The 56,952-nt window shown below is 58.2% G+C and carries 56 protein-coding genes (2 of these 56 only partly in view); 30 read left to right on the plus strand and 26 right to left on the minus strand.

Features of this window, described 5'->3' with window-relative positions; all coding sequences use genetic code 11:
* The 3 genes from ileS to ACR0D6_RS12590 form a co-directional block, all read left to right on the plus strand.
* Positions 1-2,906 carry the 3' portion of an isoleucine--tRNA ligase gene (ileS, locus tag ACR0D6_RS12580; RefSeq protein ID WP_480765746.1) on the plus strand. 7 nt of this gene lie to the left of the window's left edge, so the window shows 2,906 of its 2,913 coding nt (coding positions 8-2,913); its start codon lies beyond the left edge, outside the window; the stop codon is at positions 2,904-2,906.
* Positions 2,907-3,006: 100 nt separating this feature from the next.
* Positions 3,007-3,462, plus strand: coding sequence for a methylated-DNA--[protein]-cysteine S-methyltransferase (locus ACR0D6_RS12585; RefSeq protein WP_480765747.1), 456 nt, complete (start codon positions 3,007-3,009; stop codon positions 3,460-3,462).
* A 76-nt stretch (positions 3,463-3,538) separates the two neighbouring features.
* A complete protein-coding gene (locus ACR0D6_RS12590) occupies positions 3,539-4,006 on the plus strand; it encodes an alanine--tRNA ligase (protein WP_170651376.1) in 468 nt (155 codons plus the stop codon).
* A gap of 29 nt (positions 4,007-4,035) precedes the next feature.
* Here ACR0D6_RS12590 and ACR0D6_RS12595 read toward each other — a convergent pair whose 3' ends face one another.
* The 4 genes from ACR0D6_RS12595 to fsa form a co-directional block, all read right to left on the minus strand.
* Positions 4,036-4,740, minus strand: a complete 705-nt coding sequence (locus tag ACR0D6_RS12595; RefSeq protein WP_170651377.1) for a CDP-alcohol phosphatidyltransferase family protein — start codon at positions 4,738-4,740, stop codon at positions 4,036-4,038.
* Positions 4,741-4,872: 132 nt separating this feature from the next.
* Positions 4,873-5,793 carry a tyrosine recombinase XerC gene (locus ACR0D6_RS12600; protein WP_480765748.1) on the minus strand — a complete coding sequence of 307 codons (921 nt, stop codon included), beginning with the start codon at positions 5,791-5,793 and terminating at the stop codon, positions 4,873-4,875.
* A complete protein-coding gene (locus tag ACR0D6_RS12605) occupies positions 5,790-6,497 on the minus strand; it encodes a DUF484 family protein (protein ID WP_170651379.1) in 708 nt (235 codons plus the stop codon). The genes ACR0D6_RS12600 and ACR0D6_RS12605 overlap by 4 nt, the downstream gene beginning before the upstream one ends.
* 201 nt (positions 6,498-6,698) lie before the next feature.
* Entirely contained in the window at positions 6,699-7,352 is a 654-nt protein-coding gene (gene fsa / locus ACR0D6_RS12610) for a fructose-6-phosphate aldolase (RefSeq protein ID WP_480765749.1), read from the minus strand.
* Between the two features lie 91 nt (positions 7,353-7,443).
* On the opposite strand from fsa, the gene ACR0D6_RS12615 reads away from it, so the two are divergent.
* The 4 genes from ACR0D6_RS12615 to ACR0D6_RS12630 all read left to right on the plus strand — a co-directional run bounded on the left by ACR0D6_RS12615 (position 7,444) and on the right by ACR0D6_RS12630 (position 12,338).
* The gene (locus ACR0D6_RS12615; protein WP_480765750.1) at positions 7,444-9,639 is read left to right on the plus strand and encodes a primosomal protein N'; all 2,196 of its coding nucleotides are present in this window, start codon (positions 7,444-7,446) and stop codon (positions 9,637-9,639) included.
* Positions 9,640-9,719: 80 nt separating this feature from the next.
* Positions 9,720-10,952, plus strand: coding sequence for an MFS transporter (locus ACR0D6_RS12620; RefSeq protein ID WP_170651382.1), 1,233 nt, complete (start codon positions 9,720-9,722; stop codon positions 10,950-10,952).
* A gap of 66 nt (positions 10,953-11,018) precedes the next feature.
* Positions 11,019-11,897, plus strand: a complete 879-nt coding sequence (locus ACR0D6_RS12625; protein ID WP_480765751.1) for a 50S ribosomal protein L11 methyltransferase — start codon at positions 11,019-11,021, stop codon at positions 11,895-11,897.
* Positions 11,898-11,993: 96 nt separating this feature from the next.
* The gene (locus ACR0D6_RS12630) at positions 11,994-12,338 is read left to right on the plus strand and encodes a hypothetical protein (protein WP_480765752.1); all 345 of its coding nucleotides are present in this window, start codon (positions 11,994-11,996) and stop codon (positions 12,336-12,338) included.
* Between the two features lie 98 nt (positions 12,339-12,436).
* On the opposite strand, the gene ACR0D6_RS12635 is transcribed toward ACR0D6_RS12630, so the two are convergent.
* Positions 12,437-12,649 carry a DUF1127 domain-containing protein gene (locus tag ACR0D6_RS12635; protein ID WP_170651385.1) on the minus strand — a complete coding sequence of 71 codons (213 nt, stop codon included), beginning with the start codon at positions 12,647-12,649 and terminating at the stop codon, positions 12,437-12,439.
* A 333-nt stretch (positions 12,650-12,982) separates the two neighbouring features.
* On the opposite strand from ACR0D6_RS12635, the gene ruvC reads away from it, so the two are divergent.
* The 18 genes from ruvC to ACR0D6_RS12725 all read left to right on the plus strand — a co-directional run bounded on the left by ruvC (position 12,983) and on the right by ACR0D6_RS12725 (position 29,404).
* Positions 12,983-13,480 carry a crossover junction endodeoxyribonuclease RuvC gene (ruvC, locus tag ACR0D6_RS12640; RefSeq protein ID WP_480765753.1) on the plus strand — a complete coding sequence of 166 codons (498 nt, stop codon included), beginning with the start codon at positions 12,983-12,985 and terminating at the stop codon, positions 13,478-13,480.
* Complete coding sequence (ruvA, locus tag ACR0D6_RS12645) at positions 13,477-14,154, plus strand: Holliday junction branch migration protein RuvA (RefSeq protein WP_480765754.1); 678 nt, start codon at positions 13,477-13,479, stop codon at positions 14,152-14,154. The genes ruvC and ruvA overlap by 4 nt, the downstream gene beginning before the upstream one ends.
* Positions 14,155-14,161: 7 nt before the next feature.
* A complete protein-coding gene (gene ruvB, locus ACR0D6_RS12650; RefSeq protein ID WP_170651388.1) occupies positions 14,162-15,181 on the plus strand; it encodes a Holliday junction branch migration DNA helicase RuvB in 1,020 nt (339 codons plus the stop codon).
* A gap of 59 nt (positions 15,182-15,240) precedes the next feature.
* Positions 15,241-15,861, plus strand: coding sequence for a hypothetical protein (locus ACR0D6_RS12655; protein WP_480765755.1), 621 nt, complete (start codon positions 15,241-15,243; stop codon positions 15,859-15,861).
* Positions 15,861-16,244 (plus strand): tol-pal system-associated acyl-CoA thioesterase, encoded by a 384-nt coding sequence (gene ybgC / locus ACR0D6_RS12660; protein ID WP_480765756.1) that lies wholly within the window; start codon positions 15,861-15,863, stop codon positions 16,242-16,244. Before ACR0D6_RS12655 ends, ybgC begins: the two co-directional genes overlap by 1 nt.
* Positions 16,245-16,351: 107 nt before the next feature.
* Entirely contained in the window at positions 16,352-17,047 is a 696-nt protein-coding gene (gene tolQ, locus ACR0D6_RS12665) for a protein TolQ (RefSeq protein WP_170651392.1), read from the plus strand.
* Position 17,048: 1 nt separating this feature from the next.
* Positions 17,049-17,522, plus strand: a complete 474-nt coding sequence (gene tolR / locus ACR0D6_RS12670) for a protein TolR (protein WP_480765757.1) — start codon at positions 17,049-17,051, stop codon at positions 17,520-17,522.
* A gap of 9 nt (positions 17,523-17,531) precedes the next feature.
* Positions 17,532-18,617, plus strand: coding sequence for an energy transducer TonB (locus ACR0D6_RS12675; RefSeq protein ID WP_480765758.1), 1,086 nt, complete (start codon positions 17,532-17,534; stop codon positions 18,615-18,617).
* Entirely contained in the window at positions 18,614-19,933 is a 1,320-nt protein-coding gene (tolB, locus tag ACR0D6_RS12680) for a Tol-Pal system beta propeller repeat protein TolB (protein WP_170651395.1), read from the plus strand. Before ACR0D6_RS12675 ends, tolB begins: the two co-directional genes overlap by 4 nt.
* A gap of 85 nt (positions 19,934-20,018) precedes the next feature.
* The gene (gene pal, locus ACR0D6_RS12685; protein ID WP_170651396.1) at positions 20,019-20,522 is read left to right on the plus strand and encodes a peptidoglycan-associated lipoprotein Pal; all 504 of its coding nucleotides are present in this window, start codon (positions 20,019-20,021) and stop codon (positions 20,520-20,522) included.
* Positions 20,523-20,526: 4 nt separating this feature from the next.
* Positions 20,527-21,354 (plus strand): tol-pal system protein YbgF, encoded by an 828-nt coding sequence (ybgF, locus tag ACR0D6_RS12690; RefSeq protein ID WP_480765759.1) that lies wholly within the window; start codon positions 20,527-20,529, stop codon positions 21,352-21,354.
* Positions 21,351-22,604, plus strand: a complete 1,254-nt coding sequence (gene tilS, locus ACR0D6_RS12695) for a tRNA lysidine(34) synthetase TilS (RefSeq protein WP_480765760.1) — start codon at positions 21,351-21,353, stop codon at positions 22,602-22,604. The genes ybgF and tilS overlap by 4 nt, the downstream gene beginning before the upstream one ends.
* Before the next feature lie 77 nt (positions 22,605-22,681).
* Positions 22,682-24,598: an ATP-dependent zinc metalloprotease FtsH gene (gene ftsH / locus ACR0D6_RS12700; protein ID WP_170651399.1), complete on the plus strand. Its 1,917-nt coding sequence runs from the start codon at positions 22,682-22,684 to the stop codon at positions 24,596-24,598.
* A 97-nt stretch (positions 24,599-24,695) separates the two neighbouring features.
* Complete coding sequence (locus ACR0D6_RS12705) at positions 24,696-25,271, plus strand: MOSC domain-containing protein (RefSeq protein WP_480765761.1); 576 nt, start codon at positions 24,696-24,698, stop codon at positions 25,269-25,271.
* Positions 25,272-25,436: 165 nt separating this feature from the next.
* Positions 25,437-27,113, plus strand: a complete 1,677-nt coding sequence (locus ACR0D6_RS12710) for a formate--tetrahydrofolate ligase (RefSeq protein ID WP_480765762.1) — start codon at positions 25,437-25,439, stop codon at positions 27,111-27,113.
* Between the two features lie 57 nt (positions 27,114-27,170).
* On the plus strand, positions 27,171-27,476 hold the full coding sequence (locus tag ACR0D6_RS12715) for a chorismate mutase (RefSeq protein ID WP_480451155.1): 306 nt from the start codon (positions 27,171-27,173) through the stop codon (positions 27,474-27,476).
* Positions 27,477-27,530: 54 nt separating this feature from the next.
* Complete coding sequence (gene folD, locus ACR0D6_RS12720) at positions 27,531-28,421, plus strand: bifunctional methylenetetrahydrofolate dehydrogenase/methenyltetrahydrofolate cyclohydrolase FolD (RefSeq protein WP_480451154.1); 891 nt, start codon at positions 27,531-27,533, stop codon at positions 28,419-28,421.
* A 395-nt stretch (positions 28,422-28,816) separates the two neighbouring features.
* Positions 28,817-29,404, plus strand: a complete 588-nt coding sequence (locus tag ACR0D6_RS12725) for a LytTR family DNA-binding domain-containing protein (protein ID WP_480765763.1) — start codon at positions 28,817-28,819, stop codon at positions 29,402-29,404.
* Between the two features lies 1 nt (position 29,405).
* Here ACR0D6_RS12725 and pdeM read toward each other — a convergent pair whose 3' ends face one another.
* The 16 genes from pdeM to ACR0D6_RS12805 all read right to left on the minus strand — a co-directional run bounded on the left by pdeM (position 29,406) and on the right by ACR0D6_RS12805 (position 45,850).
* Entirely contained in the window at positions 29,406-30,068 is a 663-nt protein-coding gene (gene pdeM / locus ACR0D6_RS12730) for a ligase-associated DNA damage response endonuclease PdeM (RefSeq protein ID WP_480765764.1), read from the minus strand.
* Positions 30,069-30,111: 43 nt separating this feature from the next.
* Complete coding sequence (locus tag ACR0D6_RS12735) at positions 30,112-32,523, minus strand: ligase-associated DNA damage response DEXH box helicase (protein WP_480765765.1); 2,412 nt, start codon at positions 32,521-32,523, stop codon at positions 30,112-30,114.
* Positions 32,524-32,565: 42 nt separating this feature from the next.
* Positions 32,566-33,366, minus strand: a complete 801-nt coding sequence (locus tag ACR0D6_RS12740; protein ID WP_480765766.1) for an NAD(P)-dependent oxidoreductase — start codon at positions 33,364-33,366, stop codon at positions 32,566-32,568.
* On the minus strand, positions 33,363-34,670 hold the full coding sequence (locus tag ACR0D6_RS12745; RefSeq protein WP_170651408.1) for an ATPase: 1,308 nt from the start codon (positions 34,668-34,670) through the stop codon (positions 33,363-33,365). Before ACR0D6_RS12745 ends, ACR0D6_RS12740 begins: the two co-directional genes overlap by 4 nt.
* Before the next feature lie 118 nt (positions 34,671-34,788).
* Complete coding sequence (locus ACR0D6_RS12750) at positions 34,789-35,334, minus strand: prepilin peptidase (protein WP_480765767.1); 546 nt, start codon at positions 35,332-35,334, stop codon at positions 34,789-34,791.
* Positions 35,335-35,338: 4 nt separating this feature from the next.
* Positions 35,339-36,187 carry a tetratricopeptide repeat protein gene (locus ACR0D6_RS12755; RefSeq protein ID WP_480451142.1) on the minus strand — a complete coding sequence of 283 codons (849 nt, stop codon included), beginning with the start codon at positions 36,185-36,187 and terminating at the stop codon, positions 35,339-35,341.
* A gap of 29 nt (positions 36,188-36,216) precedes the next feature.
* Complete coding sequence (locus ACR0D6_RS12760; protein WP_480451140.1) at positions 36,217-36,798, minus strand: tetratricopeptide repeat protein; 582 nt, start codon at positions 36,796-36,798, stop codon at positions 36,217-36,219.
* Positions 36,799-36,808: 10 nt separating this feature from the next.
* Positions 36,809-37,789, minus strand: coding sequence for a type II secretion system F family protein (locus tag ACR0D6_RS12765; protein WP_170651412.1), 981 nt, complete (start codon positions 37,787-37,789; stop codon positions 36,809-36,811).
* Between the two features lie 9 nt (positions 37,790-37,798).
* Entirely contained in the window at positions 37,799-38,767 is a 969-nt protein-coding gene (locus ACR0D6_RS12770; RefSeq protein ID WP_480451138.1) for a type II secretion system F family protein, read from the minus strand.
* Between the two features lie 11 nt (positions 38,768-38,778).
* Entirely contained in the window at positions 38,779-40,227 is a 1,449-nt protein-coding gene (locus ACR0D6_RS12775; protein WP_170651414.1) for an ATPase, T2SS/T4P/T4SS family, read from the minus strand.
* A 22-nt stretch (positions 40,228-40,249) separates the two neighbouring features.
* The gene (locus ACR0D6_RS12780; RefSeq protein ID WP_480765768.1) at positions 40,250-41,485 is read right to left on the minus strand and encodes a CpaE/TadZ family protein; all 1,236 of its coding nucleotides are present in this window, start codon (positions 41,483-41,485) and stop codon (positions 40,250-40,252) included.
* A 184-nt stretch (positions 41,486-41,669) separates the two neighbouring features.
* Entirely contained in the window at positions 41,670-42,299 is a 630-nt protein-coding gene (locus tag ACR0D6_RS12785) for an OmpA family protein (RefSeq protein WP_480451134.1), read from the minus strand.
* Between the two features lie 16 nt (positions 42,300-42,315).
* Positions 42,316-43,722, minus strand: a complete 1,407-nt coding sequence (locus ACR0D6_RS12790) for a type II and III secretion system protein family protein (protein ID WP_480765769.1) — start codon at positions 43,720-43,722, stop codon at positions 42,316-42,318.
* Positions 43,723-43,919: 197 nt separating this feature from the next.
* Positions 43,920-44,801 carry a Flp pilus assembly protein CpaB gene (gene cpaB, locus ACR0D6_RS12795; RefSeq protein ID WP_170651418.1) on the minus strand — a complete coding sequence of 294 codons (882 nt, stop codon included), beginning with the start codon at positions 44,799-44,801 and terminating at the stop codon, positions 43,920-43,922.
* 232 nt (positions 44,802-45,033) lie between these two features.
* Positions 45,034-45,285 carry a hypothetical protein gene (locus ACR0D6_RS12800; protein ID WP_480451128.1) on the minus strand — a complete coding sequence of 84 codons (252 nt, stop codon included), beginning with the start codon at positions 45,283-45,285 and terminating at the stop codon, positions 45,034-45,036.
* 307 nt (positions 45,286-45,592) lie between these two features.
* Positions 45,593-45,850, minus strand: coding sequence for a hypothetical protein (locus ACR0D6_RS12805; RefSeq protein ID WP_480451126.1), 258 nt, complete (start codon positions 45,848-45,850; stop codon positions 45,593-45,595).
* 354 nt (positions 45,851-46,204) lie between these two features.
* Between ACR0D6_RS12805 and ACR0D6_RS12810 the strand changes: the two genes are divergently transcribed.
* Positions 46,205-47,062: a lytic transglycosylase domain-containing protein gene (locus tag ACR0D6_RS12810; RefSeq protein WP_480765770.1), complete on the plus strand. Its 858-nt coding sequence runs from the start codon at positions 46,205-46,207 to the stop codon at positions 47,060-47,062.
* Between the two features lie 50 nt (positions 47,063-47,112).
* On the opposite strand, the gene ACR0D6_RS12815 is transcribed toward ACR0D6_RS12810, so the two are convergent.
* The 5 genes from ACR0D6_RS12815 to tldD all read right to left on the minus strand — a co-directional run bounded on the left by ACR0D6_RS12815 (position 47,113) and on the right by tldD (position 54,203).
* On the minus strand, positions 47,113-47,739 hold the full coding sequence (locus ACR0D6_RS12815) for a 3-oxoacid CoA-transferase subunit B (protein WP_170651421.1): 627 nt from the start codon (positions 47,737-47,739) through the stop codon (positions 47,113-47,115).
* Complete coding sequence (locus ACR0D6_RS12820; protein WP_170651422.1) at positions 47,739-48,443, minus strand: CoA transferase subunit A; 705 nt, start codon at positions 48,441-48,443, stop codon at positions 47,739-47,741. Before ACR0D6_RS12820 ends, ACR0D6_RS12815 begins: the two co-directional genes overlap by 1 nt.
* A 133-nt stretch (positions 48,444-48,576) precedes the next feature.
* Positions 48,577-51,213, minus strand: coding sequence for a type I DNA topoisomerase (topA, locus tag ACR0D6_RS12825; RefSeq protein ID WP_480765771.1), 2,637 nt, complete (start codon positions 51,211-51,213; stop codon positions 48,577-48,579).
* A 214-nt stretch (positions 51,214-51,427) separates the two neighbouring features.
* Positions 51,428-52,576 (minus strand): DNA-processing protein DprA, encoded by a 1,149-nt coding sequence (gene dprA, locus ACR0D6_RS12830; protein ID WP_480765772.1) that lies wholly within the window; start codon positions 52,574-52,576, stop codon positions 51,428-51,430.
* Positions 52,577-52,781: 205 nt separating this feature from the next.
* Entirely contained in the window at positions 52,782-54,203 is a 1,422-nt protein-coding gene (tldD, locus tag ACR0D6_RS12835; protein WP_480765773.1) for a metalloprotease TldD, read from the minus strand.
* Between the two features lie 176 nt (positions 54,204-54,379).
* Between tldD and coxB the strand changes: the two genes are divergently transcribed.
* The 4 genes from coxB to ACR0D6_RS12855 form a co-directional block, all read left to right on the plus strand.
* Positions 54,380-55,291 (plus strand): cytochrome c oxidase subunit II, encoded by a 912-nt coding sequence (coxB, locus tag ACR0D6_RS12840; protein ID WP_170651426.1) that lies wholly within the window; start codon positions 54,380-54,382, stop codon positions 55,289-55,291.
* Positions 55,292-55,381: 90 nt separating this feature from the next.
* Positions 55,382-56,338 (plus strand): heme o synthase, encoded by a 957-nt coding sequence (cyoE, locus tag ACR0D6_RS12845; RefSeq protein ID WP_480765774.1) that lies wholly within the window; start codon positions 55,382-55,384, stop codon positions 56,336-56,338.
* Complete coding sequence (locus ACR0D6_RS12850) at positions 56,335-56,496, plus strand: hypothetical protein (RefSeq protein ID WP_170651428.1); 162 nt, start codon at positions 56,335-56,337, stop codon at positions 56,494-56,496. The genes cyoE and ACR0D6_RS12850 overlap by 4 nt, the downstream gene beginning before the upstream one ends.
* Positions 56,496-56,952: the 5' portion of a cytochrome c oxidase assembly protein gene (locus ACR0D6_RS12855; protein WP_480765775.1), read on the plus strand. 119 nt of this gene lie beyond the right edge of the window; the window shows 457 of its 576 coding nt (coding positions 1-457); the start codon lies at positions 56,496-56,498; its stop codon lies off the right edge, out of view. The genes ACR0D6_RS12850 and ACR0D6_RS12855 overlap by 1 nt, the downstream gene beginning before the upstream one ends.

Consider the following 56,952-nt stretch of genomic DNA (forward strand, 5'->3'; position numbering starts at 1 on the left):
CCGACACACCCCAAACACCTGACTACAAAGACACTCTGAACCTGCCCAAAACCGAATTCCCGATGCGCGCTGGCCTGCCCAAGCGCGAACCCAACTGGCTGGAGCGGTGGGAGACCATCGGGGTCTATGACCGCCTGCGCGAGAAAGAGGGCCGCAAGCCCTTTACCCTGCATGACGGCCCTCCATACGCCAACGGTCACCTGCATATCGGCCACGCCCTGAACAAAACCATCAAGGACATGATCGTGCGGTCCCATCAGATGATGGGCTTTGACGCGCGCTATGTGCCCGGCTGGGACTGCCACGGCCTGCCGATCGAATGGAAGATCGAGGAACAGTACCGCAAGAAGGGCAAGAACAAGGACGAGGTGAACGTCGTCGATTTCCGTCAGGAATGCCGCAAGTTCGCCGAGGGTTGGATCGACATCCAGCGCGAAGAGTTCAAGCGTCTGGGCATCACCGGCAACTGGGCCGACCCCTACATCACCATGGACTATCACGCCGAGGCAGTGATCGCGGACGAGTTCATGAAGTTCCTGATGAACGGCACGCTTTATCAGGGGTCCAAACCTGTAATGTGGTCGCCCATCGAAAAGACCGCTCTGGCCGAGGCCGAGGTCGAGTACCACGACAAGGAAAGCTTCACCATCTGGGTGAAGTTCAAAGTCGTGAACGCTGGCGATCTGGATGATGCCTATGTGGTGATCTGGACGACGACCCCTTGGACCATGCCGTCGAACAAGGCGGTCGTTTATGGCACGGATATCTCCTACGGTCTGTACGAGGTCGTTGGTACGCCCGACGAATGCTGGGCCTCGGTAGGCGACAAATTTCTGTTGGCTGACAATCTGGCCGCCGACGTGCTGGGCCGCGCGCGCCTGAACGACGACCAGTGGACCCGCGTCCGCGATGTGACCACGGACGAGCTGGCAGGTGTTCAACTGACCCACCCGCTGGCCGGGGCCGAAGGCGGCAAAGGTGAGTGGGACGACATCCGCGATTTCCGCGCGGCTGAGTTCGTGACCGACACCGAAGGGACTGGATTTGTTCACTGTGCGCCTTCGCACGGTATGGAGGAATTCGAACTCTACCGCGATCTGGGCATGCTCGAGCAGGTCATCACCTACAACGTGATGGACGATGGCAGCTTCCGCGCCGATCTGCCGTTCTTTGGCGGTAAATACATCCTGTCCCGCAAGGGTGGCGAAGGTGACGCGAACAAAGCCGTCATCGACAAGCTGGTCGAAGTTGGCGGGCTGCTGGCGCGTGGCAAGATCAAGCACAGCTATCCGCATTCGTGGCGCTCAAAAGCGCCGATCATCTATCGCAACACGCCGCAGTGGTTCGCGTCCGTTGATCGCAAGCTGGACGATGGCATGGGTGAGATGGGCGATACCATCCGCGAACGTGCGCTTCGGTCTATCGACGAATTGGTAAAATGGACGCCGCAGACCGGTCGTAACCGTCTGTATTCCATGATCGAAGCGCGCCCGGACTGGGTTCTGTCGCGCCAGCGTGCGTGGGGCGTGCCGCTGACCTGCTTCACCAAAAAGGGTGCTCTGCCCACTGATGCGGATTATCTGCTGCGCAACGCAGACCTGAACGCCCGCATCAAGGCCGCGTTCGAAAAGGACGGTGCGGATATCTGGTACACCGATGGTTTCAAGGCTCAGGTGCTGGATGGCATCGCCAACCCCGACGACTACGATCAGGTGTTCGATGTGTTGGACGTATGGTTCGACTCGGGTTCGACCCACGCTTTCGTTCTGCGCGACCGCGAGGACGGCACCGAAGACGGTATCGCCGATGTCTACATGGAAGGCACCGACCAACACCGCGGGTGGTTCCATTCGTCGATGCTGCAGGCTTGCGGCACCAAGGGCCGTGCACCCTATCGCAATGTGGTGACCCACGGCTTTACGCTGGACGCGAAGGGCAACAAGATGTCCAAATCGCTGGGCAACACCATTGTGCCGGATGAGGTCGTGAAACAGTACGGCGCTGATATCCTGCGCCTGTGGGTGGCGCAGACTGACTATACCGCCGATCAGCGGATCGGACCGGAGATCCTGAAAGGTACCGCCGACAGCTATCGCCGCCTGCGCAACACAATGCGGTTCATGTTGGGCTCGCTGGCCGATTTCACTGAGGCTGACAGAATCGACCCGGCCGAAATGCCGCGTTTGGAACGTTGGGTGCTGAGCCGTCTGGCCGATCTGGATGAACAGGTGCGCAAAGGCTATGCCGAGTTCGACTTTCAGGGCGTGTTTAGTGCGGTGTTTACCTTTGCCACGGTCGATCTGTCGTCCTTCTACTTCGATATCCGCAAGGACGCTTTGTATTGCGACGGCGACAGCGTGCGACGCCGTGCGGCGCGCACTGTGCTGGATATCCTGTTCCATCGCCTGACCACATGGCTGGCCCCGGTGCTGGTCTTCACCATGGAAGAGGTCTGGCTGGAACGCTTCCCGGGTGATGACAGCTCGGTCCATCTGGTCGATTTCCCGGATACGCCCGCCGATTGGCGTCACACCGAACTTGAGGCCGGTATTGCCAAGGTGCGCCGTGTCCGCCGCGCCGTAACCGCCGCATTGGAGGTTCAGCGTCAGGACAAGGTGATCGGTTCCAGCCTTGAGGCGGCGCCGATTGTGTATGTCGAAGATGAGGAAACGCGCGATCTGCTGTCCACATTTGATGTGGACGACATGTGTATCACGTCGGGCCTGACGGTGACCGGCGATCCGGCCCCGGCCGAGGCCTTCCGTGTTCCCGAAATCGAAGGTGTGGGCGTTGTGTTTGAAAAAGCCGAAGGCGCGAAATGCCAGCGTTGCTGGAAAATCCTGCCGGATGTCGGCCGACACGCACACCCCGATGTTTGCGGTCGCTGCGACGAAGCATTGAGCTGATCGCAAATCGCATTGTGATTCAAACCCCCGTTGCCATGTCGCAGCGGGGGTTTTTCTTTGCCCGCTTGCACTGTTTCAGCTGATCTGCCAGCCTGCGTTCATGCCTATGATCGCCGTTGAAACTCAGTTTGGATGTCTTGGGGTCGAAGAGGCCGATGGCGCGATTGTCCGTTTGGTCTGGAACGGCGCGGACGATGAACCTGATACCCCTTTGCTGAAAGAAGCCGCAGGGCAACTGAAAGCGTATGATGAGGGGCGGCTGGAGCAGTTTGATCTGCCTTATCGGGTCGCTGGTTCGGATTTCCAGCGTCAGGTGTGCGACCTGATGTACGCAATCCCCTTTGGCCATACCCGAACCTACGGGGATATCGCGAAAGAGCTGGGGCAACCGGCACAACCGGTTGGTCAGGCCTGTGGCGCAAATCCAATTCCGGTCATTATTCCATGCCACCGCGTGCTGGCGGCAAACGGGCTTGGTGGGTTCTCGGGGCAGGGTGGGATCGAAACCAAAGTCGAGCTGCTAAAGCACGAGCGGGCTGCGGGCTTGCTGATCTGATAGACCGAAACATGTTGCATTCCCACCGTTTGCGACACAACCTGTTCAAAAGATCGAATATGAAGGACCGCATTTCATGACTGCCGAGCAAGATCGCGCTGGACAAAAGAAAGCTATCATTGATCGCCTGATGTCGCTTGAGGAGCAGGAATTGGCAACGGCTCAGGCACATTATGATGCGTTCATGAAGGAATCCCAACTGGACGACCGGGAAGGTCACGACAAGGATGATATCGCCGCATCTCGCGAGAATGCTGATTTGGCGGCGGCCTTTGACGCCCCGGTACAGGCGCATCACGCCAAAATAGATGTTATCGAAAACACTGATTTCGGACTAACCGACACAGTAAGTCCAGGCGCTGTCATCAAGTTCAATAATCGTCGATTTGTTGTTTGTGTCTCAACGACCAGATTCGAAGTGGACGGCAAGACCTATATGGGTATTTCAACCCAAAGCCCGATCTACCTGGTCATGGCCGGGCTGCAGAAGGGTGATGTATTCACCCACAACGGCACCGAGTTCGAGGTCGAAGACGTTCTTTAGCGGCTAGGCCTGCGTATCAACACGCTGAATTAGCGGGCCGGGACTGTGCGTTGCGGAATGACCTGTTGTGCGATGCCTGCGGAAACCAGATAGAGGCTGGTGATTACCAAACCCCAATGCGCCCAGCTTTGCGGATGGAAATCGACCCATGCCGCCCAGCCTGCGAAAAAGGTCCATGCAAAAGCCATCGGCAGCGACAGGGCGCGCCAGCGCTCCGTCCGCACCGGGTGAATGAACTTGAGCGGCAGGAACATTGCAACCGCCAGCAGTGTGACCAAAGCCAGAATGACCCAGAAATTCGGTTCCAGTGCAAAGATCACGATAACGAACATATTCCAGCACCCGGGGAACCCGGAGAAGGAATTGTCTTTTGTTTTCATGCGTGTATCTGCGAAATACATCGCGCTGGCGAAGGTGATCAAAATGATGGCGAACCACCCTGTCCAGCCGTCCATCAACCCTGACTTGAACAGGGCAAAGGCGGGGATGAACACATAGGTCAGGTAGTCGATGATCAGGTCCAGCAGCACGCCATCGAATTCCGGTGCGTTCTTTTTGACGTGATAGTGGCGGGCCAGTGGGCCGTCGATACCGTCCACAATGAAGGAAACGACAAGCCACAGATACATCAGGCTCCATTTCTCTTCGACAGCTGCCAGCATGGCCAACATGGCAAATACGGCACCGGTTGCAGTGAAAAGGTGAACAAAGAGAGCTTTAAATCTGGAGGTCATGGCCGTTTCATGAACCATGCTCAACCGAGATGCAAAGCAAAAAGCCCGGCTTTTGCGGCGGGGGCATCGAAATATCGGTTTTTGTAGGATTTTCAGACTGAAACATGACCCGACGGCGACAGGTCTGCCGATCTACGCCTTTGGATGCGCGCGGTTATACACTTCCATCAGACGCGCGGTATCGACTGCGGTATAGGCCTGAGTTGTCGACAGTGAGGCGTGTCCCAGCAACTCCTGTATCGCTCGCAAGTCACCACCTGCCGACAACAGGTGTGTCGCAAAGCTGTGCCGCATGGCATGGGGTGTCGCGGTCGCGGGCAACCCAAGCTGCATGCGGGCTTTGGCCATGACCGACTGGATCGCCTTTGGGTTCAGCGCACCGCCGCGTACGCCCCGGAAAAGCGGCAACTGCGGAGCCATGGGATGAGGGCAAAGCCGCAGGTAGGTATCCACTGCATCCCGCGCTGCCGGTAGCACCGGAACGACCCTTTCCTTACCGCCTTTGCCAACGATTCTGAGTGTGGCGGGCAGCGGCGCATCGCGTCCGGCCAGCGAAAGTGCTTCGGAAATGCGCAGCCCGCAACCATAGAGCAAGGTGACGACCGCGACGTCCCGCGCCGCCACCCAATCCGAAGCGGATTGCATTTCGATCGTTTCGATCATTGTCTGCGCCGCGTCCTCGGCCAGAGGGCGGGGGAGCTTCTTCGTGAATTTCGGGGATCGGGTGGACAGAACGGCGGTTGGTTCGAACCCTTCGCGTTCGGACAGCCACCTGTAGAAACTTTTGACGGCCGAAAGTTTGCGTGCAAGCGACCGGGCGCCGACCCCCGATCCGCGTTGCTGCGCCATCCAGGCGCGCATGTCGGATACGGTAACCGTTTCAAGCGCACCAAGACCTTCGCGCGCGCCTTTGTGCAGCGTCAGGAAAGACAGAAACTCAGCGACGTCGCCACGATATGCGCTTTGTGTATTCTCAGACCGGCCCGAAAGTGCCCCAAGGCCGTCCAGCCACCGTTCAAGTGCGTCACGGCAGGCTGGTGAGATCAGGCTCATGACAGCCAGTGGCGCATCGATCGTTCAAAGACACCTGCAAAAAATGACAGAAGGTCAGTTCCGAGTTGTGGTGTAAAGTGCCCCGGATCACGCGAGCCCATGGCGATCATGCCGGGCAGCCGACCCTTGCCGAGGTCAAGTTTGAGGCAAGCTTCGGAGCGCAGTTGCTGCGACAGGCCGCCATAGACTTTTTGTGTAGCCCGCTGGATTTCGCGCAACGTGACTTGCCGCGCCGGGCGACCGCGGTCGTAGGTCAGATAACTGTCGATAAAACCGGGTTCGGCCACCGTCAGCACACCGTCCAGCGTGTTGATGGAGGGATCTTCGTGTTCAAGCGTGGTTTCAAGAACCAGAGTGATCCGGTCCACGCGCAGGATTTCGGCCACATCGGTGCCAAGTGCGCGCAAAAAATCCTCGAACTGCATCGGTTCGAGCAGGCGGAGAATGGCCCGGTGAACCTGATTGGTTCCTGCCAGATTTTCGTAAGCCGCGGCGATCACTGAACGATGCGTGTCTTCAAGCCGGTCCAGCCGTGTTTCCAGCCTTTCCATGGCGATGCCGCGCAAATCGATGATGTTTTCGCCCATCGCCCGCTCATTGGCGGCGACAAGCGCCTGCATCAGATCCTTGTCGTCCAGAATCGCATCCGGCTTGGCCAGAATAGCGGCGCGCAGATCGTCTTTGAGTGTCGGGCTACTGCTCATGTTGTGTCCGATTTTGTTGTTGCGGCAACTTATAGCATGAGTTGGCCGCTTTGACTCGGTAAAATTTTCCGTACTTCGTGGTATTGGTTGGCCATTGCAATCAGAACACAAAAGCTCCCGCCTGCTTGGCCCGATCAGAGATCAGGCAAGGCAGTTGGGCCGGGCGCGGTACCTGACGGCACCGCGCGGTTGCTCTGAATATCAGAGGATTTTCTGACCTGTCTTGGCCCAGTCAGCCAGAAAAGTTTCCAGACCCTTGTCGGTCAGGGGATGATCAGCCAGCTTCTTGATTACGGCGGGCGGCGCCGTGATCACGTCGGCGCCGATGCGGGCACTGTCGGTTACGTGGTTCACCGTGCGGATCGAAGCAGCGAGGATTTCGGTTTCATACCCGTAATTGTCATAGACCTGACGGATATCGGCGATCAGGTCCATTCCATCGAGATTGATGTCGTCCAGACGACCAATGAAGGGCGAAATGAAGGTTGCGCCAGCCTTGGCCGCCAGAATCGCCTGATTGGTCGAGAAACACAGGGTCACGTTGACCATCTGACCTTCGTCGGTCAGCGTCTTGCACGCTTTCAGGCCGGCCCATGTCAGCGGCACCTTGACAGCGATATTGGGGGCGATCTTTGCCAGTTTACGGCCTTCGGCAATCATGTCCTCGGCTTCGATTGCGACCACTTCGGCCGAGACCGGCCCGTCGACCAGATCACAGATTTCCTTGGTCACTTCCAGAATGTCGCGACCCGATTTCAGGATTAGCGAAGGGTTGGTGGTAACACCGTCCACCATGCCCAGATCGTTGAGCTCGGCAATGGCGTCGATCTCGGCTGTGTCTACGAAGAATTTCATGAGGGCAGTCCTTTGATGGGTTGGCCTTGGTTGCGGATGCCTTTACCTCAAAGAAACACCTGCCGAAACCCCTGCCAAGGAAAGGCGCGCATTGAGCAGTCAGGAGTATTTCGACCAAGGCGAACTGGTGGCGGTCCTGACCACCCAGCCGCTGGACCGGACGCTGGACTACAAAGCGCCCGAGGGCGGGTGCTTTCTGGGTGCCTTTGTCGAGGTCCCCTTGGGGCCGCGAAAGGTGTTGGGCGTGGTCTGGGGGCCAGGGCAGGGGGGCTTTGACCTCAGCAAGGCCCGGTCGGTGATCCGGGTGCTTGTGGTTGCACCGATGCGCGAAGAGATGCGCGTGTTTCTGGGCAAGGTGGCCGACTACACGCTGACACCGATGCCCGCGATGCTGCGGCTGGCGACCCGCGCGCCGGGATTGGGCGACCCACCATCGATGCGCAAGATATATCGGTTGGGTAAGGGTGAACCTGACCGGATGACCGACGCACGGACCCGCGTGTTGGAGGTCTTGCGCGACTATGGCGGGCTTGCCTTTACGCTGAAGGAACTGGCCGAGCAGGCAGGGGTGACATCCTCGGTTGTCAAAGGGTTGGTGAAACAAGGCGCAGTAAGGGAAGAGGACAGTCCACGTGATCTGCCTTATCCGCATCTTGATCCGGATTTGCCGGGGAAGGATCTGACCGAGGATCAGGCAGAGGCGGTGGCGCGGCTGCAAGCCGGGCAGCGGACAGGCGATTATGGCACGACCCTGTTGAAAGGCGTCACCGGGTCCGGCAAGACCGAAGTGTATCTGGAAGCCGTGGCCGAGGCGCTGCGAATGGGGCGGCAGGCGCTGGTTCTGTTGCCCGAGATTGCCCTGACCGCCGAGTTCCTGACCCGGGTCGAGGCGCGGTTTGGCGCACGTCCGGCGGAATGGCATTCAGGCGCGACCATGACTGAACGCCGTCGGGTTTGGCGGATGGTCGGTCAGGGAGATGCGCAACTGGTTGTGGGCGCGCGGTCGGCCTTGTTTCTGCCGTTTCGCAATCTGGGTCTGGTCGTTGTCGATGAAGAACACGATACTTCGTACAAACAGGAAGATGGCGTGCATTACAGCGCACGCGATATGGCTGTTCTGCGGTCGGCCATCTGTGGCGCGCGCGTCATTCTGGCCAGCGCGACGCCGTCGCTGGAAAGCTGGGCAAATGCCGAGGCAGGCAAATATGAGCGGCTGGACCTGACCGCGCGCTTTGGAGAGGCAGTACTGCCTGAGATGAAGCCCATCGACATGCGGGCCGAACAGATGCAGCCGGGGACGTGGATTTCTCCGTCTTTGCGGCAGGCCGTGCGGCAACGCATCGAGCGGGGCGAGCAGTCGCTACTGTTCATCAATCGCCGTGGCTATGCGCCGGTGACCCTGTGCCGGGCCTGTGGAGAGCAGATCGCGTGCGATCATTGCGATGCGCGGATGGTCGAGCACCGGTTCCTGAAGCGCCTGATGTGCCACCAATGCGGCGAAACCAAACCGATGCCCGAAGAATGTCCGTCCTGCGGGGTCGAAGGCAAACTGGCACCAGTCGGGCCGGGGATCGAACGGCTGGCTGAAGAGGCTGAGGCGACATTTCCCGAGGCGAAGATCGCCATGCTCAGCTCTGATCTTTTCGGCTCGGCGCGGGCGCTGAAGGCAAAGATCGAAGAGATTGCTCAGGGTGATGCAGATATCGTCATCGGTACGCAGCTGGTGGCCAAAGGGCACAACTTTCCCAAACTGACGCTGGTGGGGGTCATCGACGCCGATCTCAGCCTGCACGGCGCGGACCTGCGCGCGGCCGAGCGGACATTCCAGTTGATGCGACAGGTGGCTGGCCGTGCCGGCCGCGCGGATAAACCGGGTCAGGCGTTGTTGCAGACCTTCCAGCCTGAGCACCCTGTGATCCGGGCGATCCTGTCGGGTGACGAAGAAGGATTCTGGAAGGCCGAAGCCGCTGGGCGTCAGGCGGCGGGTGTTCCTCCCTTTGGCCGTATGGCCGGGATCGTCCTGTCCGGCCCCGAGGTCGGCCCGGTTTTCGACATCGGCAACGCCATGGCGCGCAATGATGCGCCCTTGCGCCAAATCGGCGCGCAGGTTTTCGGCCCGGCCCCGGCGCCGATTGCACGCATCCGGGGGCGGCATAGGGTTCGCCTGCTGGTCAAGGCGCCCAAGGGCGCACCAATTCAGGACGCCATTGCACGCTGGATCGCACCGTTGCGTCTGAAAGGTGACATTCGCCTGACGGTGGATATCGATCCGCAGAGTTTCTACTGACGTCTGCATTCACGCAGGGTGGCTGTGCACGGTGTGCTTCCCCCTCGCCAAAGCCGGAAAATGGGCGTAGACGGAGTCCCATGCTGAAACCCATGCCGCTTTCCGAGGCGCAGAGCCTTCCGTTCTGGCGCCGACCTGTGACGCTCCTGTTCGTGATGGCGCTGACCATGCCCATCGCCTTCAACGCGTGGAGTGCGCTGTTGAACAACTTTGTCATCGAGGTGGCGAGTTTCGATGGCGCGGATATCGGCCTGCTTCACACGGTGCGGGAAATCCCCGGTTTTCTGGCCGTGGGTGTGATTGCGGTGATCATATTCATCCGCGAACAGGTGTTGGCGATGATCTCGCTGATGATGCTGGGGGTGGCCACCGCTGTGACCGCGTGGTTCCCCAGCCTTGGCGGGTTGCTGTTTGTCACGCTCTTCAGCTCAATCGGGTTTCACTATTACGAAACGGTAAACCAGTCTTTGCAGCTGCAATGGCTGCCCAAGGATCGGGCTCCGCAGGTATTGGGCTGGCTGGTGGCCATGGGTTCGGCAGCTACGGCGGTTGTGTATGGCCTGATTGTGCTAACCTGGGATCGTTTCGATCTGTCGTATAACTTCGTGTTCATGGCTGCAGGCGGGGTTACAGTGCTGTTGGCCCTGTTCTGCCTGATCGCCTATCCGCAATTTGATGCGCCCACGCCGCAGACAAAGAAAATCGTGCTGCGCCGCCGCTACTGGCTGTATTACGCACTGCAGTTCATGGCCGGGGCACGGCGGCAGATCTTTGTCGTGTTTGCGGGCTTCATGATGGTCGAGAAATTCGGGTTCGAAGTGCACGAGTTGACCGGCCTTTACCTGATCAACCTGATGATTAACATGATGGCCGCACCGCTGTTGGGCAAAGCGGTTTCGGTGTTCGGTGAACGCCGTACGCTGATCTTTGAATATGCCGGTTTGGCTATCGTCTTTGCAGCTTATGGCGGTATTTACTGGTTTGGCTGGGGCGTGGTTCTGGCGGCGACTTTGTATGTGATCGATCATGTGCTGTTCGCGCTGGCCTTGGCGTTGAAGACCTATTTTCAGAAGATCGCCGATCCGGCTGATATCGCGCCGACGGCTGCAGTCGCGTTCACGATCAACCACATCGCCGCCGTATTCCTGCCTGCCTTGCTGGGTTTGTTATGGGTGGTCTCACCCGGTGCGGTCTTTGCCTTGGCTGCCGCCATGGCGATGGTATCGCTGGCCCTGTCCCTGCTGATCCCGCGCCACCCGGAGCCGGGCAACGAGACCATCCTGTCGAAATACGCCCCGGCGCCTGCGGAATAGGCGGCACGGCTTGACCTCGGTTGCCCATGGCCCTAGGCGCTGTGGCAACTGAGACAGGAGGCCCCCATGCCCACATTCACCGCGCTTACCACTCTGACCGGCAAAAAGGCCGCCGAAGGTCTGGGCGAAGCGATGGAACGTCTGGACCCGGAACCCACCGGCGTTGGCGTGTTCGAGGTCGAAGACGGATCGGGCCTGTGGGAGGTCGGCGGCTATTTCACGGAAGAACCGGATCAAACCGCGCTGGCCGTACTGGCCGCCGCGTTCGAAGCCAAGCCGTTTGTGGTGTCCGAGCTGCCCGAAACGGACTGGGTCGCCCACGTACGCCGAGAGCTGGCCCCGGTCGAGGCCGGGCGGTTCTTTGTCTACGGCAGTCACGACGCCGACAAGCTGCCCGAGGGGCGCATCCCGTTGCTGATCGAGGCTGCGATGGCTTTTGGTACCGGCCACCATGGCACGACACTGGGCTGCCTCAAGGCATTGGACCACCTGCTGAGTGGCGGTTTCACGGCATCCAAAGTGGCCGATATCGGCTGCGGTACCGCCGTTTTGGCAATGGCTGCCGCGCGCGTCTGGGATGGAGATATCATCGCCAGTGACATCGATCAGGTGGCCGTAGACGTTGCCGAGGCAAATTTGCGCGCAAACGGGATGGAAGGGACCGTCCGGTGCATCGAAGCGGCCGGGTTCGATCACCCGGATTTGCAGTCCAATACCCCCTATGACCTGATTTTCGCCAACATTCTGAAAGGGCCTCTGATCGCGCTCGCCCCCGAAATTGCGCAGAACCTGCGCCCCGAAGGATACGCGATCCTTTCGGGAATCCTTAACGAACAGGCGGCTGAAGTCATTTCCGTTTATTCCGAAAATGGCGTCAATCTGGTCGATAAGGGTGAGATTGGTGAGTGGACAACGCTGGTTTTAAGGAAAGAAGGCTTAATTTAGGTCGTTTTGAGGAGCTTTGTGGTTTTTTGCCCCTCTTTTGACGCATTCTCTGTCTACCGTCCTAGATTCGTAGGGGGGCGGTTTTCGGAGGCTGCCATGACAGGGAAACAACTGGAATTCGACCAGCGCGTGAGTCGCCTGGCAAAGAAACATCAAAAGATGAGCCGGGGCTATCGCACCCAGATGCGCCCGGATGGTCTGGTGGTGATGAAACCGCAACGTGTGCGGTCGGCGATCCCGATGCGGTTTCTGGTCTTGTGTGTTTTATGCTTTTTTGCCTTCAAGGCATTTTTGATGGCCAGTCTGGGCACAACATCCTACGAGGCGCGGGTCTCGCGGCTGAATGATGGAACGTCAGTCGAAAAGGCAGGGGCATGGGTGATGCAGACCGAGCCGGTATCGGGCTTTTTGGCGGCCCAGTTGGGCAAAGTTCTGCCCTGAACCTAATAACTGTCCGGAGATAATAAAACACCGCGTGCCGAATAGCCCGCGGTGTTTCAGTAGCCCCTTGTTGCAGGGCAACTTTGTGAGTGGTGCGTTTAGTGGCGGCCTTCGGCCACGATATCAATATCGCCGCGGCACAGGCCGATATCATCCAGTTCGCGGTCAGTCAGACCGTTCAGCGCGTTGCGGGTTACGCGGGCATCGTTCCATTCAACAACGGTGTTTACGACCGATGCAAAAATTGCGCCGATACGGCCAACGAGGCCGAACGAGCCAGTGGTGGTGCGGGTGGTGTCCAGTGCAGCCATATCCTGTTTCCTTCTGGTTTGTGTCAACGTTTCGATCTTGCGATCTGACGGGCATCTAGTGATGTCATTTTTGTTTCACAAGAGATGAAAATGCATGTGTCCTATGCGATTTTTGCAAGGCTCGCCGAGGGTTAAGACCCCTTAATTTATTGGTAAATTGATCTTCATAAACTTGGTCGGATTCAGGATATTCCATGTCGGGAAGTGACCGGTTTTGTCGCGTTGGAACAACCCGTGTCGTTTTTGCCCTCGTGTCAAATTGCTTGGAAAATGTTCATGTTTCGTGCTAGTGCATGAAAAAAGTCACAAAACCCGAGCAGGCCGAGGCAAAAAATGCGGATTCTGGGCATTGATCCGGGGCTGAGAACCCTGGGATGGGGCGTCATCGAATCGCATGGCAGCCGATTGAGTCACGTTGCGAACGGGCTGTGCCACTCGGACGGGGACGATCTGGGCGAGAGGCTGCTGTCGCTGCACAATCAGATTGTCGAAGTGATTGCCGCGCATCAGCCCGATCAGGCCGCCATCGAACAGACCTTCGTGAACAAGGACGGGGCGGGGACGCTCAAGCTGGGTCAGGCCCGGGGTGTTGCTTTGCTGACACTGGCGAAAGCCGGCTTGCCGGTGGGCGAGTATGCTCCGAACCGGGTCAAGAAAACAGTTGTGGGTGTCGGTCACGCCGAAAAGGAACAAGTCCTGCATATGGTAAAGCTGCAATTGCCGGGATGTCAGCCCAAGGGGGCCGATGCTGCAGATGCGCTGGCGATTGCGATCTGTCACGCCTATTACGGCAAGGCACAACAAACGCGATTGAAAGAGGTGCGGGCATGATCGGAAAACTGACCGGCAGGCTGGATTATCGGGCGGCGGATCACATTCTGATCGATGTTCGTGGTGTCGGATATCTGGTCTACTGCTCGGATCGGACGATGGCCGCGCTTCCGGGGGTGGGCGAAACCGTCGCCCTATATACCGACATGGTCGTGCGCGAAGATCTGATGCAGCTATACGGATTTCTTTCGCTGGTCGAAAAGGAATGGCACCGGCTCTTGTGTTCCGTGCAGGGGGTGGGCGCCAAGGTTTCTCTGGCCATTCTGGGGGCGCTGGGGCCGGATGGTGTCAGCCGGGCCATAGCGCTGGGTGACTGGGGTGCGGTCAAGGCGGCCAAGGGTGTCGGGCCCAAGACGGCGCAGCGGATTGTGCTGGACCTCAAGGACAAGGCGCCGGGTGTCATGGCGATGGGTGGCACGGTTGCCGAGGCCATGGACGGACCCGCGCCGGAAGTTGTTGAGGTGGTGGATGCGGCCCCGGCCCCAAGGCGTGCGCCGCAACCGGCGTCTGGTAGCGCTGCGGCCTCGGCTGGCGCGCTTTCGGCCCTGTCTAATCTGGGATACGGTCCGTCCGATGCAGCCTCGGCGGTGGCCGAAGCTGCGGCCAATCTGCCGGATGCGGGCGAGGCGGACCTCATCCGCGCTGCGCTGAAACTTCTGGCTCCGAAAGGTTGAGTGATTGATGGTTGACGCGGACCCCGCCCTGAGACCCGAGCCGCTGCCTGAAGACAATGATCGCGCGTTGCGTCCGCAAGGGCTGGATGAATTCATCGGACAGGCCGAGGCGCGCGCTAATCTGCGGGTCTTTATTCAATCCGCTCGCAAGCGGGATGAAGCGATGGATCACACGTTGTTTCACGGCCCGCCGGGATTGGGCAAGACCACGCTGGCGCAAATCATTGCGCGCGAGCTGGGGGTGAATTTTCGCATGACGTCAGGGCCAGTTCTGGCCAAGGCGGGCGATCTGGCTGCGATCCTGACCAACCTCGAGGCGCGCGATGTTCTGTTTATCGACGAGATACACAGGCTGAATCCGGCAGTGGAAGAAGTCCTCTATCCCGCGATGGAAGATTTCGAACTGGATCTTGTAATTGGCGAGGGTCCGGCGGCCCGGACGGTAAGGATCGAATTGCAACCGTTTACCCTGGTTGGTGCCACCACGCGGATGGGTTTGCTGACCACTCCCCTTCGGGATCGGTTCGGCATACCGACACGGTTGCAGTTTTATACTGTCGACGAATTGCACGAGATCGTCACCCGAAACGCGCGCAAGCTGGGGGCGCCTGCCGACGATGAAGGTGCGCGTGAGATTGCACGCAGATCACGCGGAACACCCCGGATCGCTGGTCGTTTGCTGCGCCGGGTCGTGGACTTTGCCGTGGTCGAAGGCGATGGCCGGATAACGCGCGAGCTGGCGGATGGGGCACTGACGCGGCTTGGCGTTGACAATCTTGGTCTGGACGGAGCGGATCGGCGGTACTTGCGCCTGATCGCAGAAAACTACTCCGGCGGCCCGGTCGGTATTGAAACGCTGTCTGCTGCCCTGTCCGAAAGCCGGGACTCGCTGGAAGAAGTGATTGAGCCCTTTTTGCTTCAGCAAGGGCTGATCCAGCGAACGCCGCGCGGGCGCATGCTGGCGCAAAAGGCTTGGGCGCATCTGGGTATGGCAATGCCCAAGCGGCAAAGCGATCTCTTTGGTTGAAGCGGCGCGCCGAAGATTTTATGCCTCTGGCGGGAATATTTGAGGCAAGAGGAAGCAACGTGACACCGGAAGAGATTGAGGCGCTGTTCACGCGCGAAAGCGGTGAGTTTCTGTTTGCCCGCTGGGGGCGGCCAATCGTGCCGATCGTTTTTGGGGTCGAGGATCAGACGCTATCGGTCGTCAAAGGCGCCTTTGAGGCGGTGGTGGCGCTGGCCGGGCACAAAATGGCCGAAACTGATCCGGAACTGGGGGCCAACTGCATGGTCTTCTTTTTTCGTGAATGGCAGGAGCTTCTTGAGGTGCCCGATCTTGATCGCCTGATCGCGGATCTTGGGCCTTTGGTTGAACGTCTGATCGAGGCAAAGGCCAATCAGTATCGCGTGTTTCGGTTTGACGAAGTTGGCGCGATCAAAGCGGCCTTCGTATTCCTTAAGATGGATGAAGAGCTGTCGAAGATTCCGGCCGAGACGCTTGCTCTGAGTCAGGTTGTGCAGACCGTTCTGCTTTGGAGCGATAGCGCATTTCGTGAAAAGTCTCCTCTGGCGGTTGCGGCGGACACGACTGTTCTGCGCCCGGATATCGCAGCGTTAATTCGGTCCGCATACGATCCGGTCTTGCCAGCCGTGGCCCATGACGCTTCACATGCATTGCGTCTGTTTGCCCGTTTGGAGCGTCCATAGTGAAACACACCTTCCCGATCCGCGTGTATTACGAAGACACCGATATGGGCGGGGTCGTCTATCACGCGAATTACCTTCGGTTCATCGAACGCGCCCGGTCCGATTGGGTGCGCAATCTGGGTAATGACCAGAACGCCATGCGCGAGACGGGGATTGTCTGGGTCGTGCGTAAGGTCGAGGCCGAATATTTGGCCCCGGCAAAATTCGACGATGAGTTGATTGTCGAGACCGAGGTGGTGTCGATGTCCGGCGTTCGGCTGACGATGGCGCAACTGGTCCTGCGGGGTGAGACCGAGATTTTCCGAGCCACTGTGACGGCGGTTTGCATCAACAGCGAGGGCAAGCCGATCCGCCTTCCGGCAGAGATTCGCGCATTGAAGTAACAATTTGGCCCATGGGGGTGGTTCTGTTGGCTTTTCGGCCCAATCTGCGTTAGCGTTCGGCAAAACAAGGCTGAATGAACGGCCATCAGGCAAAAAAGAGCAGGTTTATGGAAGCTGAAACGCTGGCGCTGGCGCAGGAGATCGATTTCTCCATGTGGGGGCTGTTTGCCCGCGCAACCTTTATCGTGAAAGTGGTGATGCTGATCCTACTGATCGCATCCTTCTGGTCCTGGGCCATCATTGTCCAAAAACTGATCAACTACCGCGCCGCGCGGCGTGAGGCGCAGAACTTTGATGAGAGCTTCTGGTCCGGTAATCCGCTGGATGAGCTGTTTGAACAGATTGGCACTCAGCCCGATGGCAGTTCGGAAAAGATTTTTGCTTCTGGCATGATCGAATGGCGACGATCACATCGGAACGATGGCGGCATGATCGCCGGGGCGCAGGCGCGGATCGACAGGTCGATGGATGTTGCCATCGCAAAAGAGGCCGAGACTTTGCAAAAGGGTCTGCCAGTATTGGCGACAGTGGGCTCGACCGCGCCGTTTATCGGACTGTTCGGTACGGTCTGGGGCATCATGAACGCGTTTATCGAGATTGCCGAGCAGCAGAACACTAATCTGGCTGTCGTCGCACCGGGTATTGCCGAGGCTTTGCTGGCTACTGGTCTTGGTCTTTTGGCGGCCATTCCGGCGGTTATCTTTTACAACAAGCTGAGCGCGGACAGTGATCGCATCGTCGCGGGGTATGAAGCCTTTGCCGACGAATTTGCCACGATCCTGTCGCGTCAGTTGGACGGCTGACATGGGCGCGGCGGTACAGCAGAACGGGGGCAACGGACGCCGGCGTGGCAGGCGGCGGGGCCGGGCGCAGCCAATGGCCGAAATCAACGTGACGCCATTTGTGGACGTCATGCTGGTGCTGCTGATCATTTTCATGGTGGCTGCACCTCTGTTGACGGTCGGTGTTCCGGTCGAGTTGCCCAAGACGGCGGCAAATGCGCTGCCCGGTGATAACGAAGAGCCGCTGACCGTGACGCTGACCGCCGATGGCCGCGTGCAGATCCAGACAACGGATGTCGCGCGCGAAGATTTGATTGGCAAACTGCGCGCAATTGCGGCTGAACGAACAAGTGACAGGGTGTTTTTGCGCGCCGACGGCGCCATCCCTTATGCGCAGGTGATGCAGGTAATGGGGGCGCTCAATTCGGGCGGGTTTTCCAATGTGGGTCTGGTGACAGATACGGGCGGGCCGACGCTGGACGAAGGTGGAGAGTGAGGCCGCGATTTGCAGACCGGCACCAAGATCTCGGCGATTGCCCATGTGACACTGGTCGGATGGGCGCTGTTTGGCGGTACGTTCCGATCCGAACCGCTGCCGTTCGACACGCAGGATGTATCCGTGATTTCGGCTGAGGAATTTGCGGCGATGACTGCGGCCCAGCAGGTGCCGGATGTGACGAATGCGCTACCTGACCTGCAACAGCCCCCGGAACCTGCCGAGGACGTGAATGCGCCGCAACCGGTGGAGGACGAACAGTCCCGTCCCGATCCCGTGGTTCCCGCCGAACCTGAGCCGGAGGTCGAACCCGAGCCGGTTGTGGCACCCCCTGAACCGGAGGTGATTGACCAACCCCCGGCGTTGGATGAGCCCGACACTCAGGTGGCCGCCCTTCCGGTTCCGCCCGGTCCCGAGGCCAATCCTCGCCCAGCTGACAAAGTCGCACCGCAGCCGGTTGCCCCGCCACCGCCGGATGTGAAGCCGGATGATGTGGAAACCCCTCCGGTGTCACAGGACGAAGGGGCCGAGACGCAGCAGGATCAGCAGGAACAGACCGCGCCCGAGGAAGCAACGGATCAGATCGTGACCGAAGCCGAAGAAAGTGATGATCTGGCCCCTGAACGCTCGCCGCGCCCGCAGGTTCGTCGACCGCAACCTCCGGCACCTGCCGAAACCGAAGTGGCAGAGGTGCCGGTAATCGACACGAACGACGCGGTGAGAGCGGCTTTGGAGGGGGAAGCAACACAGCCCGAAGCCGAACCTTCAGGCCCGCCGCTGACTGGCGGCGAAAAAGACGCGCTGCGCGTCGCGGTTTCGAATTGTTGGAATGTTGGCTCTCTTTCGACGGACGCGTTGAAGACAACCGTGGTTGTCAGCGTTGCAATGAACCGTGACGGCACCCCGATCAATGAGAGTATTCGTCTGCTCAGCAGCTCCGGCGGATCATCCGGGGCCGCACAACAGGCGTTTGGGGCAGCGCGTCGCGCAATTATTCGGTGCGGTGCAAAAGGATATGACCTGCCTGCTGACAAATTTGCTCAGTGGCAGGATATTGAAATGACATTCAATCCCGAGAGGATGCGGATCAAATGATGAAATTTCTGACCAGCCTCTTTGTTGGCATGACGCTGTTGATGGCTCCGGCCTATGCACAAAACACGCCGCTTCGAATTGAGATAGACGAGGGCGTGATCGAGCCGCTGCCTTTCGCGGTGCCCAGTTTCGTCCCTGACGGCCCGGCGGCAACGCAATATGCCAACGATATTTCCCGGGTCATCGCAGCGGACCTGACCGGAACGGGACTGTTTCGCGAAATATCATCAGATGCATTCATCAGCCGTGTCAGCAGTTTCGACGCGCCGGTTCAGTTTGCAGACTGGAAGGCCATCAACGCGCAGGCTCTGGTCACTGGCGCCGTCAACGTCTCGGGCAAGCGCCTGACGGTTCGGTTCCGGGTATGGGATGTCTTTTCGGGTCAGGAGATGGGAGACGGGCTGCAATTTGCCGGAACCACTGATGGCTGGCGTCGGATGGCCCACAAGGTGGCCGATCAGGTCTATAGCCGGATCACCGGCGAAGGGGGCTATTTCGACAGCCGCGTGGCCTTTGTTTCGGAGAGCGGGCCGAAGGATCAGCGGCGCAAGCGGCTGGCGATCATGGACTATGACGGGGCAAACGTTCAGTACCTGACCGACAGCGCAGCAATCGTTCTGGCGCCCCGGTTCTCACCCTCTGGCGACCGGCTGCTGTACACCAGCTATGAAAGTGGCACGCCACGCATTTATGTTCTGGATGTCGGACGGGTGAAGCGGCAGGTTCTGAACACACAGGAAGGCACGATGAGCTTTTCGCCACGGTTCTCGCCGGACGGCCGCTCGATCGTTTATTCGCTGACGCAGGGCGGAAATACCGACCTGTGGAAAATGGATCTGGCATCCGGTCAGAGCACGCGCCTGACCAACACGCCGGCGATTGAAACCGCGCCAAGCTATTCGCCGGATGGAACGCAGATCGTGTTTGAAAGCGACCGTTCGGGAACGCCGCAGCTTTACATCATGTCCGCCAACGGAGGTGAGGCGACCCGCATCAGCTTTGGTCAGGGGCGCTATGGAACGCCGGTCTGGTCACCGCGTGGTGATCTGGTGGCCTTTACCAAGCAGAATCAGGGTCGGTTCCACATCGGCGTGATGCGCACGGATGGCAGCGAGGAACGCTTGTTGACGGCCTCGTTCCTTGACGAAGGGCCAACCTGGTCGCCCAACGGTCGGGTCATCATGTTCTCGCGGGAAACACAGGGGGCAAGCGGACGGTCCTCGCTGTATTCGGTGGACATCACCGGACGGAACTTGCGACCTGTACGAACGCCGGATGGGGCCAGCGACCCCTCGTGGTCGCCATTGCAGAATTGATCTGGCCCGGTGACCGGCAGCGTTCACAAGGTCCGGTCGCTGTGATAGAGAGAGGCCAATAACAAATCGAACACGAGGCATTGGAATGAACGTATTGGGCAAAATAGCTGCTCTGGGCGCGCTGACGCTGATCGCCGCCTGCAGCAACAACGATCCATCCGGACTTGGCGGAGGCGGAACCGGCAGTGGCTCGGTCGTGCCGGGCTCGCCCAGCGATCCGCGCTCACCCGCCTATTTCCAGCAGGCGGTCGGTGATCGGGTTCTGTTTCAGGTGGATCAGTCGACGCTGACGGCACAGGGGCAGACGACCCTTCAGGGGCAGGCCGAGTGGCTTATGGCGAATCCCGATTTCAACGCGACCATCGAAGGGCACGCGGATGAACAAGGCACGCGGGAATACAACCTTGCCCTTGGCGCTAGGCGTGCAAATGCGGCGCGTGAATACCTGATTTCGCGCGGTGTTGCTGGCAACCGCCTTCAGACCATCAGCTATGGCAAGGAACGCCCGATTGAGATTTGCAGCACCGAGGAGTGCTATTCCAAGAACCGTCGGGCCGTGACTGTGCTGACGGGTTCAACGACGGGGTAACAGAATGCGAATTGCAGGTTTGGTTCTGGCGGCGGTCATCGCGACCGCTGGCGTTGCGCAAGCGCAGGATCAGCAGACACTGGCGGATATCCGTCAGGAGCTGACAATTCTGCATGTCGAAATTCAGCGTCTGAAGCGCGAGTTTTCGACCACTGGTTCACCGGCGCCAAACCTGTCCGGCGATACCGTTCTGGAACGGGTGAACACCATCGAGGCCGAGTTGCAGCGCCTGACGCGCCAGACAGAGCAGATGAACCAGCGTATCGAGAACATCGTGGCCGATGGAACCAACCGGATTGGCGATCTTGAGTTCCGGCTGGTTGAACTTGAAGGCGGTGACCTGAGCACGCTTGGCGAAACCTCGACGCTGGGTGGCGGCGATGCGCCCGTAGTGGCGGCAAATCCCTCGAACCCCGCGCAACCCGCCAGCGATGAACAGGGTGAGCTGGCGATTGGCGAGCGGGCAGATTTTGATGCGGCTGCAAAGGCTTTGGCAGATGGAGATTTCCAGTCGGCGGCAAACATGTTCACGCAGTTTGACACCTCTTATCCCGGTAGCCCTCTGGCGCCCGAAGCCCACCTGAAACGGGGGCAGGCTTTGGAAGGTCTGGGTGACACGCGCGAAGCGGCGCGGGCGTTCCTTGCCAGTTTTACAGGCGCATCGGAAGGTCCGGTAGCGCCTGAGGCACTGTATGAACTTGGCGCGGCACTTGGGCGGTTGGGTCAAACCGATCAGGCCTGCATAACGTTGGGCGAGGTTGGGGTTCGCTTCCCGACGTCGACTTCGGTGGCGGATGCGACGCAAGAAATGGCATCCTTGGGCTGTTCTTGACCTTACAGGCAGAAACACTTCGGGCCGAAATTCGGGCGCGGCTTGCCTCGGTGTTACCAAAACGACTGGGTGTGGCCGTCTCTGGCGGCGGGGATTCCGTTGCCTTGCTGTGCCTGATCACAGGTATCGCGAATGAGGAAGGCACCGAGGTTCTGGCGGCGACCGTTGACCATGGGCTGCGGCCCGAATCCGCGACAGAAGCGGCATCGGTGGCTGAACTCGCCGCGCGGCTGAATGTTCCACACGAAATCCTGAATTGGGGCGGATGGGACGGATCGGGAAACTTGCAGGATCAGGCCAGACGCGCCCGGTATCGGTTGCTTGCTGACTGGGCAGATCGCAACAGAATCGATGCCATTGTGTTGGGACACACCGCCGATGATCAGGCCGAAACGGTGTTGATGCGGCTGGGGCGTTCGGCCGGTGTCACCGGTTTGGCGGCCATGCCTGTTACGCGTCTTCAGGACGGCGTGCAGTTGTTGCGTCCGATGCTTGGAATTACGCGCGCCCGTCTGCGCGCCTTTCTGAAGTCTGAGGGTATTGGATGGGTCGAGGATCCTTCGAATCAGGACACCAGATTTGACCGGATAAAGGCGCGCGAGGCGCTGGCCGGGCTCGCGCCGCTGGGAATTACCGCTGAAACACTTTCACGCGTCGCCGACAATCTGACACAAGCCCGTGAAGCTTTGGAGCAGTTTGCGCAGGAATCCGCACGCAAGGTAACGCAGGTGGATGCAGGCGATGTGTTGGTTGACGTCGATGGCCTTGCCGGGTTGCCGGACGAAATCGTTCGGAGGTTGATCGCTGGAATCGTTTCATGGATGGGCCGTAAGGAATATCCGCCACGCAAGGGCGCAGTCGAGCAGGCCATAGCGTCGGTGCGCAACGGAGAGTCAGGCGTATTCGGTGGCTGCGTGTATGTGCCTGCCAACGGTAAAGTGCGGTTTTGCAGGGAATTTAACGCGGTTCGCGATGAAATCTGTCGCTCCGGGCAATGCTGGGATGGCAGGTGGATTGTGACAGGTGCAGGACCTGACACCGCCCGGGTGAAAGCTTTGGGAGAAGACGGGTTGCGCCGCATTCCGGACTGGCGTGAAACCGGAAGGCCAAGGGCCGCGCTGATTTCCACTCCGGCTGTCTGGGACGGAGAGGAACTGCTGGCCGCACCGCTGGCCGGATTTCCCAACGGCTGGCGGGCCGAAACCCATGCCAAAGCCGAAGAGTTCTACGCATCGCTTTTATCGCATTGAACCTGCCTCAATCATCTCTATTTTAAGGGATAACCCGGCAGTCCCCTTAATTGCCGAAACGTTTTGGGAGAATTTCCTTGGGCAACGCTCGAAATATCGCCTTCTGGGTCGTCTTGTTCCTTTTGATCCTGGCACTGTTCAACCTGTTCAGTGGCACTGGTGGAACGCTCCAGAGCCATGAAAGAACCTATTCTGATTTTGTCAGCGCGGTGGATGCGGGCGAAGTCAAGAATGTGACGCTGGACGGCGAACAAATCCGGTATCGAACCAATGACGGCAAGGACTACGTGACCATCAAGCCGACCGATGCCGAGGTAACGAAACTGCTGATCGACAAGGACATCCCCGTTCGGGCCGAAAAGCAGCAGCAATCGGGGTTCCAGTCCTTCATCATCACTTTGCTGCCCTTCCTGCTGCTGATCGGCGTCTGGGTCTATTTCATGAACCGGATGCAGGGCGGCGGCAAAGGCGGCGCGATGGGCTTTGGCAAGTCCAAAGCGAAAATGCTGACCGAAAAGCATGGCCGCGTGACCTTTGATGACGTCGCTGGGATCGACGAAGCCAAGGAAGAGCTGGAAGAGATCGTCGAATTCCTGCGTAACCCGCAGAAATTCTCGCGTCTTGGCGGCAAGATTCCCAAAGGCGCACTGCTGGTTGGCCCTCCGGGTACTGGTAAGACGCTGCTGGCCCGCGCGATTGCGGGTGAGGCAGGTGTGCCGTTCTTTACCATTTCGGGCTCGGACTTTGTCGAAATGTTCGTCGGTGTCGGTGCGTCGCGTGTCCGCGATATGTTCGAGCAGGCGAAGAAGAACGCGCCCTGTATCGTGTTTATCGACGAAATCGACGCTGTGGGCCGCCATCGTGGCGCAGGCTATGGCGGTGGTAACGACGAACGTGAACAGACCCTCAACCAGTTGCTGGTCGAGATGGACGGGTTCGAGGCGAACGAAGGCGTGATCATTTTGGCGGCCACCAACCGCAAGGACGTTCTGGACCCCGCGCTTCTGCGTCCGGGCCGGTTCGATCGTCAGGTCACTGTCGGCAATCCCGACATCAAGGGCCGCGAGAAAATTCTGGGCGTCCACGCCCGCAAGACGCCCTTGGGCCCCGACGTCGATCTGCGCATCATCGCGCGCGGCACGCCGGGTTTCTCGGGTGCTGATCTGGCCAACCTCGTGAACGAGGCCGCGCTGATGGCTGCACGTGTTGGCCGTCGCTTTGTCACCATGGAAGATTTCGAGAACGCGAAAGACAAGGTGATGATGGGGGCCGAGCGCCGCTCAATGGTGCTGACACAGGACCAGAAAGAAAAGACCGCCTATCACGAAGCGGGCCACGCTGTTGTTGGTCTGGTTCTTCCCGAATGCGATCCGGTCTACAAGGCAACGATCATCCCGCGCGGTGGTGCGTTGGGTATGGTGGTTTCCCTGCCTGAAATCGACCGTCTGAACTGGCACAAGGACGAGTGCGAACAAAAACTCGCCATGACTATGGCAGGCAAGGCCGCCGAGATCATCAAATACGGTGAAGACCACGTCTCGAACGGCCCGGCGGGTGACATTCAGCAGGCAAGCCAGTTGGCGCGCGCTATGGTGATGCGTTGGGGTATGTCCGACAAGGTCGGCAATATCGACTATGCCGAAGCGCATGAAGGATATTCCGGCAACACGGCGGGCTTCTCGGTTTCAGCTCATACAAAAGAGCTGATCGAAGAAGAGGTCAAAAACCTGATTCAGCAAGGGTATGAACGCGCCCACAAGATTCTGACCGACCACAATGAAGAATGGGAGCGTCTTGCGCAGGGTCTGCTGGAATATGAAACCCTGACTGGCGATGAGATCAAACGCGTTATGAACGGCGAGTCGCCCGGCGATGGTGATGACGAAGGCGACAAGCCGGATGAAGGCAGCGCGCCAAGCGTAACCGCCATTCCCAAGACCAAGCCCAAGAAGGCACCGCCCGAAGGCGGGATGGAGCCTGAACCGACGGCCTGATCCAAAAGACCCGGGAATTCCCGGGTCTTTTTACTTTTCAATCCTTTGGTACCGACTATTAGTATCGCGGTGATCATCGAATGGAATGAGGGACCGCATGCCGGTGTTGCGTGAAACGGAATTCTCGGGCGAAGTTGTCTGGCTTGGACATGTCCCACATGGACAATCGTTGCGCGCGACACCTGTTGATACGCTGGAACTGGATTTCCCGGGCGATCGGGGCGCCCGGCACGAAGGCGTCAATCGCGCTTCCTGCGTGCGTGTGAAAAACCTTTACCCGGTGGGGACCGAAATCCGGAATGTCCGCCAGCTTACGGTGTTGTCGGCAGAAGAACTGGATGTAATCGCTGCCGAGATGGGGCTGGACCGGCTTGAACCGGCGCTGCTGGGGGCAAGCGTCGTCGTGCGGGGAATACCCGATTTCACCCATATCCCGCCATCGTCCAGGTTGCAGGCATCGGGCGGTCTGACTTTGACCGTGGATATGGAAAACCGCCCCTGCGTCATACCCGGCCGCGAGATCGAGTCGGTTTCACCGGGATACGGTGCAGCATTCAAACCGGCAGCCCAAAATCGTCGGGGCGTCACAGCCTGGGTTGAACGCCCGGGCGCGCTGGCACTTGGTGATGCATTGGCTTTGTATGTGCCGGATCAGCGAAACTGGGCGCCATAGTGCTTTAATCCGATGGATTAGAACACACCGAATCGAGGCGACGCCGCTTCACGGCATGATTATGTCGGAATCTATATCCATCTCAATTGTACACAACGGTATGGATTGCACAGCGCCGACGCTGCGCGTCGGTTTTGCACGGAATTCAACCAGGGACCCTGCCCAATGAGCTACAAATCCGACATCGAAATCGCCCGCGAGGCGAACAAGAAGCCGATTCAGGAAATCGGCGCAAGAATCGGCATCGAATCCGCGGATTTGCTGCCCTATGGCCATGACAAAGCAAAGGTCAGCCAGGACTTTATCAACTCGGTTCAGGACCGCAAAGATGGCAAGCTGATCCTTGTGACCGCGATCAACCCGACCCCGGCAGGTGAAGGTAAAACCACCACCACCGTTGGTCTGGGCGACGGCCTGAACCGCATCGGTAAAAACGCGATGATCTGTATCCGCGAAGCCTCGCTTGGCCCGAACTTCGGCATGAAGGGCGGCGCTGCAGGTGGCGGTTACGCGCAGGTTGTTCCGATGGAAGAGATGAACCTGCACTTCACAGGTGACTTTCACGCCATCACCTCGGCCCACTCGCTGCTGTCGGCAATGATCGACAACCACATCTACTGGGGTAACGAGCAGAAGATCGACATGCGCCGCGTCGCATGGCGCCGTGTGGTCGACATGAACGACCGCGCCCTGCGTCAGATCACTTGCTCGCTGGGCGGTGTATCGAACGGCTTCCCGCGTGAAGCAGGTTTTGACATCACCGTGGCGTCCGAAGTCATGGCGATCCTGTGCCTGGCAAACGACCTGAAAGATCTGGAAAAGCGCCTGGGTGACATCATCGTAGCCTACCGCCGCGACAAGACCCCGGTCTACTGCCGCGACATCAAGGCTGAAGGCGCTATGACCGTTCTGCTGAAGGACGCGATGCAGCCGAACCTGGTGCAGACGCTGGAAAATAACCCGGCCTTCGTCCACGGTGGTCCGTTCGCGAACATCGCGCATGGCTGTAACTCGGTCATCGCGACCAAGACCGCTCTGAAAGTCGCCGACTATGTCGTGACCGAAGCCGGTTTCGGTGCCGATCTGGGTGCTGAGAAGTTCATGAACATCAAGTGCCGCAAGGCGGGCATCGCCCCGTCGGCCGTGGTGCTGGTCGCCACCGTGCGCGCGATGAAGATGAACGGCGGCGTTGCCAAGGCCGATCTGGGCGCGGAAAACGTTGATGCAGTTGTCAGCGGTTGCGCCAACCTTGGTCGTCACATCGAGAACGTCAAATCGTTCGGTGTGCCGGTTGTTGTTGCCATCAACCACTTCGTCACCGACACGGATGCCGAAGTTAAGGCCGTCAGCGACTACTGTGCGGAACATGGTGTCGAAGCGATTCTTTCGCGTCACTGGGAACTGGGGTCGGAAGGCTCTGCAGATCTGGCTCATAAGGTTGTCGAGCTGGCCGATGCAGGCACCGCGAACTTCTCGCCGATTTACCCGGACGACATGCCGCTGTTCGAAAAGATCGAAACCATTGCCAAGCGCATCTACCGTGCTGATGAAGTTCTGGCCGATGCCAAGATCCGCAACCAGCTGCACGAGTGGGAAGCAGCAGGCTATGGCAACCTGCCGGTCTGCATGGCGAAAACCCAATACTCGTTCTCGACCGATCCCAGCCTGCGTGGTGCACCCACCGGCCACTCGGTTCCGGTGCGTGAGGTTCGCCTGTCCGCAGGTGCAGGTTTCATCGTGGTTGTCTGTGGCGAGATCATGACCATGCCCGGCCTGCCGCGTATACCGGCTGCTGAAACCATCTGCCTCAATGACGCAGGTGAGATCGAGGGCTTGTTCTAAGCCGCTGAATACGACATCTCGTGGTCCGGGGAATCCCCGGGCCATGAGGAGACCGACATGCCCACTCTGACACCTCCGCAGGATTGCGCCACGATGCGGGAACTGCGGGTTCAGATCGACAAACTTGACCGGCATCTGATCGACATGCTGGTTACGCGCGCAGGTTACATCGACCGCGCCGCTGAGTTGAAACCGGGTGAGCGTCTGCCAGCCCGTATTCCGGAACGGGTCGAACAAGTGGTGCAGAATGTTCGCGCCAGCGCGGGCGAGGCGGGGATGGACCCCGACTTGGCCGAAAATCTCTGGCGAATTTTGATTGACTGGTCGATTGCGCGTGAAGAACGTGTGATCGGCGCGGACTGAACGACCGGGCGCGATGATCGCGCCCGATCAGCTTTTGAAAGAAGGGATCAATGGATGGTAGCCCAAGTCATCGATGGTAAGGCCTTTGCGGCCAAGGTGCGCGCCCAAGTGGCGGATCAGGTTGCGAAACTGAAAGAAGAAAACGGCATCACGCCGGGCCTTGCCGTGGTTCTTGTTGGTGAAGACCCCGCAAGCCAGGTCTATGTTCGTTCCAAGGGCAAGATGACCGTCGAAGTCGGTATGAACTCGTACGAACACAAGCTTGATCCTGAGACCTCGGAAGAGGATCTGCTGGCGTTGATCGACAAGCTGAACAATGATCCGGCGGTCCACGGCATTCTGGTGCAGCTGCCGCTGCCCAAGCATCTGAACGAAGATCTGGTGATCAATTCCATCGACCCGGCCAAGGATGTCGATGGATTCCATATATCGAATGTGGGTCTGCTCGGTACCGGCCAGAAATCGATGGTGCCCTGCACGCCGCTGGGCTGCCTGATGATGCTGCGTGACCACCACGGTTCGCTTTCCGGTATGGATGCGGTTGTTGTGGGACGTTCGAACATTGTTGGTAAGCCGATGGCACAGCTGCTGCTGGGTGACAGCTGCACGGTAACCATCGCGCATTCGCGCACCAAGGACCTGCCCGATGTTGTCCGTCGCGCCGACATTGTTGTCGCTGCCGTTGGGCGCCCCGAGATGGTGCCGGGCGACTGGATCAAGGAAGGCGCCACCGTCATCGACGTCGGCATCAACCGGATCGAGCGTGATGGCAAGAACAAGCTGGTTGGCGACGTTCACTACGAAAGCGCTTCGCAGGTTGCCGGCGCAATCACACCTGTTCCTGGTGGTGTTGGTCCGATGACCATTGCCTGCCTGCTGGCCAATACCCTGACGGCCTGCTGCCGTGCCAACGGCCTGCCTGAACCCGAAGGTCTGACGGCCTGAGTAATACACCGGGCCGCAATTATTGCGGCCCGGTGAAGCCTGCCGCGCGCAGCCATCGCGCTTTTCACCCGAGACCACGTGAATTTACCGTCGAAAAACTCGGCTGGTTCCGTAGTGAGGCCAACAAACGGTTTTCTTGCATTCCATTGAATGTTATACAGAATTTCCGGTCGAGCAATTGGTGCTGTAACGGTTCCCGAAGATTTAGACCGGCAATCGGGAAGGTGGTTAGCAATTTTGGCATGCGGTCAAAACTGAAATCAATTTTGTTTGTACATGGTCCACTCAGGCTGGTTTCCGGTTTAGTTTTTGTATTTTTGCTCAGCTACGCCGTGCCGCCGTTTCACCATGTGGAACTTTCCTTTGGGTGCCGATTCCTGTTCTGGAGCTGCGTGATGCTCTTGGCGGTAGTGGTGACGTGGACATCCGGGGATTTGGTTAAACGGCGATGGGGTAATCTGAAGCAGGTCGCTCAGGACCTGACATTTGCCGTATTGATTGCCGTTTTGTTTACGCCGTTGCTTTGGGCGTTGGTTTCATTGCTCCTGACATACGAAGGTTTGGCCCGTCCTGCGTTTTTGACCGTTGCGCCTTATGGCGCCTTGTTTGCGGCGGGCTTGTTGTTGATTCGGCGGGGCGAAGCATATGCGCCGCGTGAAGATGTCGAAATCCGACCGCGTATGACAAAGCGGTTACCGGCGTCCTTCAATGGCGAAATCTACCGGCTGACGGTTCGTGATCACAACGTGGACATCGTCACCTCGGACGGAACATTTACCATTCGCTCAAGGTTCACAGACGCAATTGACGAAATGGAGCCGATGCCGGGGCATTGCACGCACAGGTCCCATTGGGTGACTGAGGCCGCGATCGTCGGGGCAGAGCGTGCGGCAGGCAAAACTCATCTGCGTTTGAAAAACGGTGATCTTGTTCCTGTCAGCCGGAAGTACCGACCGATGTTGGAACAGGCGGGCGTGTTGTAGATCAGCGCGGCATGGGAATGGCGCGGGGTTGCGCACCGGTCAGAATGGCCACCGCGTTGGATTGCATAAGTTTGGACAGCACCGGTTCTGAACTACGCAGGCTTCCGGTATAGGTGCCGTATGCTGGCAATATCAGCCGATTGTCGTCGACCAGAAAGGCCGGGCGACTGATGGATCGACCACGGGTCCGGACGCGCGCCTTGGGGTGATAGTGTCCCGACACCTCTGCCGTAGTACCGGGTTCCGCGATGTGCCGGAAAACCAGACCTTCGCATTTCCACTCGGCCAAATGCGTCCCGCCAAGCTCAACCGGGCCGGGATCATGATTGCCTTCGATCCATATCCATCGCCGCCCCGCCTGTAGAGCCGAAATCTGCAACCTCTCAGCCTCGGGGATAGCAGTCGAGGCGATGAGGTCGTCAAAGCTGTCGCCCAGACAGATCACCGTTTCGGCGCCCGTGCGCTCGATGTCATCAGAAAGCCGGTTCAGTGTGTCGCGGCTTTCGTACGGGGGCAGCGATGGGCCGCCCCTGCGTGCGATACGTTCGGATTTTCCAAGATGCAGATCCGAGACACACAGCGTCGACTGACCGGGCCACCAAAGAGCGCCCGAGCCGAGCGCACACAGCCGCGTTTCCGCAAAAGAAAAATCCCATCCGTTCATGTTACGTTCTTTGCTGGTTTCGACTGTCTTTTCAAGGCCATTTCTAGCCGGGTGTTAAACCCGCAGTTTGCAGCAGCTTGTCACTTTCTTCGGCCAGCAAGCGTTCTTCGGCGTCGCCTTTGACCGGCACCTTGCCAACTTCCAGAAACAGCGGTGCTGCCAGTGGCGACACGCGATCCAGACGTACCAGATCAATCTGGCCGCTGATCCGCCCGATCATTGCTTCGATGCGACCGAAGTCCACCAGACCACGCATGGCCTCTTCGCGAGTGATCTGCATCAGCAGATGGTCGGGGTCGTATTTTTGCAGCGTGTCGTACAGGATATCGGAAGAAAACGTCGCCTGCCGCCCGGTTTTGCGCTGACCACCAGTGTTGCGCTCGATGAGGCCAGCAATGGTGGCGGATGCCCGAAAGGTCCGTTTCATCACCGCATTTCCTGCCAGCCATGTTTCCAGCCCCTCGCGCAACGCGTCGATGTGAAACAGCGGGCGTGGGTCGGTGACCGCATCAAGCCCCCAGATCAATGTGGCGTAATCCGTTGCGACAAAGCCAAGAGGGGCCAGCCCCAATTCCTCCATGCGTTTGGTCAGCAACAGGCCAAGGGTCTGCTGTGCATTGCGCCCTGCAAACCCATAGACGCAGATATGTTCGCGCCGGTCCTCGGGGAAGCTTTCAATCAGCAAACGGTCGCGCCGGGGCAGGCGCGAGACGTCCCGCTGCAGCGCCAGCCACTCTGCGGTGTGCTGCGGCAGTTGCGGCCAGTCTTTCTGGGCGAACATTCGCAATATCCGGTCGCTCAGCTGCGTCGAGGTTGCGAATTTCGTGCCGGAAAAGGTGGCGATCTTGGGCTTCTTGTCTGCACGCCGGGTCACCTCGACCACCATTTCGCGCAGTCCTTCGTAGCGGACGATCTGCCCTCCGATCAGGAAGGTATCGCCGGGGGTCAGCGACGCGGCAAACGCTTCTTCGACCTCTCCCAGTGGTTTGCCGCCCCGGTTGCGTTTCAGGCGAACCTTCAGCGTGTCCGTATCTTGGATGGTCCCCAGATTCATGCGAATCCGCTGTGCCGCGCGTGGATCGCGCAATTGCCACCGCCCGTCGGGGCGCTGCTGCAAACGCTGCCAGCGGTCATAGGCGCGCAGGGCGTAGCCGCCCGTGGCGCAAAATTCGAGACAGGCATCGAACTCGGGGCGGGTCAGGTTGGCGTATGGCCCGGCTGACACCATTTCGTTAAAAAGTGCGTCCGCATCGAACGGGCCAGCCGCTGCGGCGATCAGGATGTGCTGGCTCAGTACATCGCGGGGGCCGGGGCCGCGCGGGTCTCCGTCCAGATCATGCTCTCTGACGGCCTCAAGCGCTGCCACGCACTCGACTACCTCAAAACGGTTCGCTGGAACCAGTAGCGCCTTGGAGGGGGCGTTGTATCGATGGTTTGCACGGCCAATGCGCTGCACCAGACGTTTGACGTTTTTGGGCGCGCCGATCTGGATCACCAGATCCACATCGCCCCAGTCGATGCCCAGATCCAGTGAACCTGTGCACACGATGGCCCGCAGTTCACCACACACCATCGCGCCTTCGACCCGCTCACGCTGTTGCCGGTCAAGGCTCCCATGATGAATGCCGATTGGCAGTCCGTCGTCGTTGGCCAGCCAGAGGTTGCGAAAAAAGATTTCGGCCTGCGCGCGGGTGTTGTGAAAGATCAATGTTGTTTGGTGCCGCCTGATCTGATCCAGAACCGCAGGGATCGAATAGGCCGCGCCGCCCCCTGACCAGGGTGGTTTCTCATCGGTCTTGAGCATTGAGATATCGGGATCGGGGCCGGGATCGGCCTGAACGATGGCGCACGGGTCCGGGTGGCGTGCCAGAAACTGTGCGATCGCCGTCGGGTCCTCGACAGTAGCCGACAGCCCAACGCGTCTGAGCTGTGGGCATAACGCTTGCAACCGCGCCAGCGCCAGCATCAATTGATCGCCACGCTTGCTTTCTGCAAGGGCGTGGATTTCATCGACGATCACGCGCTGCAATCCGTTGAACATGCGGGGCGCGTCCTCGTATGAGGTGAGCAATGCCAGACTTTCAGGTGTTGTCAGCAGGATATGTGGCGGGTCTGCGCGCTGACGCTTTTTCTGCGTGGCCGAGGTATCGCCAGTCCGGTCTTCGATGCGAATGGGCAGGCCAATCTCATCCACCGGAGTTCGCAGATTGCGCTTTATGTCAGCGGCCAGCGCCTTCAGGGGTGAGACATAAAGCGTGTGTAATCCGGTATGGGAACCGTCCGCCAGTTCTGCCAACGTGGGCAGGAACCCTGCCATTGTCTTGCCACCGCCGGTTGGCGCGATCATTAGCGTGGCAGGATCGGCCGCACGCGCATACAGGTCCTTTTGATGGGGATGAACAGTCCAGCCCCTTGATGTGAACCAGTTTCTGATCGAGGCGGGAATCTGCGTCATACATGCAGGATACCCGTGTCCCAGCGGGACGGAAACGGCTTCTCAGCGCATTTCCGTCAGGTTTCTGATTGCGTCCCTGACGGCCAACGGAAGTGACCTATCCAACTCTTCCGGCACACCATCCAGAGCGCTCTCGACATCCTTTTCCAGAATGCCAATCGTGTTTTCAGTAGAGTATCCATCCCGGGCGAATTCGATCTGGTCGAAATTTGACGCGAACCAGTTCTGGCCCGAGCTTGTGTGGATCAACTGCAATAGCTTGCCTTCGTCGAGGTCGGAATTCTGCGCCCACTCCAGCACCAGCCGCGTCATCGCAGTATTCGAAGCTGCCAGCAGATTGTTGAGCACTTTTGCCTGCATGCCTGAACCGTACGGGCCCATCCGATGGAAATGCGCACCCATTGCATCAAAAAGTGGTTGCGCGGCGTCCAGATCCGCATTGGTCCCACCCAGCATGAACGATAAACGCGCTTCTTGCGCGGCTATTTGTGCACCGGATATCGGGGCATCGATCAGGCTGACGGTTGGTGGTATCCGTTTGCGCAGATCCAGCACATATCGTGGGGAAAGCGTCGAGCAAATGATGATTTGCTTCAGCGTATCAATGTTTGCAAAGCCCTGAGCGCCAAACAGAACATCTTCGGTCTGGGGGATATCGCGCACGACCGTAATCAATGTCCGCAAGCCGGATGCGAACGCCGTTACATCATTGCTTACATGCGCGGACAGGACCCCGAATTCGGAACTCGGGCGCGTGTCGAAACCTCTGGCTTCAAACCCCGCGCGCAGCAGGGTGGCCAGCATCGGCGCGCCCATGCGTCCACATCCTGCAAGGCCGATCATTTGACGATATGCTCGTCCTTTACGAACATGTTGGCCCACGCCCGATCTATCAGGTCAGGGCTCATCTGATAAGGAATGCCCTCAAATTCGCAGATCGCAATCATCTGATCGATCAAAAAGATCGGCTGATAGTTCGCATAGATATTATTGATCGTCGGGTATTTGACCTTGAGCAGGTGAACAAGTGCGGCCTCGTCCAGCGGCATGCCGCGTTTACGAGCGACCATGGCAAAGATTTTCAGGAAGTTCTCCTGATTCGGGCCGTCGATCTTGATCTTGAAGAAAATCCTCCGCAACGCCGCCTGGTCGAAGATCTCGTTCGGGTGGAAGTTGGTCGAGAAGATGACCAGCGTGTCGAACGGAACCTCGAATTTTTCGCCGGATTGCAGGCCCAGAATATCCTTGTTCTCTTCCAGAGGAACAATCCAGCGGTTGATCAGCGCCTGTGGTGGTTCCGCCTGACGCCCAAGGTCATCAACGATGAAGATGCCGCCGGTGGATTTCAACTGCAGCGGCGCCTGGTACGTTCGCGCGGTCGGGTTATAAACCAGATCCAGCATGTTCAGCGACAGTTCACCACCGGTCACAACTGTGGGGCGTTCACACATCACGTACCGGGTATCGAACCGTTTGCGGCGACGCAGGCTATTTGGATCGTCGGGTTCCTGCTCGATCGCGTTGTGAACGATCGGGTCATATACAGTGATGACCTGACCGGCATATTCGATGGCGCGCGGAACATAGACATTGTCGCCCAACGCATCTCGGATCCCGTTCGAGATCGAGGATTTACCGTTTCCGGGCGGTCCGTACATCAGGATTGAACGACCTGCGCTGACTGCGGGACCCAGATGATCCAGCAGGCTGTCTGGTAGAACCAGATGCCCCATCGCCCCGACCAGCTGATCGCGCGTGACCTGAATGTTGCGGATCGATTGGCGTTTGACCTGTTCGCGATAGACAGCCAGCGGAACGGGCATGGCCCCGAAATACTCGGACTGGCTCAGCGCATCCAGCGCCCGCGCCTTGCCTGCATCCGTCAGCTGATACCCCATTTCGTTGCCGCTGTTGGCGTTCAGCGTACCGGTTGCCTCAAGCAGCTTTTGTTCCCGCGCAATATCGACCAGTTCCTGGGTTACGGAACCGGGCAGACAGATGGCTTCTGCGATCTCGCTGACAATCGATACGTTTTTGCGGAAAATAGTCTTGAGCAGAATGTCCCGCATCATCACGAGCGGAAGCTGCATTTCCTCAAGGCCCTTCGGGGCAGGGGGGGCCAGAACGGAAGTGGTTTGCATGTTCATGAGCGTCGCTCGTCTGTCAAGGTTGCACGTCAATTCAATACGGTAGAGGCCGCTTGTGGAAAATCTGTCGCAGATTTGTGGCAGGACAAAGGCGCAGGCAAGGCGCGTAAATGGTGGTTTAGGAACCGAACATTGCACCAAGTATCAGGTAGATGGCGAGTGTTCCCCCGAGCGTCAGGCCCATCGGAAAAAGTTTGCCTTTTTCCCAGCTTTCCCACTCGGGCGCGATCCGGCGCAATCCGGTATATTTACCGATCCGATGCGCGGCGAAGGCGCCCAGAATCGTCGCGGTAAAAATTGCCATGAGCAGCCGAAAGTCAGCGGTCCAGATGAACGGCGCCGCCGCGGCCGCGAATTTGGCATCGCCAGCACCAACTGCGCCTCCGGCGTTTAGAAGAATGCCGATGATCAGAATGACGACCAGATGCAACAATTGCCAAGCATAAGAGGGCAGGGATACCGCCAGTGGACCAATGTGGCCCTGGCTCCATTCATCGGACCACGGCGGCAGAACGAAAAGTCCAACGACCAGAAATACGACCGCCAACGCAACAACCGCGTGGTTCTTGATCCGCATTTCACGCATGTCGGTGAAGGCGACGTAAAAGCAAATTGGCAGCACAAACGGCAAAAACCATAGTGCCGCCGCAGCGGGGATGGACATGGACCTATGCTTCTTCCAGCGCGCTCAGCGCCCGTGCAGCTTCATCGAAATGTTGCGGGTGCGTTGCTATCGCCTCGCGCAGCAGGTTTTTGGCTGTTGTCACATCGCCTTGTTTTACGGCGGAAATCGCCATCGTGTTCAGCAGCCGTGCGCGTTCCACCTGCGTCATGGGAATGACCGGCATGGAATAGTTTCCCTGCGCGCTGCGGGCCAGGACGAGGTTGTTTTTGGCCGTGAACAGTGACTTGTCCTGACGGATAGCCTCAGAGAACAGGCGCTCGGCGTCGGAATAGTTCCCGCGTGTGAGTTTTGAGTATCCCCAGTTGTTCATGACGCCCGCCGGGCGCGTGGTCAGGCCAACTGCTGTCTCATAAAAGTGATCGGCCCGTTTCCAATCCTTGTTGGAATCGGCCACAAGCGCCTCAAGCCGATAGCGTTCGAACGATTCATGCGTGGGTGGAATCGAGTTCAGCACTTCCTTGGCGCGGTCCCACTCTCCACCACGAACCAGAGTATCGGCATAGTCGACCTTATCAGAAACGTTTGAGCCCTTCATGCCAACGAGCTTGGCCCAGGCCGAGGAAGCCTCGGTATACCTTCTGGCGCGGGTTAACGAGATCGCAAGACCGCGCTGTAAATCCGCCCGCCCCGGGTTCTTGCTTGCGGCCCCGTGGAAATAGGTGACCGCTTCGTTCGGATCTGCCGCGCTTAGCATGACGTCATTCAGGTTGGTTTCGTCGATGACGTTCACATCCTGAAATGTACGTTCAACTGTATCTTCGGATTTGTCCGAGCAGGCCGAAACCAGCAGCCCGAATGTCACCATGGTCGGAATCAGGAATGGATGGCGCATTTTTGCGTCCTCTACTGCACTTGCCTCAATCAAGGTGTCTTGCGGATGACGAAATCGCCTTCACCCCGTCGCACCAATTTAAATTCTTCTTCTTGGACATCATTATTAACAGGATTTTCCATTTTTGCGAGTGCTAACCGCAGATTGTCCCGGATTGAGTCACTTTCGCCATTGTCCAGTGCATACGCCCTTCGAAACACCTGCGCGGCTTCTGCGTATTCACCGGTTTCCATCAGCAGAACGCCCAGATTGTTCCATGCAACGGGCCAGTCCGGGTCATCTTCCACAGCACGACGCAGCAGGGTTTCTGCCTGCCCCAGCCGTTTCAGACCCAAATTGGCGGTTCCCATCGAGGTCAGGATTTCCGTCGTCATACCGTCTTCCAACGCCGCCCGCGTGAACGCGTCGAGCGCCAGCTCAAACTGACCGGCTTCCATCAGCCTGTTGCCGACTTCCACGCCGTCTTCCGACTGGCCTTGCGGATCCACACCGGGAGGGAAGGGGCCATTTTGTGATCCGGGCTCAGTGCACGAAGCCACCGCAGCAAGAACTGCGATGGCTTTCAGGGAATTACGGAGGCGTGCATATGTTCGCTCGCCCAGGTTTTTCATTTCAGGTCGCTCACATGTTTTGCAGGTCCATGATGCCTTTCGCTGAAGGACCGACCAGAATGATCAGCAACGGCGGCACCGTTAGCATCATTGTGGCAAGTGTCATCTTGGTTGGCAACTTGTTAGCGGCCTCTTCCGCGCGCATCACACGTTTGTCACGCATTTCACCTGCATAGACGCGAAGTGCTTCGGCGATCGACGTACCGAATGTCGCCGATTGGATCATCACGGTCACGAACGAACTTACGTCCTGAACACCGCAACGTGTTCCCATGTCGCGCAAAACGGTGTCCTTGTCCTTGCCTGCCTTCATTTCATGAGCCACGACTTCGAACTCCTGAGCGATGTCGGGATATGAGGCTTGCGATTCCGCAGCCACACGAACAATTGCCTGATCCAGAGACTGGCCCGCTTCGACACAAACCAGCATCATGTCCAGCGCATCCGGAAAACCGGCCGTGATGTTGTCCTTGCGCTCAGCGACGCGGCGCGTGACCCAATATTTTGGAACCATATACCCCGCGATGCCCGGGCCGAGAACGCGCAGCAGCAGTTGCTGGCCCGTAAATTCCTGTCCGCCTGAAAACACGGTTACAAGCAGAACGCCAAACAGCAGGCCACCGATCCCCAATGCGAACTGGGCAAAGTGATAGAATCGGACCGCATCCTTGGACTGATATCCCGCCTGGCGCAACTTGAGCTGTACGGCAGAAAGCTCCTCTTCGTTCTGCGGCTCAAGAAACGTCGCGAACTTTTCAAGTTGCTCGTTCCGACCCGCAGTACGCAGCCTGTCTTTTTTGTCCGACTTCTTGGATTTGTTCGAAGCTGCATTGCTACGCTGCAGCTTTTTCAACGGATCCTCTGGCTGGTTCAGCAAGAACGGGAGGGTCAGAAGGATCATGAACAGCCCCAGAACGCCGACGACGATCAGTGGTCCGAACTCTCCGAAGTTTTCTGTCAGAATGTCGTTGATACGGGTAAGAAATTCCATGGCTTGTCCTTACACCTTAATGTTGGTCAGCACGCGCATGACGATCAGGTTTACCGTCAGCATGATGCCAACAAAGAAACAGGCGGGGATAAACAGGTAATGGTCGACGACATCGTCATAATACCCGGGGTCGTTAATCAGAATGACACCGAGACAGACGAGGGGGAAGGCAGACAGGAATTTGCCCGACCATTGCGCCTCGGCCGTGATTGCCTTGACGCGCCGGAACAGGCGAAAGCGTGCCCGGATCACTTTGGCCAGTCCTGCCAGAATTTCAGCCAAGTTACCGCCTGATTGCTGCTGAATGGCAACGGCCACAGCCAGAAAGCGAAGATCCTGCATATCTAGACGCGTCGCCATTTCCTTGAGCGCCTCACCAACATCGCGCCCGTACGAGCATTCATCGGAAATAATGCCGAACTCGGTCGCGATAGGGTCCTGCGTTTCCCGGGCGACGATCTGGATGGATGAGATGAAGGGGTGGCCGACACGCAAGGATCGAACCATCAGTTCAACGGCATCGGCCAGTTGCTCTTCCAGAAGGCCCATGCGCGTTTTGGCCTTTTTGCTGACCCACATGTAAACGGCACCGATTCCAATTAAGACAGACAGCGCCGCTCGGATCGGTGTTTCCGTGTTGGTTCCGACGCTCAGGCCCACAAATGCAAGCGCCGAAACCAGCGCCATGATCATGATCAGCTGCCTAGGTGTAAACGCAATCGCCGCTTTTTGTGCCTTATCAGCCAAAAGCGAATACAGCGGGATGGTCTGCGATTTCATGTGCTGCTGCATTTCCTTGCGCAGCTGTTCCAGCACCTGTTCGCGTCCGGCTCCTTTGTCGAGCATATCCAGGCGCCGATTGACCCGACTGTTCAGGCTGATCGATTTTCCGAACGCGACCAGATAGATACCTTCGACCAGGGCAAATACCCCGATGAAGATAAGGCCATAGATGAGGGGCTCCATGCTGATTTGCATAACTGGTTCTCCTACATCGTTGTCGGGTCGTAGATGGACGCGGGCAGGTCAAAGCCCCAAAGACGGAAGCGTTCGGAAAAGTGGCTCCGCACGCCGGTTGCCGTAAAATGTCCGATGATCTTATTGTCAGGTGTCAGGCCCGAGCGCTGAAAACGGAAAATTTCCTGCATGGAAATCACGTCACCTTCCATACCGGTTATCTCGGTGATCGAAGTCATGCGGCGTGAACCGTCCTGCAAACGGCTGGCTTGTACGATCAAGTTTACAGCGCTGGCGATCTGGCTGCGCACTGCCTTGATCGGCATCTCGATACCGGCCATGGCGATCATGTTCTCAAGGCGCGAAATACCATCACGGGCCGAGTTGGCGTGGATTGTAGTCATCGAACCGTCGTGGCCAGTGTTCATCGCCTGCAACATGTCGATTACCTCGGAGCCCCGGGTTTCACCGACAATGATACGGTCGGGGCGCATACGCAGGGCGTTTTTCAGACAGTCACGCGGGCTGACTTCACCCTTGCCTTCGACGTTCGGCGGGCGGCTTTCCATCCGCCCCACATGAGTCTGCTGAAGCTGAAGTTCCGCCGTATCCTCAATGGTCAGGATGCGTTCGGCATCGTCGATAAAGCTGGATAGGGCATTTAGCGTGGTCGTCTTACCGGAACCGGTACCACCCGAAACGATCACGTTCAGGCGGGTCGAGACTGCTGCCTGCAAATAAGCAGCCATTTCCTCGGTGAAGGCGCCGAAATTGACCAGATCGTCAATGCCAAGCTTGTCCTTTTTGAATTTCCGGATCGAGACAAGCGATCCGTCCACGGCAATCGGTGGCACCATGGCGTTGAAACGAGACCCGTCAGCCAGACGCGCGTCCACGTAAGGGTTGGATTCGTCGACACGACGACCCACCGCGGACACGATTTTGTCGATGATGCGCAGAAGGTGCTTTTCGTCTTTGAAGGTGATATCGCTGAGTTCCAGCTTACCGGCGCGTTCGACAAAAATCTGTTGCGGCCCGTTCACCAGAATATCGTTGATCGTATCGTCCTGAAGCAGTGTTTCCAGCGGGCCAAGGCCGGTCACCTCGTCATAAAGTTCCTTGTTCAGCTGCGTGCGATCTTCGCGATTCAGAACGATATTTTTCGCCTCAAGAACCTCGCTGGCAATCGAGCTGATTTCGGCGCGCAATTCTGCCTCTGCTGCGTTTTCAAGCGCTGCGAGGTTCAGGTTTTCAAGGAGTTCCCGATGAAGTTCGATCTTGATTTCACCCAGGCGCTCTTTCCGCTTTCGATCACGGTCAGAAGAGGTTACCTCGGCGGACTTTTTTGCCACAGGCTTGCGGACAATGGCCGTTGGCTTGGCCGCCGCTTCGGGCGTGGTTGCCGGCTTTTCGGCCGCTGGGGTTTTGGCGGCAGCTCCTACAGGCTGCGCTGCAGGCTGTTTTTTGTATCTTGAAAACACGGCTCCCCCCCTCGGGTTGGGTTTAGGCTGCTTCGGCGTCACTGGTTCCCAGGACGTGAAGCGATTGTGCGAGTTTAGCGATTTCACGGCGAAGCGGATTTTTCGCGGCCGAACTGGCCAGTGGCAGCCCGTGATCGCCGCTTTGCATGATCTGTTTGCCACCGTCCGGCAGCAGAAGGTCGATCGAAATTCCCAGACTTTCCCCCATACGCTTGACCCGGCTTTTGCCACTGAGATCGGTGAACTTTGGCGCACGGTTCAACGCAAAGCGAAGCTTGTTAAAGGGCAAATCCTCGGCCTGCAGCGCGCGTTTCAGGCGCAGGGCGTTCTGGGCGGAACGCATGTCCAGTTCAATCAGTGCGAAATAAACATGTGCGGCATGCAGTACGGTTTCCGACCAGTGCACAAGGGTCTTGGGCATGTCGACAACCACATAGTCGAATTGCGCACGGGCCACGTCGATGACGCGCTGGACGTCTTCGGGGGTGATGATGTCCAGCGGAACCATGTCGGTTGGCGCAGTCAATACGTGCAACTTGTCTTCGAAGGTTTGCAGTGCGGCGCCGAAAACTTCGTCATCCATCGTTTCGGTTTCGGACAGCATTTCAAAGACCGCCTCGCGTCGCGGCAGGTCCAGATATGTGGAGACACTGCCATATTGCAGGTCGAGATCCAGCAGGCACACGCTTGGCGGTTCCTTGGCCGAGACCGTGGCAAGCTCCCAAGCCAGATTGACTGCCATCGTTGTTGCGCCGACACCGCCCGCGAGGCCCTGAACGACGAACATGGCGCCCTCTTTGGACTCTCCACCGGACAGGTTGGTACGTTCCGGATGCGCCGCTGCCGCAGGTTCGGGCCGATTCATACGTTCGATCGCTTCCTGCAGCTCTTTTTCCGGAAGAGGGTAGGGGACGAATTCGTCGGCGCCCTTGCGCAACAGCTGGTGAAGTGAGGCAGGAGAAACGTCCTCGGCGATCAGAACGACCTTGATACCTTTCGCTTTGGCCTGAGAAATGATCTCACCCATCAGTGAAAGGTTGTCTTCATCTTCGCCATCTATGGCCAGCGCAATGAATTGCAGGGTTTCTGCTTCGGGCTGACTGAAAAAGGCAAGCGCCTCGGCAAAACCCAGATCGCCCCAGCTTTCCCCCAACGCGGCTTCCATATCTTCGATCAGCAGATCAAAATTCTGCACATCCCGGCTAACCGTACAGGCCAGAATTGAATTCGCGTCGTTTTGCGGCGTAGCGCTGGTCATTAACAGAATCCTCGTTGTAGAGACTTGGCCGGCCATCCGAGCAAACACAGTCGCCCCAAAGCGGTCAAAATGGCCGCAAGTCACCCATTGTTGAAAATGTTGCCCGGAAGTTTGGCGAGAATTTGGCGCAAAAGAACCAATTGTAGGGAATTGGGCGACGATGCCGCCCAATTACACAGTATTGTTATTCGTCAGCGAAGTTTCCGGCACGGCTTTGAACGGTGACGCTGGAAACAGTCGTCGCGCTGTCGATGTACTCTCGATAGACGACATGCGCGTATTTTCCGTCCAGGATATTCGGATGCCGATCGACGAAACCAGATACCTCTGTCACAGTCCGGCGGTTGCGCCGTTCGCGATCGGGCGTTGAGATCAGCGGCCTGTTTTCACCATAGGAAACAACGGCTTCAAGGCGAGACCGGGAAATACCCTGGCTGGCAAAGAACGCTACAACCGCTTGGGCCCGACGCAAGCCGAGGCTCTTGTTGTAAGCCGCGGAGCCGACCGAATCCGTATGCCCGTAAACCCGGAAGCGGACTTCGGGGAACTGCCGGATCCAATTTGCCTGCTGAGTCAGCGTCTGCTGTGCCGCAGCATCAAGCTTTGTGCTGTCGAAGGCAAAGTTGATCTGTGTCGGCACCTCATTGGAGAAGCGTTGATTCAGAATCTGCCCATAGGTCAGTTCACCGTTCATGACCTGGATATTGTTCAGATTCGCGTTGCCAAACGTTCCCTGATCAATCTCGTATCCAGCTTCCCGAGAACAGGCGGCGACTGCGACCGTTAGGCCCAGTGTGATGATCCACTTCTGCATTGGTCCTATCCTCCTATCAGTCCAGAACATAACCGTAGGACCCGCCAAAGTCCTGCTTGGCGACTTCTGCGGCGGCTCCGCTTCCGGCGCGAACGGTTCTGGACACGTGGCCGTTCAGGAACAGATCAAGTTCGCTTGGCGGTTTGACGCGGTCCGTTGGCAAGGCCAGTGCTTCTCCGCGTGTGGGCGATACCAGATGGGTGGTGATGATAATGATCAGTTCACTTTGCTCACGCTGATAATCCGCACTGCGGAAAAGCGAACCCAGAACCGGCACGTCGCCAATCCATGGGACTTGCGTGTTGAGGTCCCTGAAATCATCCTGGATCAAACCAGCAACGGCAAAGCTCTCTCCGTCTCGCAGTTCAACGGTTGTGGCGGTTTCCCGTCTGATAAAGCTGGGGATAGTGTCACCGTTGAATGTAAAGCTGGTGTTGGGGTCAATAGCCGAAACCGACGCGACCATTTCCAGGTTGATCAGATCACCATCCACCACCCGCGGAACGAACTTCATTTCTACGCCGAAGGGCTTGTAATCAATGGTGATTACGTTGTCTTCCTGCGGGACCGGAATTGGAACCTCGCCACCCGCCAGGAATGTAGCTTCCTGCCCGGACAGGGCTGACAGGTTCGGTTCGGCCAGACTGCGGACAAGTCCTTTGGTTTCCAGGGCTTCCAACATAAGCGCTACCTGGGTGGACCCGACACCAAAGCCAAACAGAATTGCACCGGTATTGGTTTGACCATTCGGAATGTTGCCGTTCAACGCTCTGTTCAGCGCATTTTGCGTGTTCAACGACTGGAAACCGGCTGTAACATCTGTGCCGGAGAAGCCAAGAGACGTTGTCAGCGATTTTGCCACGGCGCGGTTCATCTCGGCAAACCGAACTTTAAGCATCACCTGCTGTACGCCGCCCACATTCATCAGGTTCGAAACCCGCTCAGGCGCATAACGTTCGGCCAGCTCCAGTGCACGATCCAGTCGCGCGCCGCTGGAAACGGTTCCGGACAGGACGATGCCATCGTTTGCCGTGCGAACTTCGATTGATTCGTTCGGCAGAATCTGTCTCAGACGCTCCTTGAATTCGGTCACATCGGGTGCAACGCGAACTTTCACGTTTGTGATAAGATTTCCACCGGGGTCGAACAGGGTCAGTGTCGTCAACCCGGGGGACTTACCAAGGACATAGATCGTCCGGTCCGACAGAGAAGAAATGTCAGCAATCCCCGCGTTTGCAATGCTGAGCTCAGCAAAGGGTTGCTCGCTTTCTACGACGATCGCGCGATTCATCGGAACTTCGAGCGTTTCCGCCGTCCCGTTCTTCACGATTCGAAGATTTTCAGCCCAGGCGGCATGGCCGACCGGGCTCATAACAAGTGCCAACCCCAACAGGGTTGACCTGATCCAGGAACTTAATGTCATGTGACCTGCCTCTCCGATCACGCCTCGTTTTTTGGGTCTTACGCCCTATGATGCCAGACTGTGCGCGATTTCCCGATTTTATGCAATAATCAAGGGTTTCCGGAAGGTTCCTTATGTGGATAATGGGCAACATGCAAAAAACTTGAGCCGCACAAATTGTGCGGCCCAGGAAAGTTTAACAGCTGAATAGCAGTCAGTTAGTTGGTGCAGGGGATCTGTTCGACCTGAATCTGACCGCCTCTGCGAACACGGTTGGTGCAGACCTTTTCTTCGACCTTTTTGATGACCGGTGCAGCAGCCTCAATGCCCAGAAGTTTACGTTGGTCGACCTCAATCGCACTGGCGATCGTGTCGTCTTGAATACCGACCAATGCCAGGGACAACCGCCCTGTGTTTTGCGCTTGGGCGAGGGCCGCGATCTGTTCTGGTGTGGCTGCAACGGTTACCGTTCTGGCGATGGTCGTGCCGGTTACGTCCGAACCCGCCGATTGGTCAACTGCAATCAGCTGGATATTGGGTTGAATAAGGCGCGTGATCTCACCTTCCACATCGGTAGAGATGTTGCGAAGTGATCCCGTCCAATACACGTCAACGGTGTCCCCGGGGCGCAGAAAACCGGATACGCCCGACGCCACATCCACGCTGATGGCGAACGCCCTCATGCCTTTTTCAAGTTGCGATGTCAGCCCTGCCGCCTCACCGGGTTTGGTGATCTTGACGGCCATGATCGCCTCGTCTTTTTCCATTGTCCGCAAAATGAAACGCTCATTGTCCGCCTGATCGGGGAACAGAACGGCGATTTCCGTGAACGTTCCTTCGGGAATCGCGTTTTCGGGCCATCCGACCACGCGCACATCTTCCTCGGTCAGGCGCTCTCCGTATTTCAGGGGGCGGTTCGCCACAATGACATTAACAGTGGGGACGGTTTCGACCTGCGCGTTCGCCAACGCCTCAGCGCGCGCCTGACGCTCGCGCGCCAGTTCGGCCTGATGGGCCGAAATATAGTTTCGGGCCATGTAAACGGCACCCCCCGCCAACGCGACCCCAAAAATCAGGACAAGACCAAAAACAGCTCGCATTCACACACCTCGTTCGTATTCCGTCAAACGTGCAGCCGCTGGCGCAGTGCATTAAACAGAGTATTTCCTATATCCTAATTGTGTCGAAATAAGGGACAAATGCTCAAAATGACTGTTGCAAAAACGATATCCTGGCACACTTACTAAAAAATATTTCTTCGCAAGTCGTACTGATCGAAAAGAAACCGCGACCCGGATCGGATCGCGGCGGGATTCCTCGGGAATAGCGGGTTTAGCTGCCGCCGGTGCTGCTTCCACCGACGATGATACCGCCAGAGGTCGATGTTGTGCCTGTCGCTGTACCGCTGCTGACGGTCGTGCGGTCCAGAGCGTTGCCGACACTGCTGGACAAAGTTTCCGAGCCGCCGGCGATTCCTACATAGGCAAGCGCCGCAAGGGCAACGACCGCAGCGGTTAGCACCACCCAGTCAACCGTCACAGCACCACTGTCTTCGTCTTTGAAGTTCCTTATAAATGTAATCAATTTGCGTCCCTCCTGGTGGCGCGAGCTTGCTTCAGCCTTCTCGTGCATGCGGCTGCGTCTCTCTCACGCGTTCCGATACCGTGGCATTAGGTCATCTTAGCCAGAGATGCGTGGCAAGAATTTGACCAAATCAGGTTGGATTTGCCGAAAAGCCGGGATTTTAAACGCCTTTTCAATGGGTTTTGCCAATTTGGCATATGCGAGGCGTGCCACCAGGCTTTGACAGTCACGCGGTATGGGATTTTGAATCAAAAAAGCTACGCCTCTGGATGAGGCGTAGCTTCTGTTTCTGCCGTGTCGGCAAATATTAGTTGCTGGAACCGCTGGTGCCAGCAGCAGTGATACCGCCTGAAACAGTGGAGGTGCCGGTGCCGGTGATGGTACCGGTGCTGACGGTCGCGCCGGACAGAGCTGTGTCAACGTTGTTGGCCAGACCTTCTGCACCACCCGAGATACCCTGGTATGCAACGGCTGCCAGAGCAACAACGGCTGCGGTCAGAACGACCCAGTCTACAGTTACGGCGCCGTCTTCGTCTTTGCGGAAGTTCTTGATGAACTTGATCATGTTACGTCCCTCCTAAAGGATCAAACTTAAAAATACTAACCTCGGCGACATTCGGGACCATCTCTCTCGTCGGTCCCTGTCCGTCTCGGTATGAAACAGAGATTGCCTATCAGGCGTGGCAGGAATTGGGCCAAATCGGGAATTTTTTGCCCGGACCTTAATTTTTTGGTTACGATTTTCGCAAGGCGTTGAAAAATAACGATAAAAAGTTTTTCGCAACTTGTTTTGGCCAAAGCGTGCGGTGCAAAATGGTATCAAATGAGGCAAAACCGCCCCATTTCGCTTTGTTTCTCTGGTGTTGCGGGAGGAAATCAGTATCAACTCGCCTTAAAACAATAATAGTGAGGCAGGCAGATGTACCTCCGGAACGCGATCACTTGCGCCGGCATGCTGGCGCTGCTTCTTGTTGGCGCTCAACAGGTTACCGCCACAGAACCCGAAACCAAAGGGGTCTACAAGCGGATCAAGGCACCAAAACCCGGCACTAGGCCAAAAATAACAGTACAGATCACCGCGGAGGAGCACGCAGCAGCTCCCTTTGCACCCAGTACAGGTGCTGAAATACCCTCGGCCAATGTTGTTGCCAGTGTCGCGCCACCGATACCAGCGGCACTTCCCGCGCCGACAAGCAAATATGGAACGTTCTGGGACAGGGTGTCACCTGAGCTGACCAGTGCAAGCGCGGGGCGGTTGAACCGGGCGATGCGGGCGCTGACTGATGCCGGGGTAACCTCGCCGCGCCTTCAGTCTCTGCAGAACATCGCGACAGAGCGTGGAATAGACATTCTTCGCTCTACGGTAGGAACCAATGTGTCTCCCGCTTTAGTTCTGGCGGTCATTTCTGTTGAATCAGCCGGCCGCGCCGATGCGGTAAGTTCGGCGGGTGCTCAGGGGCTCATGCAGCTGATGCCGGCAACTGCCAAACGGTTCGGCGTTTCAGACAGTCTCGTGCCGGCTCAGAACATTGCCGGGGGCGTAAAGTACCTGAGCTGGCTGATGGAGGAGTTCGGCAACGATCCGATTCTGGTTTTGGCCGGGTATAACGCGGGCGAGGGATCGGTACGCAAGCACAGCGGCGTTCCCCCATATTCCGAGACCCGCGATTACGTTCCCAAGGTTCTGGCCGCGTTTCAGGTGGCTAAAGCCCTCTGCGCCACGCCACCCGAACTTATCTCTGACGGGTGTGTGTTTCAGTCCATGAACGGCCAGTGAAATGAAAAGGCCCGCCATAAACGGCGGGCCTTTCTGATCGGTGAGCGTGCTCAGTTGACGATGGTTGCCTGAGTTGCCGCGCGCATCTCGTCCTCGCTGACGCCGTCGGCCAGCTGCACGATTTTCAGACCGCCTTCGACCACATCCAGAACACCCAGATTGGTGATGATGCGATCAACGACACCTTTCCCGGTCAATGGCAAGGTGCATTCCTTCAGCACTTTCGAGTCGCCGTGTTTGTTGGTGTGATCCATCACAACCACCACGCGGCCAACGCCTGCGACCAGGTCCATGGCGCCGCCCATGCCCTTGACCAGCTTGCCGGGAATCATCCAGTTCGCCAGATCGCCCTTTTCATCCACTTCCATGGCACCCAGAATCGCAGCGGCGATCTTGCCGCCACGGATCATGGCAAAAGACGTTGCGCTGTCGAAATACGCCGTCCGGGCTAGTTCGGTGATGGTCTGCTTACCGGCATTGATCAGGTCGGGGTCCTCTTCGCCTTCGTAAGGGAAGGGGCCCATGCCCAGCATGCCGTTTTCGGATTGCAGAGTGATGTCCTTGTCACCGACATAGTTCGCCACCAGCGTCGGAATTCCGATGCCGAGGTTCACATACATGCCGTCTTCCAGTTCCTCCGCCGCGCGGGCGGCCATCTGATTGCGGTCCCAGGGCATTATGCTTCCTCCTTCTTACGGGTGGTGCGCTGTTCGATGCGCTTTTCGTGCTCGCCCTGAATAATGCGATGCACATAGATGCCGGGCAGATGGATGTTGTCCGGGTCCAGCTCGCCGCGCGGCACGATTTCCTCGACTTCAGCGATGCAGATTTTACCGCAGGTTGCCGCCGGTACGTTAAAGTTACGTGCGGTCTTGCGGAAAATCAGGTTGCCGGTGTCGTCGGCCTTCCAGGCCTTGACGATGGCCAGATCGGCAAACAGACCTTCTTCCATAATATAGGTCTCGCCGTTGAAGTCCTTGTGCTCCTTGCCTTCGGCGATCACGGTGCCAACGCCGGTCTTGGTGTAGAAGCCGGGGATGCCCGCGCCTCCGGCGCGCATACGTTCGGCCAGCGTGCCCTGCGGATTGAATTCCAGCTCAAGTTCGCCAGACAGGTACTGGCGCATGAATTCTGCGTTTTCACCGACATAAGAGCTGATCATCTTTTTGACCTGCCTCGTCTGCAGCAGGATACCGATGCCGAAGTCGTCCACACCTGCGTTATTCGATGCAAATGTCAGGTCCTTGACCCCAGACTCCTTGATGGCTTCCAGCAGCAGTTCCGGGATACCGCAAAGGCCAAACCCGCCCCCTGCGATCAGCATGCCGTCCTTCAGCACCCCATCGAGCGCTTCGGTGGCATTGGCATAGACTTTTTTCATGGAATACTCCCCCAATGACTTGGTGATGGCGCAGGTTGTGCCGCCACGTCACGAGGAAGTCAATGAAACCAAGGGGCAATGGTATTTCTACCTAATGATGCAGGCCCGGTAGATTACCGGGCCCGCGTCATTGTTATTCGGTGGCCGCCTTCTTGGCCGTCTTTTTGGGCGCTGCCTTTTTCTTTGGTGCAGCTTTCTTTTTGGTGCCCTTCTTTGCGGCCTTTTCTGCGATCAAGCCCAGCGCCATTTCCATTGTGACATTTGCCGGCTCTACATCCTTGGGCAGGGTGGCATTCACCTTTTCCCATTTGACATATGGCCCATAGCGTCCATCCAGAACCTGAACTGCGCCGCCGTCGGGATGGTCGCCCAGTTCTTTCAGCGGTTTCGCCGCCGCGCGCCTTCCACGTCCCGGATTGGCGCGCTTTTCTGCCAACAGCTCCACCGCGCGGTTCATGCCGATCTCGAACACGTCGTTGGGGTCCTTGAGGTTGGCATAGATCGGCTTGGCCTCATCTGCCAACTGATGCATCAGGTAGGGGCCAAAGCGGCCAAAATTGGCGCTGATCATTCCGCCTTCGGGGTGCTCACCGATCTGGCGCGGCAGGCTCAGCAGCGTCAGCGCCTTGGCCAGATCCATATCATCCTTGCTCCACCCGCGCGGCAGTGAGGCGCGCGGCGGCTTCTTGTTCTCGGGCGTGGGTTCGCCCCGCTGAACATACGGACCAAAACGGCCCGATTTCAGCCAGATCTCGTCTCCCGCGTCCTCGCCCAGCAGACGTTCATCGCCTTCGGCACCTTCGCCTGCGATAGGACGGGTGTAATTGCATTCCGGATAGTTGCCACATCCCACAAAGCCGCCGGTTCGTGAGGTTTTCAGATGCAATTGACCCACACCGCATTTCGGGCAAATGCGCGGGTCCGAGCCGTCTTCGCGTGGCGGATAAAGCTGTGGTGCAAGCACCTCGTCCAGCTTGTCCAGCACTTCCGAGATGCGCAGTTCCGACGTCTCGCCAATGGCGGCCGAGAAATCGCGCCAGAACTTGCCCAGCAGGTCCTTGTAATCACGCTCACCGGCACTCACGTCATCCAGCTGCCCCTCCAGATTCGCGGTGAACTCGTACCCCACGTATTGGCGGAAGAAATTCAGCAGAAAGATGGTGACGATCCGCCCCTTTTCCTCGGGGATCAGCCGGTTTTTGTCTTTGCGCACATACTCGCGGTCCTGAATCGTAGTCACGATCGAGGCATAGGTGGACGGCCGCCCGATCCCCAGCTCCTCCATCCGCTTGACCAGAGTCGCCTCGGTGTAGCGCGGGGGGGGCTGAGTGTGGTGCTGAAAGGCCAGAACGGCTTCGTTTTCGGACAGGATCGCGGCTGTCTTGCCGGTGCTGTCGCCGGTTGCCTTGGCAAACTGATCGCGCAGCGAAGTCTTTGCAAAACGGGCCGGATCGCCCTGCATGATCTGGGGCAGGCGCTTTTCATCGTCATCGGCCACATCGTCGCGGCCTTCTTCATAGACACGCATAAAGCCGTCGAACATCACCACCTGTCCGGTGGCCCGCAATCCGACCTGACCGTCATCGCTGCTGATCTCGACAGTGGTCCGCTCCAGCCGCGCTGCAGCCATTTGGCAGGCGATGGTACGCTTCCAGATCAGGTCATACAGCTTGCGCTGATCGTCATCGGTAACTTTCAGCGCCTTGGCGTCGCGCGACATATCCGTCGGACGGATGCATTCGTGGGCTTCCTGCGCGTTCTTGGCCTTGTTCTTGTAGATACGCGGGCTGTCCGGCACATATTCCGCGCCGTAACGGTCACTGATGGCATCGCGCGTGGCCGCAACCGCCTCGGGGGCCATGTCGATGCCGTCGGTCCGCATATAAGTAATGTAGCCCGCCTCGTAGAGCCGCTGCGCCACCTGCATCGCATGGCGGGCGCCCATACCGAACTTGCGGCTGGCTTCCTGTTGCAGGGTCGAAGTCATAAACGGAGCGCTGGGGTTTCGTGCAGCGGGCTTGGCCTCGACCGATGTCACGCTCAGCGCGCGGCTGGTAATCGCCTGCACCGCAAGTTCCGCCTGCGTGGCGTTGGTCAGATCGTGCTTGTCCAGCTTTTTGCCTGCCAGCGTGACAAGCCGCGCCTCAAAGGTCTGGCCCCGTGGCGTTTCGAAAAGTGCCTTTACCGACCAGTATTCGACCGGTTTGAACGCCTCGATCTCCATCTCGCGCTCGACGATCAGGCGCAGACAGACGGATTGCACCCGGCCCGCCGACTTCGCGCCCGGCAGCTTTCGCCACAGGACAGGCGAGAGATTGAAGCCCACCAGATAATCCAACGCGCGTCGGGCCAGATAGGCCTCGACCAGTGGCATATCCACCTCACGCGGGTTCTGCATTGCCTGCGTCACCGCGTCCTTTGTGATCGCGTTAAATGTCACGCGGCTGACCGGCGTGTCCTTCTTGATCGAGCGGCGCTTGGTCAGCGCTTCCTGCAGATGCCAGCTGATCGCTTCGCCCTCGCGATCGGGGTCGGTTGCGAGGATTAGCGCGTTGTCTTCTTTCAGCGCGTCGGCGATGGCTTTGACATGCTTTCGGCTGTCAGCACCCACTTCCCATGTCATCGCGAAATCATCGTCGGTATCGACTGATCCGTTCTTGGCAGGCAGGTCGCGCACATGGCCGTATGAGGCCAGAACCGTGTAGTCAGGGCCGAGATATTTATTGATCGTTTTTGCCTTGGCCGGGGATTCTACAACAACTACAGGCATTTAGTGAAAAACCTCGCTCGACGGAATTGGCGCCTTGTATGGCCGTGCAAAATGTGTGGGGCAAGGGCAGATTGTCAATGCGTTCCGTTTGAAATTGGATTTTCGCCTAAAGATCAACACGATGGCTCGGTGTTTTTATCACATGTCCAGCTGTCAGCGTGCAGAGTGTGTTCCTTGTTGCGCCGGTCATCGTGATTCCGACAGGGTTTTTGCGTCAGCTGGCAAGCGACAGCAAACCACCCGCCTGCCGTCGTATCCGCCCGTCAAGTTCCAGATCGACCAGAGCGGGACCGATTTCTCCGGCACTGACCGACAAATCCCGGATCAGTTGATCCTCGGCCACAGGTGACGGCCCCAGAAGTTCGAGGATGCGGCTATGCAATACGTGGGTGTCGCTTGGGGCTTTCACCGGTTGCATTTTAGCCGGAGTTTGAGGCTTGCTGCGGGAATTCAACGGCAGATCCGATTGTTGCCTCGGCAGAGCATCGATCACGTCCTGAGCGGATCGGATCAGCGTGGCCCCATCCCGCAGAAGCAGATTGCACCCTGCGGCACGCGCATCAAAAGGATGTCCGGGAACAGCCAGAACCTCGCGCCCCTGATCAAGCGCATCCCGCGCCGTGATGAGGCTGCCGGATTTTGCGGCCGCTTCGACGACGACGACAGCCTGAGCCAGCCCCGAAATGATCCGGTTCCGGCGTGGAAAGTGACGGGCCTGCGGAACGGTCTTCATCGGCTGTTCCGAAAGCCGCAGCCCTTTGTCTGAGATTTCCGCTGCCAGATGGGCGTTTTCCGCCGGATAGACGACATCAGCACCACCCGCCAGAACGGCCACCGTGCCCGAGTTCAGTGCTGCCATATGCGCTGCTGTATCAATGCCGCGGGCCAGGCCCGAAACGACGACATAGCCTGCCTCTCCCAGCTCTTTCGCCAATGCCCGTGTCATGCGCGCGCCAAGGGATGAACAATTGCGGGCACCGACAATCGATATCATGGGGCGTTGCAGCAGGCCCAGATCGCCAACCGCCCACAAAAGCGGTGGCGCATCCTGCAAGTCAGTAAGGGCATTCGGAAATTCGGAATCAAACAGGCACAACAGCCGTGCATTGGCTGCTTTCGCCGCTCTAAGTTCCGATTCAATAACGCCGGGAGGGCAAATTTCATAACCCTCTATCCCGGCAGCGCGCGCCATTTCCGGCAGCGCGGCAAGCGCATTCTGCGCTGTCCCATGTTTACGCAGCAACCGCCGAAACGTCGCCGGGCCGACTTTGCGTGAGCGCAACAGACGAAGCCAGGAAAACCGATCCTCTTCCGTGGTGGGTGGGAGTGTGGGGTGATTGGAAGAAAGCTGCTCCTCGGTCATCCGTTGCTCCGCCTGATTGCAGAACCGGTTTACGGGTGGTGAGGTTAACGCTCGGTGAATCGGGGAAAAATCTACGAAAATTTCTGCAAAACTACTGCGAAGTTCCAGTTATGCCTTGGCAAAACGGTAGATAAACCATCCCGGGTTGCAGGTTATCGCTTGGGGTGCGGCGCAGAACAATCCTGCGCCGCAGGCAGATTTCGAATCAGGCTGCCGATCCGCCCACCGTCAGCCCATCCATCAGAACGGTCGGCTGACCCACGCCCACGGGCACCCATTGGCCATCCTTGCCACAGGTTCCCATGCCGGGGTCCAGCTCCATGTCATTGCCCAGCCCGCGAATGCGTTTCAGGGCCGAAGGTCCGTCGCCGATCAGGGTGGCTCCTTTTACTGGCGCTCCGATCTTACCGTTCTGAACACGGTAGGCTTCGGTACAGGAGAAGACGAATTTCCCGTTGGTGATGTCGACTTGGCCGCCACCGAATCCAACAGCCCATATGCCGTCCTTGATCTCGGCTACCAGTTCCGCCGGATCGGCATCGCCCCCCAGCATGATCGTATTGGTCATGCGGGGCATTGGTTTGTGCGCATAGCTTTGCCGCCGCCCGTTACCAGTGGGGGCCACACCCATCAGGCGCGCGTTCTGGCGGTCTTGCATGTACCCGGTCAGAACGCCGTCCTCGATCAGCACTGTTCGGGAACTGGGTGTTCCCTCATCATCCACGGTGATCGAACCGCGCCGGTCGGCAATTGTGCCGTCGTCCACGACTGTTACGCCTTTCGAGGCAATTTGTTGCCCCATCAACCCGGCAAAGGCCGAGCTGCCTTTACGGTTAAAATCGCCTTCCAACCCATGACCAATGGCTTCGTGCAGCAGAATGCCGGGCCAGCCGGGGCCAAGCGCAACCTCCATCACACCAGCGGGGGCAGGGACCGCATCCAGATTGACCAGAGCAATCCGCAGCGCTTCGCGCGCCTTGCCCTGCCAGTCTGCCGGATCAATTAGCCCGTCCAGACCAACGCGCCCGCCGCCCCCGGCGGATCCGCTTTCACGCCTGCCGTTCTGTTCGACAATGACCGAGACGTTCAGCCGCGTCATCGGGCGCACATCTCGCACGCGAACCCCGTCGGGGCGTAGAATCTCGACCTCTTGTACCGCTGCGGCAATGGTGGCACTGACCTGCACGACCCGAGGGTCAAGATCGCGAGCAAAGGCATCAATCTCGCGAAGGGTTTCGATTTTGACCGGAAAGCTGGCGGATTCGATCGGATCTTCGTCCGTATAAAGCCGCGTATTGGTCGCCCGGGGGGCCTCGGCCAGTGTGCCGCCCCCGTCACCCACCGCAAGTCGCGCGGTCTCGGCTGCGCGTTTCAGGGCCGGTATCGAAACCTCGGTCGAATGGGCATAACCCGCCACATCGCGCTGAACCGCGCGCAGGCCAAACCCCTCGGACGCGTCATAGGACGCAGTGCGCAGACGGCCATCATCGAATACCAGCGCTTCGGATTTTCGCCGCTCAACGAACAGCTCGCCATCTTCCGCACCGTCGGTGGCCGACCTTAGAACGGCAAGCGCCTCGTCATGCGGTAGAGCGGTTTCAAATGGGCGAAACGGGGCTTGAGCCATCGGTTGGAACCTTTCCGGTTTGATCCAGATCAAAAATAGCGTCTGTTTGACGCAAGCATTTTGCTTTATCTACCCTCCGGAATATGGTTTTTAACGCGGTCAAAGACAACGGGAGAGGTGTGACCGATTCACGCCTTATCGCCAGGGACGCAAAGATCAAACGATCAGGACAGAATATGAAGAATGCTTTGATGCTTTCGGGGCTTTTCGCAGCCCTCTCCAGCCTGCCCGCAATGGCTCAGGAGCTTGAGATTATCGGCAAACCGGTTGATGGCGGCGTGGGCTTCCAGCCCGCAGCAACCAGTCTGGCCGAGGGAATTCAGCGGCTGGACGGGATGATTCTGGTTATCATCACGGCAATCTGTGTGCTGGTTGCCGGGCTGCTGGTCTACTGCATCGTGCGCTACAACCAGCGCACCAATCCGACCCCCTCGCGCTTTTCGCATTACACACCGGTCGAAATCGCATGGACGATTGGCCCGATTCTGATTCTGGTGTTCATCGGCGCGTTTTCGCTGCCGGTTCTGTTCAAACAGCAGGAAATCCCTGAAGGCGAAGTGGTCATCAAGGTGGTCGGCAACCAGTGGTACTGGACCTATGAATATATCGACCATGATTTTGCATTCGACAGCTACATGCTGGGCCACCCGGCGACACTGGATGCAGATGCCCGCCCTGCGGACGCTGATGTATCTGCATTTGTTCTGGACGACGCGATGCGCGCCAAGCTGGCCGACGCAGGCTACGGCGAAGACGAGTTTCTGCTGGCGACCGACACCGCAGTTGTCGTGCCTGTGAACAAGATCGTAGTGATGCAGGTGACCGCATCCGACGTGATCCATTCCTGGACCATCCCCGCCTTTGGCGTAAAGCAGGATGGCGTACCGGGCCGTCTGGCAGAGCTGTGGTTCAAGGCCGAGAAAGAGGGCATCTATTTCGGCCAGTGCTCGGAACTGTGTGGCAAGGATCACGCCTACATGCCGATCACCGTGAAAGTGGTCAGCGAAGAGGCATATGAACAGTGGCTGGAAAGCGCCAAGGAAGAATATGCAGGTCTTCCGCAGCCTTATCAGGTCGCATCGAACTGATGATGCCACTGGGGGCGGGGTAAACTCTCGCCCGACGAAAGACGCAGGGTGCGCGGGGTCCGCGCGCCTTTCGCCCCGGAAGGACCGAAAATGAGCGACGCAAGCATCAACGCCAGCACCGTGACCGCGAAGGGGCACGAGGACGAGGCCAGCTTTGGCGATTATTTCGCCCTGCTGAAGCCCCGTGTCATGTCGCTGGTTGTGTTCACCGCGCTTGTCGGCCTGCTGGCCGCACCGGTTCCTGTGCACCCATTCATTGGATTCTGCGCCATTTTGTTCATCGCCATCGGCGGCGGTGCCTCGGGCGCGTTGAACATGTGGTGGGATGCCGATATCGACAAGGTGATGAAGCGCACCAAAGGCCGCCCGATCCCCGCGGGTAAGATCGAAGCGGGCGAGGCGCTGGCGCTGGGCCTCGGTCTGTCCGGCCTATCGGTTATCATGCTGGGCTTGGCCACCAACGTCTTTGCAGGTGCGTTCCTTGCATTCACCATCTTCTTCTACGCCGTCGTCTACACGATGTGGCTCAAGCGTTCGACGCCGCACAACATTGTAATCGGCGGCGCCGCCGGAGCGTTCCCGCCAGTGATTGGCTGGGTGGCCGCAACCGGTTCGATGACTCTTGAGCCGTGGCTGATGTTCGCCCTGACGTTCATGTGGACACCACCGCATTTCTGGGCGCTGGCGCTGTTCATGCGCTCGGACTATGACGATGCGGGTGTGCCGATGCTGACCGTGACCCATGGCCGCCGCGCCACGCGGGTGCACATTCTGGTCTATACCGCGTTGCTATCGCTGCTGGCTGTTGGCACAGCTTTCTCGGGCATAGGTGGCCCGGTCTATCTGGCAGTCGCGCTGGTGCTGAACGCACTGTTCCTGCATGGTGCATGGAAAATCTCGCGTCGGAACGAAGACGACGCCGAGGCCGACAACTTCAAGGTCGAGCGTGGTTTCTTCAAGCTTTCGCTGCTCTATCTGTTCCTGCATTTCGGCGCCATTCTGGTCGAGGCGCTGCTCAAGCCCTATGGGCTGGGAGGCTGGGGATGAGTCTGCGCAAAACCCACGAACTGCATAACCGCCGGTTCGGCCGTAATCTGGGCGTAGCGCTGACACTGGCTGCGCTGATCGTCATCATCTTTGGGCTGACCGTGGTCAAAGTCACGCGTGGCGACTTCGAGATGCCGCGTGCAGAGGTGCAGAACTGATGGCAGTGTCGGGACCCCAGAAAACGGTCATTCAGCTTGTCGGCGTTGTTGTGCTGATGGGTGGCCTCGCATGGGCGGCAGTCCCTTTCTACAACTGGTTCTGCCGTGTCACCGGATTCGGCGGCACCACCGGTGTGGCGCAACAGGCCCCCGATGACATTCTAGACCAGACGGTTACCATTCGCTTCGATGCCTCGAAGGCCCGGGAAATGCCGTGGGAGTTCAAGCCGGTCGAGCGCGAGATGAAGATTCGTATCGGCGAGACCGGGCTGGCCTTTTACGAGGCCTACAACCCGACCGACAAACCGATTGCCGGTCAGGCGTCCTATAACGTGACGCCTTATTCGGCGGGCGGCTACTTTCAGAAAATCGCCTGCTTCTGCTTTGATGAGCAGGTTCTGCAACCCGGTGAACGGGTTGAGATGCCCGTGACCTTCTTCGTCGACCCGGAAATCG

This window comes from Ruegeria sp. BJ6 (genome assembly GCF_056537885.1).

Excerpts from the sequence above, each read along its gene's own strand:
- ACR0D6_RS12585 (WP_480765747.1), top strand. The coding sequence starts at position 3,007 with ATGCCTATGATCGCCGTTGAAACTCAGTTTGGATGTCTTGGGGTCGAA.
- ACR0D6_RS12590 (WP_170651376.1), top strand. The coding sequence starts at position 3,539 with ATGACTGCCGAGCAAGATCGCGCTGGACAAAAGAAAGCTATCATTGAT.
- ACR0D6_RS12595 (WP_170651377.1), bottom strand. The coding sequence starts at position 4,740 with ATGACCTCCAGATTTAAAGCTCTCTTTGTTCACCTTTTCACTGCAACC.
- ACR0D6_RS12600 (WP_480765748.1), bottom strand. The coding sequence starts at position 5,793 with ATGAGCCTGATCTCACCAGCCTGCCGTGACGCACTTGAACGGTGGCTG.
- ACR0D6_RS12605 (WP_170651379.1), bottom strand. The coding sequence starts at position 6,497 with ATGAGCAGTAGCCCGACACTCAAAGACGATCTGCGCGCCGCTATTCTG.
- fsa (WP_480765749.1), bottom strand. The coding sequence starts at position 7,352 with ATGAAATTCTTCGTAGACACAGCCGAGATCGACGCCATTGCCGAGCTC.
- ACR0D6_RS12620 (WP_170651382.1), top strand. The coding sequence starts at position 9,720 with ATGCTGAAACCCATGCCGCTTTCCGAGGCGCAGAGCCTTCCGTTCTGG.
- ACR0D6_RS12625 (WP_480765751.1), top strand. The coding sequence starts at position 11,019 with ATGCCCACATTCACCGCGCTTACCACTCTGACCGGCAAAAAGGCCGCC.
- ACR0D6_RS12630 (WP_480765752.1), top strand. The coding sequence starts at position 11,994 with ATGACAGGGAAACAACTGGAATTCGACCAGCGCGTGAGTCGCCTGGCA.
- ACR0D6_RS12635 (WP_170651385.1), bottom strand. The coding sequence starts at position 12,649 with ATGGCTGCACTGGACACCACCCGCACCACCACTGGCTCGTTCGGCCTC.
- ruvC (WP_480765753.1), top strand. The coding sequence starts at position 12,983 with ATGCGGATTCTGGGCATTGATCCGGGGCTGAGAACCCTGGGATGGGGC.
- ruvA (WP_480765754.1), top strand. The coding sequence starts at position 13,477 with ATGATCGGAAAACTGACCGGCAGGCTGGATTATCGGGCGGCGGATCAC.
- ruvB (WP_170651388.1), top strand. The coding sequence starts at position 14,162 with ATGGTTGACGCGGACCCCGCCCTGAGACCCGAGCCGCTGCCTGAAGAC.
- tolQ (WP_170651392.1), top strand. The coding sequence starts at position 16,352 with ATGGAAGCTGAAACGCTGGCGCTGGCGCAGGAGATCGATTTCTCCATG.
- tolR (WP_480765757.1), top strand. The coding sequence starts at position 17,049 with ATGGGCGCGGCGGTACAGCAGAACGGGGGCAACGGACGCCGGCGTGGC.
- tolB (WP_170651395.1), top strand. The coding sequence starts at position 18,614 with ATGATGAAATTTCTGACCAGCCTCTTTGTTGGCATGACGCTGTTGATG.
- pal (WP_170651396.1), top strand. The coding sequence starts at position 20,019 with ATGAACGTATTGGGCAAAATAGCTGCTCTGGGCGCGCTGACGCTGATC.
- ybgF (WP_480765759.1), top strand. The coding sequence starts at position 20,527 with ATGCGAATTGCAGGTTTGGTTCTGGCGGCGGTCATCGCGACCGCTGGC.
- ACR0D6_RS12705 (WP_480765761.1), top strand. The coding sequence starts at position 24,696 with ATGCCGGTGTTGCGTGAAACGGAATTCTCGGGCGAAGTTGTCTGGCTT.
- ACR0D6_RS12710 (WP_480765762.1), top strand. The coding sequence starts at position 25,437 with ATGAGCTACAAATCCGACATCGAAATCGCCCGCGAGGCGAACAAGAAG.
- ACR0D6_RS12715 (WP_480451155.1), top strand. The coding sequence starts at position 27,171 with ATGCCCACTCTGACACCTCCGCAGGATTGCGCCACGATGCGGGAACTG.
- folD (WP_480451154.1), top strand. The coding sequence starts at position 27,531 with ATGGTAGCCCAAGTCATCGATGGTAAGGCCTTTGCGGCCAAGGTGCGC.
- ACR0D6_RS12725 (WP_480765763.1), top strand. The coding sequence starts at position 28,817 with ATGCTCTTGGCGGTAGTGGTGACGTGGACATCCGGGGATTTGGTTAAA.
- pdeM (WP_480765764.1), bottom strand. The coding sequence starts at position 30,068 with ATGAACGGATGGGATTTTTCTTTTGCGGAAACGCGGCTGTGTGCGCTC.
- ACR0D6_RS12735 (WP_480765765.1), bottom strand. The coding sequence starts at position 32,523 with ATGACGCAGATTCCCGCCTCGATCAGAAACTGGTTCACATCAAGGGGC.
- ACR0D6_RS12740 (WP_480765766.1), bottom strand. The coding sequence starts at position 33,366 with ATGATCGGCCTTGCAGGATGTGGACGCATGGGCGCGCCGATGCTGGCC.
- ACR0D6_RS12745 (WP_170651408.1), bottom strand. The coding sequence starts at position 34,670 with ATGAACATGCAAACCACTTCCGTTCTGGCCCCCCCTGCCCCGAAGGGC.
- ACR0D6_RS12750 (WP_480765767.1), bottom strand. The coding sequence starts at position 35,334 with ATGTCCATCCCCGCTGCGGCGGCACTATGGTTTTTGCCGTTTGTGCTG.
- ACR0D6_RS12755 (WP_480451142.1), bottom strand. The coding sequence starts at position 36,187 with ATGCGCCATCCATTCCTGATTCCGACCATGGTGACATTCGGGCTGCTG.
- ACR0D6_RS12760 (WP_480451140.1), bottom strand. The coding sequence starts at position 36,798 with ATGAAAAACCTGGGCGAGCGAACATATGCACGCCTCCGTAATTCCCTG.
- ACR0D6_RS12765 (WP_170651412.1), bottom strand. The coding sequence starts at position 37,789 with ATGGAATTTCTTACCCGTATCAACGACATTCTGACAGAAAACTTCGGA.
- ACR0D6_RS12770 (WP_480451138.1), bottom strand. The coding sequence starts at position 38,767 with ATGCAAATCAGCATGGAGCCCCTCATCTATGGCCTTATCTTCATCGGG.
- ACR0D6_RS12780 (WP_480765768.1), bottom strand. The coding sequence starts at position 41,485 with ATGACCAGCGCTACGCCGCAAAACGACGCGAATTCAATTCTGGCCTGT.
- ACR0D6_RS12785 (WP_480451134.1), bottom strand. The coding sequence starts at position 42,299 with ATGCAGAAGTGGATCATCACACTGGGCCTAACGGTCGCAGTCGCCGCC.
- ACR0D6_RS12790 (WP_480765769.1), bottom strand. The coding sequence starts at position 43,722 with ATGACATTAAGTTCCTGGATCAGGTCAACCCTGTTGGGGTTGGCACTT.
- cpaB (WP_170651418.1), bottom strand. The coding sequence starts at position 44,801 with ATGCGAGCTGTTTTTGGTCTTGTCCTGATTTTTGGGGTCGCGTTGGCG.
- ACR0D6_RS12805 (WP_480451126.1), bottom strand. The coding sequence starts at position 45,850 with ATGATCAAGTTCATCAAGAACTTCCGCAAAGACGAAGACGGCGCCGTA.
- ACR0D6_RS12810 (WP_480765770.1), top strand. The coding sequence starts at position 46,205 with ATGTACCTCCGGAACGCGATCACTTGCGCCGGCATGCTGGCGCTGCTT.
- ACR0D6_RS12815 (WP_170651421.1), bottom strand. The coding sequence starts at position 47,739 with ATGCCCTGGGACCGCAATCAGATGGCCGCCCGCGCGGCGGAGGAACTG.
- ACR0D6_RS12820 (WP_170651422.1), bottom strand. The coding sequence starts at position 48,443 with ATGAAAAAAGTCTATGCCAATGCCACCGAAGCGCTCGATGGGGTGCTG.
- topA (WP_480765771.1), bottom strand. The coding sequence starts at position 51,213 with ATGCCTGTAGTTGTTGTAGAATCCCCGGCCAAGGCAAAAACGATCAAT.
- dprA (WP_480765772.1), bottom strand. The coding sequence starts at position 52,576 with ATGACCGAGGAGCAGCTTTCTTCCAATCACCCCACACTCCCACCCACC.
- tldD (WP_480765773.1), bottom strand. The coding sequence starts at position 54,203 with ATGGCTCAAGCCCCGTTTCGCCCATTTGAAACCGCTCTACCGCATGAC.
- coxB (WP_170651426.1), top strand. The coding sequence starts at position 54,380 with ATGAAGAATGCTTTGATGCTTTCGGGGCTTTTCGCAGCCCTCTCCAGC.
- cyoE (WP_480765774.1), top strand. The coding sequence starts at position 55,382 with ATGAGCGACGCAAGCATCAACGCCAGCACCGTGACCGCGAAGGGGCAC.
- ACR0D6_RS12850 (WP_170651428.1), top strand. The coding sequence starts at position 56,335 with ATGAGTCTGCGCAAAACCCACGAACTGCATAACCGCCGGTTCGGCCGT.